This window comes from Oceanisphaera pacifica, from assembly GCF_017498065.1.
Taxonomy (GTDB): domain Bacteria; phylum Pseudomonadota; class Gammaproteobacteria; order Enterobacterales; family Aeromonadaceae; genus Oceanimonas; species Oceanimonas pacifica.
The window spans coordinates 1-57,671 of sequence record NZ_JAGDFX010000004.1 but is presented as its reverse complement, the minus strand read 5'-3'; the positions used below and the strand labels follow the sequence as shown (position 1 = coordinate 57,671).

At 46.9% G+C, this 57,671-nt stretch carries 51 protein-coding genes, 7 tRNA genes and 1 other RNA gene; 33 read left to right on the top strand and 26 right to left on the bottom strand.

What is annotated here, in order from left to right; all coding sequences use genetic code 11:
• Nucleotides 1–10: 10 nt before the first annotated feature.
• From iscA to J3U76_RS04275, 12 genes are all read left to right on the top strand, one after another.
• A complete protein-coding gene (iscA, locus tag J3U76_RS04330) occupies nt 11–334 on the top strand; it encodes an iron-sulfur cluster assembly protein IscA (protein ID WP_208004616.1) in 324 nt (107 codons plus the stop codon).
• 9 nt (nt 335–343) lie between these two features.
• A complete protein-coding gene (gene hscB / locus J3U76_RS04325) occupies nt 344–862 on the top strand; it encodes a co-chaperone HscB (RefSeq protein WP_208004615.1) in 519 nt (172 codons plus the stop codon).
• A gap of 5 nt (nt 863–867) precedes the next feature.
• On the top strand, nt 868–2,712 hold the full coding sequence (gene hscA / locus J3U76_RS04320) for a Fe-S protein assembly chaperone HscA (protein ID WP_208004614.1): 1,845 nt from the start codon (nt 868–870) through the stop codon (nt 2,710–2,712).
• Nucleotides 2,713–2,714: 2 nt separating this feature from the next.
• Nucleotides 2,715–3,053, top strand: a complete 339-nt coding sequence (fdx, locus tag J3U76_RS04315) for an ISC system 2Fe-2S type ferredoxin (protein WP_208004613.1) — start codon at nt 2,715–2,717, stop codon at nt 3,051–3,053.
• Nucleotides 3,054–3,067: 14 nt separating this feature from the next.
• Nucleotides 3,068–3,271 carry a Fe-S cluster assembly protein IscX gene (gene iscX, locus J3U76_RS04310; RefSeq protein WP_208004612.1) on the top strand — a complete coding sequence of 68 codons (204 nt, stop codon included), beginning with the start codon at nt 3,068–3,070 and terminating at the stop codon, nt 3,269–3,271.
• A gap of 766 nt (nt 3,272–4,037) precedes the next feature.
• Nucleotides 4,038–4,114 (top strand) — tRNA-Met (locus J3U76_RS04305).
• A 5-nt stretch (nt 4,115–4,119) separates the two neighbouring features.
• Nucleotides 4,120–4,204 (top strand) — tRNA-Leu (locus J3U76_RS04300).
• A gap of 47 nt (nt 4,205–4,251) precedes the next feature.
• A tRNA-Gln gene (locus tag J3U76_RS04295) sits at nt 4,252–4,326 on the top strand.
• Between the two features lie 104 nt (nt 4,327–4,430).
• A tRNA-Gln gene (locus J3U76_RS04290) sits at nt 4,431–4,505 on the top strand.
• Nucleotides 4,506–4,590: 85 nt separating this feature from the next.
• Nucleotides 4,591–4,667, top strand: a tRNA-Met gene (locus tag J3U76_RS04285).
• 7 nt (nt 4,668–4,674) lie between these two features.
• A tRNA-Leu gene (locus J3U76_RS04280) sits at nt 4,675–4,759 on the top strand.
• A 39-nt stretch (nt 4,760–4,798) separates the two neighbouring features.
• A tRNA-Gln gene (locus tag J3U76_RS04275) sits at nt 4,799–4,873 on the top strand.
• Between the two features lie 1,109 nt (nt 4,874–5,982).
• Here the strand turns inward: J3U76_RS04275 and ndk are convergent.
• The 7 genes from ndk to lolB form a co-directional block, all read right to left on the bottom strand.
• Nucleotides 5,983–6,414, bottom strand: a complete 432-nt coding sequence (ndk, locus tag J3U76_RS04270) for a nucleoside-diphosphate kinase (protein WP_208004611.1) — start codon at nt 6,412–6,414, stop codon at nt 5,983–5,985.
• A gap of 149 nt (nt 6,415–6,563) precedes the next feature.
• Nucleotides 6,564–7,655: a redox-regulated ATPase YchF gene (gene ychF, locus J3U76_RS04265; RefSeq protein ID WP_208004610.1), complete on the bottom strand. Its 1,092-nt coding sequence runs from the start codon at nt 7,653–7,655 to the stop codon at nt 6,564–6,566.
• Between the two features lie 66 nt (nt 7,656–7,721).
• Nucleotides 7,722–8,318 carry an aminoacyl-tRNA hydrolase gene (gene pth / locus J3U76_RS04260; protein ID WP_208004609.1) on the bottom strand — a complete coding sequence of 199 codons (597 nt, stop codon included), beginning with the start codon at nt 8,316–8,318 and terminating at the stop codon, nt 7,722–7,724.
• 528 nt (nt 8,319–8,846) lie between these two features.
• A complete protein-coding gene (locus tag J3U76_RS04255; RefSeq protein ID WP_208004608.1) occupies nt 8,847–9,575 on the bottom strand; it encodes a sulfite exporter TauE/SafE family protein in 729 nt (242 codons plus the stop codon).
• Between the two features lie 131 nt (nt 9,576–9,706).
• Nucleotides 9,707–10,654, bottom strand: coding sequence for a ribose-phosphate diphosphokinase (locus J3U76_RS04250; RefSeq protein WP_208004607.1), 948 nt, complete (start codon nt 10,652–10,654; stop codon nt 9,707–9,709).
• Between the two features lie 256 nt (nt 10,655–10,910).
• The gene (ispE, locus tag J3U76_RS04245; RefSeq protein WP_208004606.1) at nt 10,911–11,765 is read right to left on the bottom strand and encodes a 4-(cytidine 5'-diphospho)-2-C-methyl-D-erythritol kinase; all 855 of its coding nucleotides are present in this window, start codon (nt 11,763–11,765) and stop codon (nt 10,911–10,913) included.
• 422 nt (nt 11,766–12,187) lie between these two features.
• Nucleotides 12,188–12,763 (bottom strand): lipoprotein insertase outer membrane protein LolB, encoded by a 576-nt coding sequence (gene lolB, locus J3U76_RS04240; RefSeq protein WP_208004605.1) that lies wholly within the window; start codon nt 12,761–12,763, stop codon nt 12,188–12,190.
• Between the two features lie 122 nt (nt 12,764–12,885).
• Between lolB and hemA the strand changes: the two genes are divergently transcribed.
• The 5 genes from hemA to kdsA are packed head-to-tail and all read left to right on the top strand — an operon-like array spanning nt 12,886 to nt 17,760.
• On the top strand, nt 12,886–14,145 hold the full coding sequence (gene hemA, locus J3U76_RS04235) for a glutamyl-tRNA reductase (RefSeq protein ID WP_208004604.1): 1,260 nt from the start codon (nt 12,886–12,888) through the stop codon (nt 14,143–14,145).
• 23 nt (nt 14,146–14,168) lie between these two features.
• Complete coding sequence (gene prfA, locus J3U76_RS04230; RefSeq protein ID WP_208004603.1) at nt 14,169–15,254, top strand: peptide chain release factor 1; 1,086 nt, start codon at nt 14,169–14,171, stop codon at nt 15,252–15,254.
• Nucleotides 15,254–16,096 (top strand): peptide chain release factor N(5)-glutamine methyltransferase, encoded by an 843-nt coding sequence (gene prmC, locus J3U76_RS04225; RefSeq protein ID WP_208004602.1) that lies wholly within the window; start codon nt 15,254–15,256, stop codon nt 16,094–16,096. Before prfA ends, prmC begins: the two co-directional genes overlap by 1 nt.
• Nucleotides 16,090–16,902, top strand: coding sequence for a SirB1 family protein (locus J3U76_RS04220; RefSeq protein ID WP_208004601.1), 813 nt, complete (start codon nt 16,090–16,092; stop codon nt 16,900–16,902). The genes prmC and J3U76_RS04220 overlap by 7 nt, the downstream gene beginning before the upstream one ends.
• A 9-nt stretch (nt 16,903–16,911) precedes the next feature.
• A complete protein-coding gene (gene kdsA, locus J3U76_RS04215; protein WP_208004600.1) occupies nt 16,912–17,760 on the top strand; it encodes a 3-deoxy-8-phosphooctulonate synthase in 849 nt (282 codons plus the stop codon).
• 734 nt (nt 17,761–18,494) lie between these two features.
• Here kdsA and rimK read toward each other — a convergent pair.
• Nucleotides 18,495–19,397: a 30S ribosomal protein S6--L-glutamate ligase gene (rimK, locus tag J3U76_RS04210; RefSeq protein ID WP_208004599.1), complete on the bottom strand. Its 903-nt coding sequence runs from the start codon at nt 19,395–19,397 to the stop codon at nt 18,495–18,497.
• Between the two features lie 305 nt (nt 19,398–19,702).
• Between rimK and acnA the strand changes: the two genes are divergently transcribed.
• Complete coding sequence (gene acnA, locus J3U76_RS04205) at nt 19,703–22,429, top strand: aconitate hydratase AcnA (protein ID WP_279382273.1); 2,727 nt, start codon at nt 19,703–19,705, stop codon at nt 22,427–22,429.
• A gap of 613 nt (nt 22,430–23,042) precedes the next feature.
• Here acnA and J3U76_RS04200 read toward each other — a convergent pair.
• On the bottom strand, nt 23,043–23,831 hold the full coding sequence (locus tag J3U76_RS04200; RefSeq protein ID WP_208004597.1) for a TOBE domain-containing protein: 789 nt from the start codon (nt 23,829–23,831) through the stop codon (nt 23,043–23,045).
• Between the two features lie 155 nt (nt 23,832–23,986).
• On the opposite strand from J3U76_RS04200, the gene modA reads away from it, so the two are divergent.
• The 3 genes from modA (at nt 23,987) to modC (ending at nt 26,708) form a co-directional block, all read left to right on the top strand.
• Nucleotides 23,987–24,748, top strand: a complete 762-nt coding sequence (gene modA / locus J3U76_RS04195) for a molybdate ABC transporter substrate-binding protein (protein ID WP_208004596.1) — start codon at nt 23,987–23,989, stop codon at nt 24,746–24,748.
• Nucleotides 24,749–24,969: 221 nt separating this feature from the next.
• Nucleotides 24,970–25,647, top strand: a complete 678-nt coding sequence (gene modB / locus J3U76_RS04190; RefSeq protein ID WP_208004753.1) for a molybdate ABC transporter permease subunit — start codon at nt 24,970–24,972, stop codon at nt 25,645–25,647.
• Nucleotides 25,644–26,708: a molybdenum ABC transporter ATP-binding protein gene (gene modC, locus J3U76_RS04185; protein ID WP_208004595.1), complete on the top strand. Its 1,065-nt coding sequence runs from the start codon at nt 25,644–25,646 to the stop codon at nt 26,706–26,708. The genes modB and modC overlap by 4 nt, the downstream gene beginning before the upstream one ends.
• A gap of 661 nt (nt 26,709–27,369) precedes the next feature.
• Here modC and rpiA read toward each other — a convergent pair.
• The 5 genes from rpiA to J3U76_RS04160 all read right to left on the bottom strand — a co-directional run bounded on the left by rpiA (nt 27,370) and on the right by J3U76_RS04160 (nt 30,573).
• The gene (gene rpiA / locus J3U76_RS04180; protein WP_208004594.1) at nt 27,370–28,023 is read right to left on the bottom strand and encodes a ribose-5-phosphate isomerase RpiA; all 654 of its coding nucleotides are present in this window, start codon (nt 28,021–28,023) and stop codon (nt 27,370–27,372) included.
• Between the two features lie 420 nt (nt 28,024–28,443).
• The gene (locus J3U76_RS04175; RefSeq protein ID WP_208004593.1) at nt 28,444–29,022 is read right to left on the bottom strand and encodes a 5-formyltetrahydrofolate cyclo-ligase; all 579 of its coding nucleotides are present in this window, start codon (nt 29,020–29,022) and stop codon (nt 28,444–28,446) included.
• A gap of 651 nt (nt 29,023–29,673) precedes the next feature.
• Nucleotides 29,674–29,901 (bottom strand): VF530 family protein, encoded by a 228-nt coding sequence (locus tag J3U76_RS04170; protein WP_208004592.1) that lies wholly within the window; start codon nt 29,899–29,901, stop codon nt 29,674–29,676.
• A gap of 85 nt (nt 29,902–29,986) precedes the next feature.
• Nucleotides 29,987–30,170: non-coding RNA, 6S RNA (gene ssrS, locus J3U76_RS04165), on the bottom strand.
• Between the two features lie 82 nt (nt 30,171–30,252).
• Nucleotides 30,253–30,573, bottom strand: coding sequence for a cell division protein ZapA (locus tag J3U76_RS04160; RefSeq protein ID WP_208004591.1), 321 nt, complete (start codon nt 30,571–30,573; stop codon nt 30,253–30,255).
• Nucleotides 30,574–30,723: 150 nt separating this feature from the next.
• Between J3U76_RS04160 and J3U76_RS04155 the strand changes: the two genes are divergently transcribed.
• From J3U76_RS04155 to J3U76_RS04135, 5 genes are all read left to right on the top strand, one after another.
• Nucleotides 30,724–31,290 (top strand): UPF0149 family protein, encoded by a 567-nt coding sequence (locus tag J3U76_RS04155; protein WP_208004590.1) that lies wholly within the window; start codon nt 30,724–30,726, stop codon nt 31,288–31,290.
• Nucleotides 31,291–31,307: 17 nt separating this feature from the next.
• Nucleotides 31,308–32,600, top strand: coding sequence for a 2-octaprenyl-6-methoxyphenyl hydroxylase (gene ubiH / locus J3U76_RS04150; protein WP_208004589.1), 1,293 nt, complete (start codon nt 31,308–31,310; stop codon nt 32,598–32,600).
• A 5-nt stretch (nt 32,601–32,605) separates the two neighbouring features.
• Nucleotides 32,606–33,835, top strand: coding sequence for an FAD-dependent oxidoreductase (locus tag J3U76_RS04145; RefSeq protein WP_208004588.1), 1,230 nt, complete (start codon nt 32,606–32,608; stop codon nt 33,833–33,835).
• Nucleotides 33,832–34,218 carry a glycine cleavage system protein GcvH gene (gcvH, locus tag J3U76_RS04140; RefSeq protein ID WP_208004587.1) on the top strand — a complete coding sequence of 129 codons (387 nt, stop codon included), beginning with the start codon at nt 33,832–33,834 and terminating at the stop codon, nt 34,216–34,218. The genes J3U76_RS04145 and gcvH overlap by 4 nt, the downstream gene beginning before the upstream one ends.
• Before the next feature lie 1,195 nt (nt 34,219–35,413).
• A complete protein-coding gene (locus J3U76_RS04135; protein ID WP_208004586.1) occupies nt 35,414–36,046 on the top strand; it encodes a TIGR04219 family outer membrane beta-barrel protein in 633 nt (210 codons plus the stop codon).
• Nucleotides 36,047–36,425: 379 nt separating this feature from the next.
• On the opposite strand, the gene J3U76_RS04130 is transcribed toward J3U76_RS04135, so the two are convergent.
• The 8 genes from J3U76_RS04130 to J3U76_RS04095 form a co-directional block, all read right to left on the bottom strand.
• Nucleotides 36,426–36,668, bottom strand: coding sequence for a hypothetical protein (locus J3U76_RS04130; protein ID WP_208004585.1), 243 nt, complete (start codon nt 36,666–36,668; stop codon nt 36,426–36,428).
• A gap of 3 nt (nt 36,669–36,671) precedes the next feature.
• The gene (locus J3U76_RS04125; protein ID WP_208004584.1) at nt 36,672–37,067 is read right to left on the bottom strand and encodes a phage holin family protein; all 396 of its coding nucleotides are present in this window, start codon (nt 37,065–37,067) and stop codon (nt 36,672–36,674) included.
• Between the two features lie 84 nt (nt 37,068–37,151).
• Nucleotides 37,152–37,469, bottom strand: coding sequence for an ElaB/YgaM/YqjD family protein (locus tag J3U76_RS04120; RefSeq protein ID WP_208004583.1), 318 nt, complete (start codon nt 37,467–37,469; stop codon nt 37,152–37,154).
• A 1,417-nt stretch (nt 37,470–38,886) separates the two neighbouring features.
• Nucleotides 38,887–41,724, bottom strand: a complete 2,838-nt coding sequence (locus J3U76_RS04115) for an HD-GYP domain-containing protein (protein WP_208004582.1) — start codon at nt 41,722–41,724, stop codon at nt 38,887–38,889.
• Between the two features lie 774 nt (nt 41,725–42,498).
• Nucleotides 42,499–43,344, bottom strand: a complete 846-nt coding sequence (locus J3U76_RS04110) for a DnaA ATPase domain-containing protein (RefSeq protein ID WP_208004581.1) — start codon at nt 43,342–43,344, stop codon at nt 42,499–42,501.
• Nucleotides 43,328–44,089, bottom strand: a complete 762-nt coding sequence (locus tag J3U76_RS04105) for a DnaT-like ssDNA-binding domain-containing protein (RefSeq protein WP_208004580.1) — start codon at nt 44,087–44,089, stop codon at nt 43,328–43,330. Before J3U76_RS04105 ends, J3U76_RS04110 begins: the two co-directional genes overlap by 17 nt.
• A gap of 114 nt (nt 44,090–44,203) precedes the next feature.
• On the bottom strand, nt 44,204–45,181 hold the full coding sequence (galU, locus tag J3U76_RS04100; protein ID WP_208004579.1) for a UTP--glucose-1-phosphate uridylyltransferase GalU: 978 nt from the start codon (nt 45,179–45,181) through the stop codon (nt 44,204–44,206).
• Between the two features lie 121 nt (nt 45,182–45,302).
• Nucleotides 45,303–45,593: a ComEA family DNA-binding protein gene (locus tag J3U76_RS04095; RefSeq protein ID WP_208004578.1), complete on the bottom strand. Its 291-nt coding sequence runs from the start codon at nt 45,591–45,593 to the stop codon at nt 45,303–45,305.
• Nucleotides 45,594–46,930: 1,337 nt separating this feature from the next.
• Here J3U76_RS04095 and J3U76_RS04090 point away from each other — a divergent pair.
• From J3U76_RS04090 to J3U76_RS04070, 5 genes are all read left to right on the top strand, one after another.
• A complete protein-coding gene (locus tag J3U76_RS04090) occupies nt 46,931–47,464 on the top strand; it encodes a septation protein A (protein ID WP_208004577.1) in 534 nt (177 codons plus the stop codon).
• A 65-nt stretch (nt 47,465–47,529) separates the two neighbouring features.
• Nucleotides 47,530–47,829: a YciI family protein gene (locus J3U76_RS04085; RefSeq protein ID WP_208004576.1), complete on the top strand. Its 300-nt coding sequence runs from the start codon at nt 47,530–47,532 to the stop codon at nt 47,827–47,829.
• A gap of 529 nt (nt 47,830–48,358) precedes the next feature.
• The gene (gene tesB, locus J3U76_RS04080; RefSeq protein WP_208004575.1) at nt 48,359–49,231 is read left to right on the top strand and encodes an acyl-CoA thioesterase II; all 873 of its coding nucleotides are present in this window, start codon (nt 48,359–48,361) and stop codon (nt 49,229–49,231) included.
• A gap of 366 nt (nt 49,232–49,597) precedes the next feature.
• The gene (ung, locus tag J3U76_RS04075) at nt 49,598–50,260 is read left to right on the top strand and encodes a uracil-DNA glycosylase (RefSeq protein ID WP_208004752.1); all 663 of its coding nucleotides are present in this window, start codon (nt 49,598–49,600) and stop codon (nt 50,258–50,260) included.
• A 99-nt stretch (nt 50,261–50,359) separates the two neighbouring features.
• On the top strand, nt 50,360–50,713 hold the full coding sequence (locus tag J3U76_RS04070) for a four helix bundle protein (protein WP_208004574.1): 354 nt from the start codon (nt 50,360–50,362) through the stop codon (nt 50,711–50,713).
• Between the two features lie 197 nt (nt 50,714–50,910).
• On the opposite strand, the gene J3U76_RS04065 is transcribed toward J3U76_RS04070, so the two are convergent.
• The 4 genes from J3U76_RS04065 to J3U76_RS04050 all read right to left on the bottom strand — a co-directional run bounded on the left by J3U76_RS04065 (nt 50,911) and on the right by J3U76_RS04050 (nt 54,850).
• Nucleotides 50,911–53,064, bottom strand: a complete 2,154-nt coding sequence (locus tag J3U76_RS04065) for a YjbH domain-containing protein (protein WP_208004573.1) — start codon at nt 53,062–53,064, stop codon at nt 50,911–50,913.
• Nucleotides 53,064–53,822 (bottom strand): capsule biosynthesis GfcC family protein, encoded by a 759-nt coding sequence (locus J3U76_RS04060; RefSeq protein WP_208004572.1) that lies wholly within the window; start codon nt 53,820–53,822, stop codon nt 53,064–53,066. Before J3U76_RS04060 ends, J3U76_RS04065 begins: the two co-directional genes overlap by 1 nt.
• Complete coding sequence (locus tag J3U76_RS04055; protein ID WP_208004571.1) at nt 53,819–54,490, bottom strand: YjbF family lipoprotein; 672 nt, start codon at nt 54,488–54,490, stop codon at nt 53,819–53,821. The genes J3U76_RS04060 and J3U76_RS04055 overlap by 4 nt, the downstream gene beginning before the upstream one ends.
• A 72-nt stretch (nt 54,491–54,562) precedes the next feature.
• Nucleotides 54,563–54,850, bottom strand: a complete 288-nt coding sequence (locus J3U76_RS04050) for a hypothetical protein (RefSeq protein ID WP_208004570.1) — start codon at nt 54,848–54,850, stop codon at nt 54,563–54,565.
• Nucleotides 54,851–55,388: 538 nt separating this feature from the next.
• On the opposite strand from J3U76_RS04050, the gene J3U76_RS04045 reads away from it, so the two are divergent.
• Together J3U76_RS04045 and J3U76_RS04040 are read left to right on the top strand one after the other, a co-directional pair.
• A complete protein-coding gene (locus J3U76_RS04045) occupies nt 55,389–56,507 on the top strand; it encodes a polysaccharide export protein (protein WP_208004569.1) in 1,119 nt (372 codons plus the stop codon).
• Between the two features lie 347 nt (nt 56,508–56,854).
• Nucleotides 56,855–57,286 carry an arsenate reductase/protein-tyrosine-phosphatase family protein gene (locus J3U76_RS04040; protein WP_208004568.1) on the top strand — a complete coding sequence of 144 codons (432 nt, stop codon included), beginning with the start codon at nt 56,855–56,857 and terminating at the stop codon, nt 57,284–57,286.
• Nucleotides 57,287–57,671: the final 385 nt, after the last annotated feature.

Genomic DNA, 57,671 nt, shown 5'->3' with positions numbered 1-57,671 from the left:
CGGAGACACTATGGCGATCACCATTACCGATGCAGCTGCACACAGGGTGCAGACGTTTTTAAACAGCAGAGGCAAAGGCCTAGGTCTGCGCTTGGGCGTGAAAACGTCCGGTTGCTCAGGCATGGCTTATGTACTTGAGTTTGTTGACGAACTGTCAGAAGGCGACCAAGTGTTTGAGCATGGCGAGGTAAAGGTGGTCGTCGATAGCAAAAGCTTAGTATATCTCGACGGTACCGAACTCGATTTTGCCAAAGAAGGCTTGAACGAAGGCTTCAAATTCAACAACCCCAATACCAGTGGGGAATGTGGTTGCGGCGAAAGCTTTAACGTTTAAGGACGCAGCATGAACTACTTCGAGCTGTTTGGTTTAACGCCAGCGTTTGCATTAGATAGCCAAGCGCTGGCACAAACATACCGAACACTGCAAATGCAGTTTCACCCCGATAAGTTTGCCGCTCATCCTGAGCGCGAGCGCCTTCAGGCGGTACAAAGTGCCGCCCAAATCAATGATGCATTCACCACGCTTAAACACCCTCTTAGTCGCGCCGAATACCTGTTATCTTTACAAGGCGTTGAGCTACATGCTGAACAGCAAACTCTGAAAGATCCTGAATTTTTGATGCAGCAAATGGAGTGGCGTGAAGAATTAGCCGATATTAGCGATGCAGAGGATGTATTTGCCGCTATTATGGTCTTTGATCAACAGCTGCAACAGGCAACAGCAGATTATTATGCCGAGCTTGAACAGCAGTTAAGCGCACAGCTGCTGCAAGAGGCCGCCGATACGGTACGTAAACTTAAATTCATGACTAAGCTGCAGACCGAACTCGAACGTTTGGAAGATGCGCAGCAGGAATTCTAACCCTAATGGCATTATTACAAATATCAGAGCCGGGCTTAAGCGCGGCTCCTCATGAGCAAAAATGGGCAGTCGGTATTGATTTAGGCACCACCAACTCTTTGGTGGCACTGGTACGCAGTGGTGTGCCCGAAACCTTAGTGGATGAGCAAGACCGCGATTTACTACCCTCAGTGGTGCACTACACCGCAGAGGGCTTGCGCGTGGGTCACGACGCTAAACACGAAGCCGACCAAGATCCCCAGCATACTATTTCTTCGGTAAAGCGACTCATGGGTAAGGCCTTGGCCGATATCCCGCATCACCGGCTGCCTTATGCCTTTCGAGATACCGACAATGGCATTATAGAGCTAGACACGCCCCAAGGGCCGGTAAACCCGGTGCAAGTATCGGCCGAAATCTTAAAAGAATTAAATGAGCGTGCCGAGCGCAGTGTGGGTAATCCCATTCAAGGGGCAGTGATTACCGTTCCGGCTTACTTTGATGATGCCCAGCGCCAAGGCACCAAAGACGCCGCCCAATTAGCCGGTTTAGAAGTACTGCGCTTATTAAACGAACCCACAGCCGCCGCCATAGCCTACGGACTCGATTCGGGGCAAGAGGGGGTGATTGCGGTGTTTGATTTAGGGGGCGGAACCTTTGATATCTCTATTTTGCGCTTGCATCGTGGTGTATTTGAAGTATTAGCCACCGGCGGTGATTCGGCTTTAGGCGGCGATGACTTTGACCATGCAGTAGCAGATTGGATCCAGCAACAAGCCCAAGTCACCGAGCTCACTCCAACTCAGCAACGTAATTTATTGGATGTAGCCTGCAGCGCTAAGCAAGCCTTAACCGACAATGATAGCGTTGATGTGGCATGGCAAGGGTGGCAGGGCAGCTTAAGCCGCACCGACTTTGATGCGCTTATTACGCCTTGGATCAATAAAACGCTTATGGCCTGTCGTCGCGCATTAAAAGATGCTGGTGTGAGTGCCGATGATGTACAAGAAGTGGTGATGGTCGGCGGTTCAACCCGTGTGCCGCTAGTGCGCCAACGGGTGGGGGATTACTTTTCTACCGAGCCCCTAACCAGCCTAGACCCCGACAAAGTGGTGGCCATTGGTGCCGCCATTCAGGCGGATGTGCTAATTGGTAATAAGCCCGACAGCGATATGCTATTGCTCGATGTTACGCCCTTGTCGTTGGGTTTAGAAACCATGGGTGGCTTAGTTGAAAAAGTGATCCCACGCAACACCACCATTCCGGTGGCGCGTGCGCAAGAGTTTACCACCTTTAAAGATGGCCAAACTGCCATGGCTATTCATGTGTTGCAAGGTGAGCGAGAGCTGGTGGACGATTGCCGTTCATTGGCCCGTTTTAACCTCACCGACATTCCGCCCATGGCGGCGGGAGCGGCACATATTCGCGTGACCTTTCAGGTAGATGCCGATGGTTTATTGTCGGTCAGTGCCATGGAAAAATCCTCGGGCGTACAAGCCGAAATTGAAGTTAAACCCTCTTACGGCTTAAATGAAAACGACATTGCCACCATGCTAAAAGCGTCGTTTGAGCATGCTAAAGAAGACATAGATGCCCGCATGCTGGCCGAGCAAAAAGTAGAAGCGGCACGGGTTATCGAAAATATAGTAGCGGCACTCAATCAAGACGGCGATGCCTTGCTGAATGATAAAGAGCGGGCCGACATTATGGCTGTGGTTGAATCGCTACAACAAAGTGTGACCGGTAGCGATGTGGTCGCCATTAAACTTGCCATTGAGCAAACAGACAAACAAACGGCTGAGTTTGCAGAGCGACGCATGGATGCCTCCATTCGTCGAGCCTTGGCCGGACAACGTGTAGATAAGGTGTAACAATGCCAAAAATTATATTTTTGCCTCACCCCGAGCTGTGCCCAGAAGGTGCAGAAATTGAAGCCAAACAGGGTGAAACCGTATTGGATGTCGCCTTGCGCAATGGCATCGACATTGAACATGCCTGTGAGAAGTCCTGTGCGTGCACTACCTGTCATGTAATAGTGCGCGAAGGCTTCGACTCCATGGAAGAAAGCTGCGAGCTAGAAGACGATATGCTAGATAAAGCCTGGGGCTTAGAGCCAGACTCACGCCTTGGCTGCCAAGCACAAGTGGTTGACGAAGACTTGGTTATCGAGATCCCTAAATATACTCTTAATATGGTATCGGAAAGCCAGTAGGCAGGAGAGGGCAAATGAGCCTTAGATGGACAGACAGTCAGGATATCGCACTGGATTTGCTAGACGCTTATCCTGATACCGATCCTAAAACGGTACGCTTTACTGACTTACACCGCTGGATTTGCGAACTAGAAAACTTCGATGACGATCCTAATGCCTCCAACGAGCAGGTACTAGAAGCCGTGATCATGATCTGGATGGACGAATTCGACGACTAAAGCACAAGTGCGTATCGATGTTGAATATTACATAACCCCCAACCCCTAGGTTTGGGGGTTATTTTTTAGAGACCGCGTTTTTCGCCGTCATTGCGAGGAGTACCGCGACGCGGTAATCCATAACAGGCAGCAATAAGCTTGAAGCTTGAAGCCGGAAGTAAAACCAAAAATAAAAATGCTGCAGTGTTTTGTCTAGCTTATAGCTTCCAGCTCTCAGCCTCCGGCTTTCTATACGCTTTACGCTGAGCGCGGTACGCAAAAAACAAACCGGTGTTTTCTTTAACGTAAAGCGTACAGCGTTAGGCGTAGCGCTTTATTTCGCCGTCATTGCGAGGAGCGAAGCGACGCGGCAATCCATAACAGACAGTAATAAGCTTGAAGCTAGAAGCCGGAAGTAAAACCAAAAATAAAAATGCTGCAGTGTTTTGTCTAGCTTATAGCTTCCAGCTCTCAGCCTCCGGCTTTCTATACGCTTTACGCCGAGCGCGGTACGAAAACAAAACCAATGTTTTCTTTAACGTAAAGCGTACAGCGTTAGGTGTATAGCTTTATTTTGTGGACGGCTTACAGCTCCGAAGGGGTGCTTTTAGCTCATTTCTCCACCTAAGCGACTACTTTATCAGCAGGCGACTTAAAAGAGTGTGTTTTTATTAAAAAAGGGGTTGACCATTTTCGGCCTGATGCGCATAATGCGCACCGTTCAGTAACGCAACGCAAGCAAAGCGAAACGTTGGTTAAAGCAGTATTTAACAGTTATTGACACAGTGGCTATGTAGCTCAGCTGGTTAGAGCACATCACTCATAATGATGGGGTCGCAGGTTCGAATCCCGCCATAGCCACCATTTCTGCGGGAGTGGCGAAATTGGTAGACGCACTAGATTTAGGTTCTAGCGCCGCAAGGTGTGCGAGTTCAAGTCTCGCCTCCCGCACCACATTTAAAGGTATGCAGCTATTGCTTGCCTTAGTAGTAAAGTACAATTGGGGTATCGCCAAGCGGTAAGGCAACGGGTTTTGATCTCGTCATTCCCAGGTTCGAATCCTGGTACCCCAGCCAAAAAAAAGCTTACAGCAATAAGCTGTAAGAATTACAAGTAACATAAAATTCTATGACACTTGTAATGTGTTGATAATATGATATAAGTATCAACCATAGAAAATTGGGGTATCGCCAAGCGGTAAGGCAACGGGTTTTGATCTCGTCATTCCCAGGTTCGAATCCTGGTACCCCAGCCATATTAAAGAATTGGCTGTAAAGCGAGTTCTAAGAAGTAAGAAATTTGCAATGTAAGCTGATGTAATTAAATTGGTTTGCATATGTGGCTATGTAGCTCAGCTGGTTAGAGCACATCACTCATAATGATGGGGTCGCAGGTTCGAATCCCGCCATAGCCACCACTTTTTAGCGGGAGTGGCGAAATTGGTAGACGCACTAGATTTAGGTTCTAGCGCCGCAAGGTGTGCGAGTTCAAGTCTCGCCTCCCGCACCATATTTAAGATAATAAATGTTATCTTAGTCGAGTAAAAATTGGGGTATCGCCAAGCGGTAAGGCAACGGGTTTTGATCTCGTCATTCCCAGGTTCGAATCCTGGTACCCCAGCCATATTAAAAAAGCCAACCGAAAGGTTGGCTTTTTGCTTTGTGGATTTCATTAAAGCAGTGACTGGTGATTAGGGATTGGTGGTTAATCAGTGACTAATCCCTATTTACCAATCCCCAGCCCCTTGTAGAATGGATTGCCGCGTCGCTGCACTCCTCGCAATGACTAAAACAGCACCGAGCGCCAAGCTTAACCCCGGTCATTGCGAGCGCAGCGTGGCAATCCATTCTAAACCAAAGCGATACGTCTAACGCTGACCGCCTTACGTTAAAGAAACACCGGTTTTGTTTTTGTACCGCGCTCGGCGTAAAGCGTATGGCTGTCTGTGCGATGGATTGCCGCGTCGCTGCACTCCTCGCAATGACGGCGAAGAGCAGCGCCAAGCGCCCGGCGCCAAGCTTAACCCCGGTCATTGCGAGGTACGAAGCAATCCATTTCAAACCAGGGCGCTACGTCTAACGCTGACCGCTTTACGTTAAAAGAAAACACCGGTTTTGTTTTTTCGTACCGCGGTCAGCGTAAAGCGTATAGAAAGCTTAAAGCTGGAAGCCGAAAGCTAAGCCAAAACACAGCGGTACTTTTATTTTCGGTTTTACTTCCGGCTTCTAGCTTCAAGCTTATTGCTGTCTGTTAAATGGATTGCCGCGTCGCTGCGTTCCTCGCAATGACGGCTAAATAAAGCGCTACGTCTAACGCTGACCGCCTTATGTTAAAAAATCCAACCGCGTGTAGGGTCGAATTCATTCGACCAAAAGAGCGCGGTACGTTTTACGCTGACCGCCTTACGTCAAAGAAAACAGCCCAGACTGATTGGCTGGGGCTTTCTCTTTTAGCTTGGTGCTCGGCGCTGGCCTTCTTTGTGCGAATAAATTCGCCCCTACGAAAAGTCAGAGCGCCCCTTTGGTCATTGCGAGCGCAGTAATCCATTCCAAACCAAGACTATACGTCTAACGCTGACCGCCTTACGTTAAAGAAACACCGGTTTTGCTTTTTCGTACAGCGGTCAGCGTAAGGCGTACAGCTGCTTATAAAAGGGAGCGGAACGCGAGACACAAAAAAAAGGAGCCTAAGCTCCTTTTTTTATTAACAACGTATTGGTGTTAACGCATCGCTTAGCGAGTACGTGGGCAAAGCTCTTCGTTGCTAAAGAAGTACTCGATTTCACGTGCTGCAGAAGCAGCAGCGTCTGAACCGTGTACAGCGTTTTCGTCGATGCTGTCTGCGTAGTCTGCACGCAAAGTACCGGCTAGCGCTTCAGCTGGGTTAGTTGCACCCATGATTTCGCGGTGGCGCAGAATAGCGTTTTCGCCTTCTAATACCTGAACCATAACAGGGCCAGAGATCATGAAATCAACCAAAGCTTTAAAGAAAGGACGCTCGCTGTGCTCAGCGTAGAAACCTTCTGCTTTAGCTTGATCCAGTTGTACCATTTTAGCGGCAACAACTTTTAAACCAGCAGTTTCAAAGCGCTGGTAGATAGAGCCGATTAGGTTTTTTGCTACTGCATCAGGCTTGATGATAGAAAAAGTGCGTTCGATAGCCATCTTGATTCCTTAATATGTAAATCAATAAGTTCAGGGTGAAAACGGCGCGATTATACGTAAAAATCGCCAAAGTTAACACCACTACCCGAATATTTTATCTGATTATGCGAGCTTAGGGCACAGTTAACATTAACCAGGCCCTAATAGTGCTAAACGTTAAATAAGAAGTTTAAAACGTCACCGTCTTTCACAACATACTCTTTACCTTCAGCACGCTGCTTACCGGCTTCTTTTGCGCCTTGCTCACCTTTAAAAGCAATAAAGTCTTCATAGGCGATGGTTTGGGCACGAATAAAGCCTTTTTCAAAGTCGGTATGAATTTTACCTGCCGCTTGTGGCGCTGTTGCCCCTACCGGAATAGTCCAAGCGCGCACTTCTTTTACCCCAGCGGTAAAATAGGTTTGCAGGTTTAATAGCTCGTAACCGGCACGGATCACGCGATTAAGACCGGGTTCTTCTATGCCCAAGTCGGCCATAAACTCGGCGGCTTCTTCGGCGTCTAGCTCGGCTATTTCTGACTCCATAGCGGCACACACAGGCACGACTATGGCGTTTTCAGCAGCGGCAATCTCACGCACTTGATCAAGATAAGGGTTATCTTCAAAGCCATCATCATTAACATTGGCAATGTACATGGTGGGCTTAATGGTTAAGAAGTTCAGGTAATCAATGGCCGCTTTTTCTTCTTTACTTAGCTCTACGCTACGTAACACTTGGGCGTTTTCTAGGGCTGGCAATAACTTCTCTAGCACTGTCACTTCAAACTTGGCGTCTTTATCGCCGCCTTTGGCCTTTTTAGCGTTGCGCTGAATGGCGCGTTCACAGGTATCTAAATCTGCCAGAGATAACTCGGTATTAATCACTTCAATATCATCTTTAGGAGATATTTTATTGGCAACATGAATAATATTATCGTTATCAAAGCAGCGCACCACATGGCCAATGGCATCGGTTTCGCGAATATTGGCTAAAAATTTATTACCTAATCCTTCGCCTTTAGAGGCCCCAGCCACTAAGCCGGCAATATCCACAAACTCCATTGAGGTGGTTAAAACGCGCTGCGGGTTAACGATCTCTGCTAACGCATCTAGGCGCTTATCAGGAACCGGCACCACGCCTGTGTTGGGCTCTATGGTACAAAAAGGAAAGTTAGCGGCATCAATGCCCGCTTTAGTGAGTGCGTTAAACAGAGTGGATTTGCCTACGTTAGGCAGGCCCACGATACCGCATTTAAAACCCATGATAAGTGTCCTGAAAGTGATAACTAAAAATGCGCGCTAAGAGTGATAACTCAAGCGCGCGAAAAATTATTGTTTAGCGTCGGCGTTAAAAGAGTGCAGACGATTCATGGCCTTGTTAATGCCATCATTATATAAAATATCGGTGCAGCGCGTCGCTTCATCTACTGCGTCTTCAAGCAGTGCGTGTTCGCTGGCCGGCGCTTTGGTTAATACAAAACCCGCCACCTGAGACTTATGGCCAGGATGACCAATACCAATGCGCAGTCGATAAAAGTTTTTATTATTGCCCAAACAACTAATAGAGTCGCGCAAGCCATTATGACCACCATGACCGCCGCCTTGCTTAAAGCGAACTATGCCCGGGCTTAAATCGAGCTCGTCATGCGCGATTAAGATTTCTTCTGGCGCAATTTGATAAAAATTGGCCATAGCCGATACGGCTTTTCCTGAGCGGTTCATAAAAGTGCTGGGTATTAACAAGCGCACATCGTGGCCTTTAATACGCACCCGTCCCGTCCAGCCAAAAAATTTGGCTTCTTCTTTTAGCGACACGCCGTGCATGCGAGCAAGCTCGGCCACATACCAAGCACCGGCATTGTGGCGCGTCGGCGCATATTCTGGTCCCGGATTACCGAGCCCAACAATCAATTTGATAGCATCCATAGACATAAACCGACTTGGCCAATAAAAAATTACGCTACATTCTAATTAACGGCAGCAATAATGGCCACCTTAGTCATAATCAAAGCCGTATAATAGTATTAAACAGCTCTACGCTTTACGTCATACGCCTGACGTAACCACCAAACCTAACGTAAGGCCTACCGCTTTAGACGTAGCGTTCTCTTTTGCAATGGATTGCTTCGTGCCTCGCAATGACAACACAGGGGTCATTGCGAGGAGCGTAGCGACGCGGCAATCCAGTTAACAGATAGTAATAAGCTTGAAGCTAGAAGCCGGAAGTAAAAACAAAAATGCCTCTGTGTTTTTGCTTAGCTTACCGCTTCCTGCTCTCAGCTTCCGGCTTTCTCTACGCTTTACGTAGAACGCGACGAAAAAATAGTGTTTATTTAACGTAAGGCGCACCGCGTTAGACGTAGCATTCTTTTTTGGAATGGATTGCTTCGTGCCTCGCAATGACCCAAATCTTGGAAAGCCTTAAGCTTGGCGCTAAGCTTTTCCGACTTTTATTTACAAATAAAACTTCGCAAAATAATAGCCACTGAGTACGACACCAAAAGTAACAATCAGCCAAGCAAGAAGCTTAGGGTTAATTTTAGTGATCACCTTAGCGCCCACTTTTCCACCAACCAAATACCCCAAGGCGAGTACCATTCCCCCTTGCCAATACACCAACCCCGACAGTGAATACACCACTATGGTGGCCCCGCTGGCCAGCATCGACAGATACAGCTTAATCGCATGCTGCTGCAGGTTAGATCCCATGCGTAACTGGCCAGTGATGGCCATCAGCAACACCCCTAAGCCACCGCCAAAAAAACCGCCATAAAAGCTGCCGCTTAACAGCAAAGGCCAGCCACGACGGCGCAATACTAAGGGGCCTTCAAAGCCGGCTTTACTTAATAATTGGCGGGCATAAAGCAGGCTTACGGTAAGCAGTAACCAAGGCACTAAATAGTTAAAGTGGCTGGCATCAAATTGCACCAAGGCCAAGGCACCTAAGCCCCCGCCTAATAGGCCAATACAGGTTAAGGCTAACCAAGGGCCGGTTTGCAACTGCTGTCTAATGCTCCAATAGGCACTAACGTAACCGGGCCAAGAGGCAACACTCGCCGTGGCCACCGCCGAGGTACTGGGAATACCCAATGCCAATAGGGCAGGCAGGGTAAAGAACAAGCCGCCCCCCGCAAGGGCATTAACCACCCCAGCCAATAACGACCAGCCCAATAATTCAAACATCACTCACCTTTATTAAACACGCTTATCGCTAAACGCCGTACGCGATACGTAAAAACAAAGCCCCGATACCAGTGCAGGTATCGGGGCTTTTTAGTCAAGTTTTTCATTCAACATTAAGCGTAGCGGGTAGCTTAACCTTCAAACATAGCTGAAATAGACTCTTCGTTACTAATACGGCGAATTGCTTCGGCCAGCATAGGTGACAAGGTCAATTGCTTCACTTTGCTCAAGGTTTTCATTTCTTCGCTTAATGGTACAGAGTCGGTGATGATCACTTCATCAATCACAGAATCTTTAATGTTTTCATAAGCACTACCCGAGAACACAGCGTGTGTCGCATAAGCATAAACACGCTTAGCACCACGCTCTTTTAGTGCTTCAGCGGCTTTACACAAGGTGCCACCGGTATCAATCATGTCATCAACAATCACGCAGTCGCGGCCTTCAACGTCGCCAATTAGGTTCATTACCTGAGACACGTTTGCGCGTGGGCGACGTTTGTCGATAATGGCAATTTCGGTCTCATCCAACAGTTTAGCCACGGCACGAGCACGCACCACGCCACCAATATCGGGCGACACTACCACAGCATCTTGCAAGCCTTTAGACAGCATATCTTCTAGTAGTACAGGGGTACCAAAGGCATTATCTACTGGCACATCAAAGAAGCCTTGAATTTGCTCAGCGTGCAAGTCTACGGTTAATACGCGGTCTACACCTACGCTAGACAAAAAGTCTGCCACTACCTTAGCGGTAATAGGAACACGAGAAGAGCGAACGCGGCGGTCTTGGCGAGCATAACCAAAGTAGGGAATAACGGCTGTGATACGACCGGCAGAAGCTCGGCGTAGCGCATCCACCATCACAATCAGTTCCATTAGGTTATCGTTAGTCGGTGCACAGGTCGACTGGATGATAAACACATCACCGCCCCGTACATTTTCGTTAATTTGTACGCTAATTTCACCATCACTAAAGCGACCTACATCGGCAGCACTTAGTTTAATAAAAAGACGGTCGGCGATACGTTGGGCAAGTTCCGGCGTTGCATTACCAGCAAACAGCTTCATGTCGGGCACGGTTGAAAACCTCGGGATTGTTTCATGGGTGGCGAGACTGGACGGGGCCGTGAACCCGTGATCACGAAAACACATTCGCTATCCAGCCCGTTTTAAATTCATTTATTACAGTGTACTGCAACTATCATCCTGCTTGTACACTAAGTAGTCAATTAACTCTTATGCTAAGCAACAAAAGAGTGAGCTTATTGTGCTTATGACGACTCATAATAACTGCTTAAATTGTCGTATAAAACGGCGTACCTAAAGCGCTAACTTAAGGTAATGGCTGGGTGTCTAGCTCAGCTAGTGCACTAAACAAAGGTGACTGGTTGCAGCCTTTAGCAACAAAACCCAGCACCCCCACTGGGGCCTTCGCAAGCACTTCTTCAGCCGCTTGTTGGCTGTTAAAACTGGCGAAAATACAGGCGCCTGTGCCCGTCATTCTTGACGGCGCATATTCTAGCAACCAGCGAATGAGCTTGGCAACCTCGGGGTAACGCTTTTTGACCAAGGCCTCACAATCGTTATGCCAAGGGGTATTAAGCCATTGTTGTAAGCTTAACGCTTTGCTGTTACGTACTAGTTCGGGGTCGTTAAAAATAGTGGTAGTGGCGACTTCAACGGCAGGGCACAAGATTAAATACCAGGGCTCATCCGGAAAAGCCGGCGTTAATTGCTCGCCTACTCCTTCGGCAAAAGCCGCATAACCCCTTACAAAGACAGGCACGTCTGCCCCCAAGCTTACCCCCAGCTCGGTTAGCGTATCTGTGCTTAATTTAAGCTGCCACAAACGATTGAGCGCCACTAAGGTGGTGGCCGCATCACTAGAACCACCGCCCAAACCGCCACCCATAGGTAAACGTTTCGTTAAATGAATTTTCGCCCCTTGCGTGCAGCCAGTGTGCTTTTGTAACAAACGCGCGGCTTTAATAATTAAATTTTGCTCAGGTAAAACCCCATCCAGTGTGGGAGTCAGTGTAAGCTCATGAGCTGGGGCAGCCGAAAAAGTTAGCGCATCACCATAATCCACAAACTGAAATAAGCTTTGCAGATTGTGGTAGCCATCATCACGCCGACCAATAATAGATAAAAACAAATTAAGCTTAGCCGGAGCCGGTAATGTGAACATAGTTAAGTCTCTAAAAGAAAGTAAGGGCAGCGCCGAGCTTACCCTCGGTCATTGCGAGGTACGAAGCAATCCATCATTCAGGCCCGTACCCTAGCCAACCTGGGTTGCTGGGATGGGTGATTAGGGACTAGTGATTAGAACACATCACTTGTCTTTCAGTGACTATTCCCTATTCACCACTCCCTAGTCCCCTGTTACATAGATTGCCGCGTCGCGGTACTCCTCGCAATGACAACATTTGGGTCATTGCGTGCCAGTAACAGTAAAGCGGACTGGCTAAGATAACCCCTCACCCTTTACAAATCATATCCGTGTATTCCGTGGCAAAAAGTCTTGGTCTTTTGACCTTAATTCAACATTCAAAATTCAAAATTCAACATTGCCCTTCCAGCTTCCAGCTTCCAGCTTTCAGCTTTCAGCTTTTACCCCCGTTCCCACTGGCTAATGGCTAGGCGTAGTTTGGTGTCATTATGGGTGAGATCTAATCGGCTTGGTAACCATAAACCGTCAATTTGGGTATAGCCTAAATAACGTAACTGCCAACCATGAGCGTGAATAGTTTGGGGGCGGCCGTGTTCGTCGTAGGTCACTTTATCGCCGTCACCGGGTAGGCCTTTTATCCAATACGACAATTGCTCCACCGGTAAATTCCAGCCGGTAAGGCGCCATACTAACTCGCGGGCATTATCGGCTTGATGAAGCTGGCCTTTGCTATCTGTTAACTGCACATCTTGGCCACGACGAGTAAGATCAAATACCCGTTTACCCACCACATTGGTCAGGTTCATCCGGTAGTCATCACTGTTTTGTCGCCAAAATAAACTTAAGCTGCCGCGCTCGTCGGGCGTAATAATGCCAAGCTTGGCAGACAGTTGCCAAGTGTGTAATTGTTGAAGTGTCGTTTTTTGAGCTTGCCAGCTGCCCGCAGGGGCACGTTCTGCTTTATAAGCACAACCCGAGAGCCACAACAAGGCAATCATCATTAGTATAATGCGCACGTCTCAATCCCCCTTAAAATGTGTTGTCAGTATAAGGCTAAGTTTGGTGCCTTTTAAAGCCTTACTCTTTCTCGTACAATGTAAGGCTATTTGAAAGATGCAACGAGCCGCGCAAAACCCTCATGAGCCTGCTGGTACTAGGAATTAATCATAAGACAGCTTCCGTCGCCCTCCGCGAGAAGGTAGCATTTGGACCTGAAATTGCCCCTCGGGCATTGCAGGAGCTAGTGCGTATCTCAGGCGTAGAAGAAGCGGTGATTTTGTCTACCTGTAATCGCACCGAGCTGTATTGTCATCTCGACCCTAATAGCGATAGTCGTTTGGTAAAAACCTGGCTGCAAGACTTTCACCAACTTGATGAACAAGAGCTTAATGCCTGTTTATATCAATATCATGGTGAAGAAACCGTGCGCCACATTATGCGTGTTGCCTGTGGGCTAGACTCATTAGTGCTGGGCGAGCCGCAAATTTTAGGGCAAATGAAACTGGCTTATAACCAATCGCAAAAAGTAGGCAGCCTAAATGGCGTGCTCGATAGGTTATTGCAAAAAACCTTTTCTGTGGCCAAGCGAGTACGCACCGAAACCGAAATTGGGAGTAGTGCGGTATCGGTGGCCTTTGCCGCCGTGAGTTTAGCCAAACGTATTTTTTCTGATTTAGGCCGCACACGGGTATTACTGGTGGGGGCGGGCGAAACCATAGAGTTAGTGGCACGCCATTTAAAAGAGCAGTCGGTAACCGATATGACGGTGGCTAACCGCACCCTTGAGCGGGCACAAAACTTAGCGCAAGAGTTTAATGGCGATGTGATAACCCTAGAGCAAATTCCCGATTATTTGCCCAAGGCCGATATTGTGATCAGCTCCACCGCCAGCCCTTTGCCGATTATTGGTAAAGGCTTGGTGGAGCGGGCGTTAAAAGCACGCCGCCAGCAACCTATTTTGTTGGTCGATATTGCCGTTCCTCGTGATATAGAAGCTGAAGTGGATGAGCTAAATGATGCTTATCTTTATACAGTGGATGATTTACAAGGCATTATTGAGCAAAATATGGCAACCCGCCAGCAAGCGGCAACTCAAGCAGAAGTGATCATAGAAGAAGAGCGCGATCATTTTATGGCGTGGTTTCGTTCACTCGAATCGGTGAAGCTGATAGTCGATTATCGCAGCCAAGCCGAGCTGTTGCAGCAACAAGAATTAGCGCTTGCGCTACAGGCGTTGGCACAGGGCAAAGACAGCGCACAGGTTATGCAACGTTTAGCCCGTCGCCTTACCAATAAACTGATCCATACTCCTACTCAAGCGTTGAACCAAGCAGGCCAAAACGGTGATCAAGATATGCTTACCGTATTAGCCAATAATCTTAAACTGGGTCAACACTGATTGAGCCACACCGGCGAGACACCATGAATAAATCCATATTAAAAAAACTGGAAGGGCTACAGGAGCGTCACGAAGAAATAGAAGCGCTGCTAAGTGAAGCCTCTGTGATCAATGATCAAGACCAATATCGCACCCTCACCAAAGAATATGCCCAATTAGAAGACGTCGTCGCCTGTTATGCGCGCTACCGACAAGCAGAAGCCGACTTAGCCGCGGCGCAAGAAATGCTAGGCGAAGACGATGCCGAGATGCAGGCCATGGCAGAAGAAGAAATTGCCACCGCCCAAGCCGACATTGAAGCCCTGGGTAGCGAGCTGCAAGTGCTGTTACTGCCTAAAGACCCTAACGACGACAATAACTGCTTCTTAGAAATAAGAGCCGGGGCCGGCGGTGATGAAGCGGCCATTTTTGCCGGTGACTTATTTCGCATGTACAGCCGCTATGCCGAGCAACAACGTTGGCAGATAGAAATTATTAGTGTGCACGAAGGCGAACACGGCGGTTATAAAGAATTAATTGCCCACATTACCGGCACCGGTGTGTACGGCAAACTCAAATTTGAGTCTGGTGGCCACCGAGTACAGCGGGTGCCCGAAACCGAATCACAAGGGCGAGTGCATACCTCGGCGTGTTCTGTGGCGGTCATGCCTGAAATTCCAGAAGCCGAAGCCATTGTCATTAACCCAGCCGATTTAAGAGTGGATACCTTTAGAGCCTCGGGGGCCGGTGGTCAGCACGTGAACAAAACCGACTCCGCTATTCGTATTACCCACTTGCCAACCGGTGTGGTGGTGGAATGTCAAGATGGCCGCTCACAACATAAAAACCGTGCCCAAGCCATGACGGTATTAAACTCGCGTCTAGCGCAAATAGAAGAAGAAAAGCGCCATGCCGAAGAGCAAGATACTCGCCGTAACTTATTAAGTTCAGGTGACCGTTCAGACCGTATTCGTACCTATAACTATCCTCAGGGGCGAGTGTCGGATCACCGCATTAACTTAACGCTATATCGGTTGCATGAGGTATTAGAAGGCGAGCTTGAAATGCTGTCTGAACCTATTTTGCAAGAACATCAGGCCGATTTGCTGGCGTCTTTGGCAGAGCACTAATGACACTTGCACAATGGCGCCACTGGATGCGAGAGCAGCTGGTTAACTCAGAGTCAGCCCACTTAGACACAGATGTGTTGTTGTGCCATGTACTGGCCAAGCCATTAAGCTTTTTAATTGCTTGGCCAGACTATGAGCTCAATGAGGCTGAGCAAGCCCAAATAACAGCCCTGACCGCTCGTCGCCAAGTGGGCGAGCCGGTAGCACACTTAACCGGCGAGCGAGAGTTTTGGTCGCTGCCTATCGCCGTCTCTCCCGATACCCTGATCCCAAGGCCCGATACCGAGCTTATGATAGAGGCGGCATTGGCTCGTTTGCCGCAAGCACCGGCCACTGTGGTCGATTTAGGCACAGGCACGGGTGCCATTGCCTTGGCGCTAAAAAGTGAGCGCCCACAAGACACCCTTATTGGCGTGGAGTTTAATGCCAAAGCTGCCAACTTAGCCCGACTTAACAGCGAACGTTTAGGTTTGGCAGTAGAAGTGCGCCAAGGCAGTTGGTTTGAGCCCTTAGCGGGGCTGCGGGTAACTATGATTGTGTCTAACCCGCCTTATATCGATGCTCAAGATGTGCATTTAGACTTAGGGGATGTGCGCTTTGAGCCCGACTCTGCGCTGATTGCCGAGCAGGGCGGCATGGCCGACTTACAACATATTATTACTCACGCCCCCCATTACTTGGTGGCCAATGGCTACGTGTTATTAGAGCATGGCTGGCAGCAGGGCGCCTTGGTGCGAGATTATTTTGCAGCCAAAGGCTATCAACATATCCACACCCTGCGAGATTACGGCGACCAAGAACGTATTACGCTGGCTCAGTGGCCAGGAGAGACACAATGCTAAAAACTAACATTAGTGATACTTGGTTAAATGACGAGCCTGCCAGTGCCATGACGCTGGCGCTAGATGTAGTGGAAAGCCTGTATGGCTTAGCCGAGCGCGATCAAGCTGAAGTGGCCTTGTTTGCTCTCGAACAAGAGTTGGCCCGTCATTTTGCCGAACAAGAGCAAATAACCGGCCATGACTTATTGGCCGCTGTTTTTGGTCCATTAGGTTTTGCCGGTGACTGGGAACGCTTTTTCTCGGTTGATAACTGCGTTATCAGCGAGGTGTTGAGCCGTCGTCGCGGTATTCCGGTCACACTGGCCATTGTACTTTTATATTTGTGTGAACGTTTTAATATTCATGCCGAGGGCATTGGTTTTCCGGGCCATTTCTTAGTGCGAATTGGCGAGGGTGAGCACAGCGAGATAATCGACCCTTTTACGGGTAAAGCCTTAACCCGCGACAAAATGAAGCTGATGCTGCGCGGTGCCAGAGGTAACCTTGCCACCCTTAAGCCCGTGCATTTAGCACAGGTCTCGCCCAGCGAGATCCTCACTCGACTATTAAACGTCTCCAAAGGGGCTTTTATTCATCACCAGCAGTTAGAACAAGCGCTGATGTGTTGCGAGCTGTTATTAAAATTAAAGCCGGACTGTCCTTTTGAGCGCCGAGACAGGGGCTTCTTATATCAACAACTCGACTGTCACCAATTGGCCAGCGAAGACTTTGAGTATTTTATTGAGCAATGCCCAGACGATCCGGTGTCTGATGTGCTAAAAGTGCAAATGCTGGCGCTAGACTCAATTCCCCAAACCCTTCATTAAGGAAGCATAATGAAAACTGTGCATATTAATCACATTCCAGTGGCCAACGATCAGCCTTTTGTGTTGTTTGGGGGCATCAACGTTTTAGAGTCTCGCGATCTTGCCCTGCAGGCCTGCGAGCACTACGTTAAGGTGACCGAAAAGCTGGGCATCCCTTATGTGTTTAAAGCCAGCTGGGATAAAGCCAACCGCTCTTCTATTCATTCTTACCGTGGCCCAGGCTTAGATGAGGGCATGAAGCTGCTACAAGAAGTAAAAGACACCTTTAAGGTGCCCATTATTACCGACTTGCACGAACCACACCAAGCAGCAACAGTGGCAGAAGTTGCCGATGTGATCCAACTGCCTGCTTTTTTAGCGCGCCAGACGGATTTAGTGGCCGCCATGGCCAAAACCGATAGGGTGATTAACATTAAAAAACCGCAGTTTTTAAGCCCCGATCAAATGAAAAACATTGTCGATAAATTTATCGAGTGCGGTAACGACAAACTCATGCTGTGCGAACGCGGCGCCAACTTTGGTTACGACAACCTAGTGGTAGATATGTTGGGGCTAGGGGTGATGAAAAAAATTACCCAAGGCGCGCCCATTATTTTTGACGTGACTCATGCCCTGCAGTGTCGTGATCCTTCAGGTGCAGCCTCGGGCGGACGTCGTGAGCAAATAGTAGACTTAGCCCGTGCCGGCTTAGCCACCGGTCTTGGCGGTTTATTTTTAGAAGCCCACCCCGACCCAGCCAATGCCAAATGCGACGGCCCCAGCGCCTTACCGCTAGCCAAACTCGAACCCTTTTTAGCGCAACTGAAAGCATTAGACGAGCTAGTAAAAAGCTTCGCCCCACTCGACACCGCTAACTAACCCATTTAACAAACAGTAATAAGCTTGAAGCTAGAAGCCGGAAGTAAAACCGAAAATAAAAGTACCGCAGTGTTTTGGCTTAGCTTTCGGCTTCCAGCTTTAAGCTTTCTATACGCTTTACGCCGAGCGCGGTACAAAAACAAAACCGGTGTTTTCTTTTAACGTAAAGCGGTCAGCGTTAGACGTAGCGCCTTGGTTTGAAATGGATTGCTTCGTACCTCGCAATGACCGGGGTTAAGCTTGGTGCCGAGCGCTGCTCTTCGCCGTCATTGCGAGGAGCGCAGCGACGCGGCAATCCATTTAACAGACAGCAATAAGCTTGAAGCTAGAAGCCGGAAGTAAAACCGAAAATAAAAGTACCGCAGTGTTTTGGCTTAGCTTTCGGCTTCAGGCTTCCAGCTATCTTTACCTCACAGGTTTATCTCAGCCACTCCGCTTTACCTTACTGGTAGAAGCCGCTTTAACAGCTTTAAAGCCTTTGCTCTTACCATTAGAGGTTCTTCGCTGTTATGTTGATCTTTTCGTGGGTTTAGCGGATTTCGTTGCAAATATCTTTAGTCTTTTGTTTGTCAGACATTTTTGCCACGGAATAACACTAAACCCACGGAACAATAGGGATAAAGTTTGTAAAGGGTGAGGTGTAAAGGGGGTGAGATAAAGAAAACTGATTAAAGCGAGCGTAGGGAGCAGAGTTTATAAGTGTCGTTCTCCTGCTAGTTCAAAAGGAGCAATCATTAACCGCGCTCTCGTGTTTTAAATCTTTTGTGATAGTTATTTTCTATATGTTGGATCATTAAATCGGCCACGTCTTTACCGGTTGCCACTTCAATGCCCTGTAAGCCTGGGGAGGAGTTGACCTCCATCACTAAGGGCCCACGCTTAGAGCGCAGCAAATCAACCCCAGCCACACTCAAACCCATGGCCTTGGCTGAAGCCACTGCGGTTTTACGCTCTTCAGGGGTAATTTTAATTAATTGTGCAGCCCCTCCACGGTGTAAATTAGAGCGAAATTCCCCTTCTTTTGCTTGGCGTTTCATGGCGGCAATCACCTTATCGCCTAACACAAAGCAGCGAATATCAGCCCCGCCGGCTTCTTCAATAAATTCTTGCACCATAATATTGGTTTTTAACCCCATAAAAGCTTCTAGCACGCTTTCGGCAGCCTTACGGGTTTCGGCCAATACCACGCCTATGCCTTGCGTGCCTTCTAATAGTTTAATGACCAAGGGGGCGCCACCCACCATGTCAATTAAATCGGGCACATCATCGGGCTTACAGGCAAATCCCGTAACGGGCATACCTACTCCTTGGCCAGATAATAATTGCAGCGAGCGCAACTTGTCGCGAGAGCGGCTAATCGCTGCTGAGTGATTAAGTGAATAACAATGCATCATTTCAAACTGGCGTAATACGGCGCAGCCATAAAAGGTCACGCTGGCGCCAATGCGCGGAATAATGGCGTCAAAGTGTTCAAGCTCACTACCCTGATAATGAATGCTGGGCTTATTGTCATTAATGTTCATATAACATTTTAAGGCATCAATAATATGTACTTCATGGCCACGCGCTTGTGCCGCCTCACGTAGGCGGCGGGTAGAGTATAAGTTGGCATTACGAGACAGAATCGCTATTTTCATCGGTAAAGGATCTCTTTTAGCTAGGGGAAAAGTGAAGTACAGCGAGGGTAGTCGTGATATTAAACGCACTATGTACGCCAACCTCGCCATTTACGTCAATAAAAAAACACTGCGTCAGCATAAAAAAATTGGATTAGTCTTAATCTAGTCACCCTTGTTGATTTTTGCGTTAATATTGTGAGTAATGTTTGTTAATTATCATGGTATTAGGGATTGGGCTTTCTTTGTTGCTTCGAGTATGACTAAATAGGTAATAGCAGTGCTGGTGATCTTAACCAGCCGTTTCCATCGTTAAGGGGGAAATGATGTCTACAACAAATACATCTTATACTGAGACGCTGACGCTGGGTCAGAAGTCTTATCTTTATTACAGCTTACAAAAGCTGCCTCAAGGTAATGAGCTTGCTCGCTTACCTAAATCATTAAAAGTGCTTAGCGAAAACCTACTGCGCAACCTCAATGGCGACACTGTCACGCAAGCTGACTTAGATGCCATGGCCGCTTGGCTAAAGCAGGGGGAGTCGAGTCGCGAAATTGCTTTTAGCCCGATGCGCGTACTGATGCAAGACTTTACCGGCGTACCTGCTGTGGTCGATTTAGCCGCCATGCGCGACGCCGTACAACGTTTGGGCGGCAAGGCCGAGCAAGTCAACCCGCTTTCTGCGGTAGACTTGGTGATAGACCACTCTGTTATGGTGGACGCCTTTGCCAATGAAGACGCCTTTGCTACTAACGTTGATATGGAAATGGCGCGCAATGGTGAGCGCTACGCCTTTTTGCGTTGGGGCCAGCAAACCTTTAATAACTTTAGAGTGGTGCCACCGGGTACCGGTATTTGTCACCAAGTTAACCTTGAGTATTTAGGGCAAACGGTGTGGCAGCAAGATAAAGATAACCAAACCATTATTTCCCCCGACACCTTGGTGGGTACCGACTCTCACACCACCATGATTAACGCCTTGGGCATTTTGGGCTGGGGTGTGGGGGGCATAGAAGCTGAAGCGGCCATGTTAGGGCAGCCTATTTCAATGCTGATCCCCAAAGTAGTGGGCTTTAAACTGACCGGCCAATTGCGTGAAGGGATCACCGCCACCGACCTAGTACTTACAGTGGTACAAATGCTGCGCGAAAAGGGTGTGGTAGGGCAGTTTGTTGAGTTTTATGGTGATGGTTTAGCAACCTTACCCCTTGCCGACCGTGCCACCATTGCCAATATGGCACCCGAATATGGCGCCACTTGTGGTTTCTTCCCGGTTGATGAAGAAACGCTACATTATATGACGCTTACTGGGCGCAGTGCCGAGCAAGTAGAGTTAGTCGAAGCGTACAGCAAAGCCCAAGGGCTATGGCGACATGCCGGCGACGAGCCACAATTTACTGACACCCTTAGCTTAGATATGAGCGAAGTGGTGGCCTGCTTGGCTGGGCCTAAACGGCCACAAGACAGAGTTGAGCTCTCTAATGTGCCTCAAGCCTTTAGTTTGAATCACTCGCAAAAAATTCAGCCCAAAACAGAATGCAAGCAAGAGCAAAACCTTGAAAACGAAGGTGGCCAAACAGCTGTGGCGGCTAAGCAATCGCTACATGGCACCGAGTTTTCATTAGATGGTCAAACTCATCATCTGCAAGACGGCGCTGTGGTGATTGCCGCTATTACCTCTTGTACCAACACCTCTAACCCCAGCGTATTAATGGCGGCAGGCTTGCTGGCCAAAGCGGCGGCAGAAAAAGGCTTAACCCGTGCGCCTTGGGTTAAAAGCTCCTTGGCTCCGGGCTCTAAGGTGGTCACAGACTACTTGATTAAAGCCGGCTTAATGCCCTATTTAGAGCAGCTAGGTTTTCATCTAGTCGGGTATGGCTGCACCACCTGTATTGGTAACTCAGGCCCGCTGCCTGAGCCCATAGAAGAGGCCATTAAACAGCAAGATATGACGGTGGCCGCGGTATTATCGGGTAACCGAAACTTTGAGGGGCGTATTCATCCATTAGTTAAATCTAACTGGTTATCCTCGCCTCCGTTAGTGGTTGCTTATGCCCTAGCCGGCAGCATGAACATCGACCTGACTAACGATGCCCTTGGCCAAGATAAAGATGGCAAGCCTGTATATCTCAAAGATATTTGGCCATCACAAAAAGACATTGCCGAGGCCGTGGCATTAGTTAATAGCGAGATGTTCCAAAAGGAATATGCTGCAGTTTTTGATGGTGACGAGCACTGGCAAGGCATTGATGTTGAAAATACCAGCACCTTTAACTGGCAGTCTGATTCTAGCTATATTCAGCATCCGCCATTTTTCCAAACCATGGAAAAACAGCCCGCGCCAGTTGAAGACATTAACCAAGCTCGCTTATTAGCCATATTGGGCGACTCAGTAACCACGGATCATATTTCACCGGCGGGTAGCATTAATGCTAATAGCCCCGCAGGGCGTTACTTGCAGTCGTTAGGGGTAGAGCGTAAAGACTTTAACTCCTATGGCTCGCGCCGCGGTAACCACCAAGTGATGATGCGCGGCACCTTCGCCAATATTCGCATTCGTAACTTAATGCTCGACAACGTAGAAGGGGGCGAAACCCGTCACTTCCCCAGTGGCGAACAGCTCTCTATTTACGATGCGGCCATGCGTTATCAGCAAGAAGAAGTGCCATTAGTGGTGGTGGCGGGTAAAGAATACGGCACCGGATCGAGTCGAGATTGGGCAGCCAAAGGGACTTTATTGCTAGGAGTAAGAGCTGTAATTGCTGAATCTTATGAGCGAATTCACCGTTCTAACCTGATTGGCATGGGCGTGGTACCGTTAGAGTTTATTAACGACAATGCCAGCAGTTTAGGGCTAAACGGTGACGAGCTTATCAGCGTAAAAGGGCTGAACGAACTCACTCCTGGCAAAGAGCTGCTAGTGGTGATTGAGTCAAGTGACGGCACTCAACAAGAGGCCAAAGTACGCTGTCGCATCGACACCAGTAACGAGCTCACTTACTACCAACACGGCGGTATTTTAAACTACGTCATCCGCCAAATGCTGGATTAATAGAGCAGCGCCGAGTGCCCGGCGCTCGGCGCCCAGCTAAAGAAACCCCCGAGCCCAACAGCTCGGGGGTTTTTGTTTGTCTGTTAATTCAAAAAACAACAGATGAAAATAAGACTTTTTGCAACGGAATCCGCTGAATCCACGGAAAATAGAGATAAGATCTGAAAAATAGCTGGAAGCGATAAGCTAGAAGCTGGAAGTAAAACCGAAAATATTAGCTTTCGGCTTCAGACTTCCAGCTATCGGTGATCTTGCTCTTACTATTAAGATTTTTGGCTCTTATGTTAGCTTAATTTTTCCGTGTTCTTCCGTGGCAAAAGGGCTTAGTGTTGAGTGTTTAAGATCAAAAGATTAAGACTCCTTGCCACGGAATCCACTGAATCCACGGAAAAATAGGGATCAGATCTGAAAAAGACTGTTCATGGTAAGAGCAGACACAAAACTTATAAGACAGTGTGTTTAGCATTTACTATGATAATTTTCGCTCTTATGGTGATCTTTTCGTGCTTATCTTAAATAGAGAGTAGCGGATTTCGTTGCAAAAGGGCTTATCTTAATCTTTTGACCTTAACTCAACATCCAAAATTGCTATTCAAAGCTGCCCTTCAAACCCTTAAGACAATGTCGCTAATATCACTTGTGACGGGGCAAAGTGTGCGTAGGCACGCTCGCCCAGTTGCCAGTTTTGTAATGCGCCGGTTTCTTTAGCCAACAAAGCACATAAGCTGTCACCGCAATCCAGAGTTAATATCACCTCATCAAATTCATCCCCCGGGATCACCTCACCCACCACACCAGACAACACATTATCGCCAGGGTTAACAGGCTCGCTATGGCGGCTCAAGCTCACCCAAGGGGCTTTAATCAGCGCCAATACTTCTTTATCTAGGCTTAGCCCCAAACGTTGACAACTGCGCTGAGTGATATCTGCATAAAGCTTAACGCCGCCTTGCAGTGTTAAACACACCTTACGGCTAATATCATTAGGGTCTAGTGACACCACACGGGCAAAAAACTGATTGCGGGCGCTGGTTTGTAATGAAAAGCGTGCCACCACAGACAACAGGCTATCGAGCGAGGTGGACTCATCTTGCAGGGCGTCCACCGCCATGCGCTCAATTTGATTAAGTAAGCCATAAATTTTTAATAAGCGCTCACCATAAGGCGTGAGCAAAGCCCCGCCGCCGCCTTTGCCGCCGGTTTCGCTGACCACCACTGGGCTATCTGCAAGCGCATTTATCTCTTTAATGGCATCCCATGCCGATTTATAGCTAATGCCCGCTGCTTTAGCGCCGCGGCTAATCGAGCCTTGCTCACGAATTTGTTCGAGTAAGCGAATGCGGCGAGGGTTAACAAACAGCGTATCTTGGCTGTGCAAACTAAGCAGTAATTGCAGATCCATAAAAAAGTCCTTGAGGTTGGCGCCACTCATTGTCCCCAAGCGGGCAGGGCACTTCAAATAATAATTTACGTAAGCCTAGCGTTGTATTTTTATCTATATAGCGATAGAGTGCTAGCGTTATGCATTTAATTATATAGCCAAAGGATATCACCACCATGAATAAAACATTTAAAGTATCGGTATTGGTCGCGGCCTTGGGGTGCACAGCGCCGACGTTTGCAGACGACATTCAGGTAGCGGTAGCGGCCAACTTTATTGATGTGATGAAGCAATTGGGTGAGTCGTTTGGTGAGCAAACTGGCCATAATGTGCTGGTATCATCTGGTGCAACGGGCAAATTATATGCGCAAATTAAAAACGGCGCCCCTTACGACATCTTTTTAGCCGCCGACGATGCCCGCCCTATTTTGTTAGATGAAGAAGAGGTCGCCATTGCCGACACCCGTTTTACCTATGCCCTTGGCACACTGGTGTTATGGAGCCCACAAGATAAGACGGTAGATGGCGATCTTAATGTGCTAAAAGACCAAGCCTTTAATCACATCTCTATTGCTAACCCTAAAACCGCTCCTTATGGTCGCGCTGCTCAGCAAACCTTAACTGAGCTGGAATTTTGGGATGCCTTGCAACCAAAAATGGTGCGTGGCGAAAATATTGGTCAAGCTTATCAGTATGTATACAGCGAAAACGCCGAGCTGGGTTTTGTTGCCAAGTCTCAAGTATTTAAAAATGGCGAGTATAAAAGCGGCTCACACTGGGAAGTACCAAGCGACATGTACGACCCCATTGTGCAGCAAGCGGTATTGTTAAAAGACAATCAAGCCTCACGAGATTTATTAGACTATATCCGTTCACCAGAAGCAGTTAAAGTTATCGAATCTTACGGTTATAGTGTGACGACTCAAGAGCAGCTTTAATCCGTCAGCCGTCAGCCGTCAGCTATCAGCTATCAGCTATCAGCTTTCAGCGGTCAGGTAAAAATTGAGCTGCCTCGCAATGACCCAAGATCTGGGTTTTCTGTAGTTCCACGCTTTAGCTGTGGATTCTGCGAAGCAGAAAGGCTTTTTCTTTAACTGACAGCTTACGGCTGATAGCTGACAGCTATCAGCCGTAAGCCCCAAAAGGAACCAATATGTCCTTGTCTGCGGATGATATTACCGCGCTTTTAGTTACACTGCGCCTAGCGGGTATTACCGTGGTGGTGTTATTGATCATCGGTATGCCGCTGGCTTGGTGGCTAAGCCAAACTCAAAACCGCTTTAAAACCGTGGTTGAGGCCATGGTGGCGCTGCCATTAGTGCTACCCCCTGTGGTGCTGGGTTTTTATATGCTGCTGGCGCTAGGGCCAAACGGTATTTTTGGCAAAATATCTCACGCCTTGGGCGGCGGCACACTGGCCTTTAGTTTTACCGGCTTAGTAATTGGCTCTGCCTTTTATTCTCTGCCCTTTGTGGTGCAGCCGCTGCAAGGGGCCTTTGCCAACTTAGGCAGCAGGCCGCTTGAAGTGGCGGCTACCTTACGGGCTTCTCCCCTCGACCGCTTTTTTACTGTGGTGCTGCCATTGGCGCGCAATGGTTTTTTAACCGCTGTGGTGCTGGGCTTTGCTCATACTTTGGGTGAGTTTGGCGTGGTACTAATGATTGGCGGTAATATTCCAGGCGTAACCCAAGTAGTGTCTATTGCCATTTACGATCACGTAGAAACCCTACAATACGGTCAGGCACATTTACTGTCAGGAATATTGCTGGTGCTATCATTTAGTATTTTATTGGCCGTATATGCCTTAAATCGACGTTTTTCGGTGGTGCGAGTATGACCATTCAAGCCGCTTTTCAGGTACAGCGAAAAAACTTTCAGTTAGATGTCGACTTTACCCTACCTGCCACCGGCGTTACCGCTCTGTTTGGCCCCTCGGGGTGTGGTAAAACCACCTTACTGCGAGCCATTGCCGGTTTAGAGCAGTGTAAGGGGCGTTTTTGGTTAGGCCAACAATGCTGGCAAGACGAGACCTTGTTTGTGCCCACTTATAAACGGCGCTTAGGCTATGTGTTTCAAGAAGCCAGTTTATTCCCGCATTTGTCGGTGCAAAAAAATCTCGAATATGGCTGGCGCCGCCTGCCACAAGCGCAGCGACGAGAGGACAAAGACCAGCTTATTGATTGGTTAGGTCTAACGCCGTTATTGCAACAAGGGGGCGAGCAACTCTCGGGTGGCCAACGCCAGCGAGTGGCAATAGGGCGAGCGTTATTAACCAGCCCCGAATTATTATTGCTAGATGAACCCTTGTCGGCGCTCGACAATGGTGCCAAACAAGAGATTATGCCGCTGCTAGAGCATTTATCGGAGCAGGCCAAGGTGCCCATTTTTTATGTGACCCACGCTCCCATAGAGGTAGAGCGCTTAGCGAATAGGGTGCTGTTAATGGATAAAGGGCGCATTATTCATAACGACAGCTTGCAGCAAGCACTGGCCAGACCCAATACCCCTTTATATCGTTATGAGCAAGTCGCCGGCATTATAGAAGGGCGCATTACTGAGTCATTAGCCGATGGTCGCCTCCCGTTTGACAGCGAAGCAGGGCGCTTATGGTTAGCAGGCAATAATCCAGCAGGCGCAGGCCCAGCCCGAGTGCGCATTTTAGCCAGCGATGTAAGCATAGCGCTGGCGCCGGTTGCCAATATTTCGATAGTCAATCAATTACCTGCCAAGGTATTAAGCATCACGCCAGCAGCAACAGGCAGCGTATTATTACGTTTAACGCTTGCCGGTGGCCAACAAATACCGGCGCAACTGTCCGCCTACTCAGTCAGCCAATTAAACCTAACCGAAGGCAGCCACTGCTACGCCCTGATCAAAGCCGCCGCTTTATTAAGCTAACCCGTAAGGGCAATGTTGGATGTTGAATTAACTGACAAACACTCAATACTAAGCCCTTTGCCACGGAATCCACGAAACCCACGGAAAAATTAAGCTTACATAAGAACGAGAATTATTAATGGTAAGAGCAAAGGCCGTAAGGGCAATGTTGAATGCTAAATTTTGAATGTTGGATTAACTGACAAACACTCAATACTCAGCCCTTTTGCAACGAAACCCGCTAAACCCACGAAAAGATCAACATAAGAGCGAAAAATCTTAATAGTAAGAGCAAAGGCCGTAAGGGCAATGTTGGATGTTAAATTTTGAATGTTGAATTAACTGACAAACACTCAACACTCAGCCCTTTTGCCACGAAACCCGCTAAACCCACGAAAAGATCACCATAAGAGCGAAATTTTTATAGTAAGAGCAAGATCACCGATAGCTAAGCCAAAACACTGCGGTACTTTTACTCCAGGCTTCCAGCTTATCGCTTCCAGCTTATCGCTTCCAGCTTATCGCTTCCAGCTTATCGCTTCCAGCTTATCGCTTCCAGCTATTTTTCAGATCTTATCCCTATTTTTCCGTGTTCTTCCGTGTATTCCGTGGCAAAAAGTCTTTAATCTTGATCTTTTGACCTTCACTCAACATTCACAATTCAACATTGCCTTTAATAGCGCTACTTCTTAACCACACCCTCGGGGGTGCCGACTAACAGTACATCGGCGCCGCGCTCGGCAAATAATCCATTGGTTACCACGCCCACAATGGCATTAATGCGAGCTTCAAGGGCAACAGGCTCGGTAATCGATAAACCGTGCACATCTAAAATATGGTTGCCGTTATCAGTCACCACGCCTTCGCGATACACCGGCTGGCCCCCAAGCTTGGTCAGCTCTCGTGCCACATATTCGCGGGCCATGGGGATCACTTCTACCGGTAGTGGAAACTGACCCATCACATCCACTGTTTTAGTGCCATCGACAATACACACAAAACGCTCTGCTACTGCGGCCACTATTTTTTCGCGAGTTAAGGCCGCCCCTCCGCCTTTTATCATGGCCATGCTAGGGTCAATTTCATCGGCACCGTCTACATAAACCGCAAACTCACTGATTTCATTTAAATCAAATAACTTAATGCCGAGTTCTTGCAGGCGGATGCTAGAGGCTTCAGAGCTAGAAACGGCGCCTTTAATCTGGTCTTTAACGCTAGCAAGCGCATCAATAAAGTGATTCACTGTTGAGCCTGTCCCCACACCCACAATACTGCCGGCGGTTACATACTCTAACGCCGCCCAACCGGCCGCTTTTTTCATTTCATCTTGTGTCATTATTGCTCTCTGCTTTAAGGTGGTATGTGGCGACACTCGCCATTGCTAATGCAGGCATTATAGCAACTTGTCTTTATCAAACCACCAAGCTAAAGCAAACACTCAATACTAAGCTTTTTTGCAACGAAATCCGCTAAACCCACGAAAAGATCACCATAAGAGCGAAAAATCTTAATAGTAAGAGCAAGATCACCGATAGCTGGAAGTCTGAAGCCGAAAGCTAATATTTTCGGTTTTACTTCCAGCTTTTAGCTTATCGCTTCCAGCTATCTTTTAGCTCTTACAATCAAAAGCTCTTTTCAGATCTTATCCCTATTTTTCCGTGGATTCAGTGGATTCCGTGGCAAAGAGTCTTGATCTTTTGAACTTCACTCAACATTCAACACTCAAAATTCAACATTGCTTTTAATAGCATTGCTTTTAAAACCGCCAGTGTTGATCTGGGGTAATCAGTTCGGGTAGGGGGATACCCCAGTGATCGATAGCAATGGCTGCTAGCTGCTGGCAGTTATGCGCCAAGCCGACAGGTCTAGGGCCTGTGCCTTGTTGCCAAGCACTAAGAGTGCGGTCATAAAAGCCGCCACCCATGCCCATGCGATTACCCCTAGCATCAAACGCCACTAAGGGCGTATAAATTACATCAAGTTCGTTTTTAGGGATAAGTAGGCGAATATCAAGCTTAGGCTCGCGAATACCAAAGCGGTTGTGCGTCATGGTCGTGTTTGGGGTATAGCGCAAAAAAAGCAAGTGCCCAGTACTAAAAGGGTGTAACACCGGCAAGTAAACTTGTGTATTTCTAGCCCAATACCAATCAATTAGCGGTTGTGGGTCTAGCTCGCCATCATTGGCTAAATACAAAGCCACTTTGTTGGCATCAGCGAGGTAAGCGTCTTGAGCAACATGTTGCACCACGCGCAATGCCGCCGAGGCTTGCTGAGCATGGCTCAATTGACGACGAGCCTCTCTCACCTGCCGGCGAATAGTCTGCCTAACCATCATTAACCAAACCTCCACTTTAAGGGCAATGTTGAATGTTAAATTTTGAATGTTGAATTAATTGACAAACACTCAACACTAAACCTTTTTGCCACGGAATCCACGAAACCCACGAAAAGATCAACATAAGAGCGAAAAATCTTAATGGTAAGAGCAAAACCCATAAGGGCAATGTTGAATGCTAGATTTTGTATGTTGAATTAACTGACAAACACTCAAGACTAGGCCCTTTTGCAACGAAATCCGCTAACCCCACGAAAAGATCACCATAAGAGCGAAAATTATCATAGTAAATGCTAAACACACTGTTTTATAAGCTTTGTGTCTGCTCTTACCATGAACAGTCTTTTTCAGATCTGATCCCTATTTTTCCGTGTTTTCAGTGGATTCCGTTGCAAAGAGTCTTAATCTTTTGACTTTAAACACTCAACACTAAGCCCTTTTGCAACGAAACCCGCTAAACCCACGAAAAGATCACCATAAGAGCGAAAATTATCATAGTAAATGCTAAACACACTGTCTTATAAGCTTTGTGTCTGCTCTTACAATCAAAAGCTCTTTCAGATCTTATCTCTATTTTTTAGCGGTTTTCGCGGGTTTCGTTGCAAGGTGTCTTAGTCTCTTGACCTTCATTCAACATTCAACATTCAACATTCAAAATTCAACATTGCTCTTAAGCTCTAAATACACGGCTTCTACTTCGGCGCGGGCCCAGGGGGTGCGGCGTAAAAAGGTTAAGCTCGACTTAATACTTGGGTTGCTCTTAAAACAATTAATATTCACTCGTCGCGCCAGCTCTTCCCAGCCAAGACTGTCCACCAATTCGGTGAGAAGGGCTTTAAGAGTAATACCATGCAAAGGATTATTAGGTTGCTCGTTCATATCATGACCTATTCAATTAACACACACTAATTGTAAATTGTAACAGGATTTATACAGACAAATGGAGTCTGTGAGGAGTAAAGAAGGGATCCCCAAGGTGCCGTTGTGGGTATGAGTCCTCGAACCGTACGGTTCAAGGCGGAAACCCGGTATCTACCGCAGGCTTCTCGGTCAGGCCGAGCATGCTCAATAGTAAACAACACGGCTTTCCTGTTGGTTTAATTATCGGCTCAGGGACGTCACCCTACTGACGAACACCCCAGGGAAAGCTAAACTGGTTTATACTTATCTATTTGCTATTTTACTGTAGCGATGGGCTAATTGTACTTAATCGTTAAGTGACATCAACACCTAATTATCGCTATTTTGCTCATCACCTAGCTTGGTAGCAAGCGCATCTTCAATGGTTTCTTGCAGCAACTTAATGCGCGTATCCATCGCCTCAGCATATTGATGATTCTTATCTTTTTCAAGCTCAAGGTCATGGCACGCATTAAGTGCCAACATAATGGCTATTTGCTCATTCGAGCCCGACTTACCACTTTGCTTAAAGTTGCGAATACGCTCATTAAGCGTATCTGCCGCTCGCTGCAATGCTGTTTCTTGCCCCACAGGGCAAGCAATCTTGTAAGGTCGACCGAGAATAACAATGTCTATTGAGGCTGTGGTCATGGTGATCCTCAGATGCTGATTGCAGTGGCGATATAAATTCTGGCGACTATATAGCGCAACACCATAAGTTTCAAGGGGCGACTGGCCTGAGAGGAGGCACAATGCTAGGATCTGCCCTATATTCACCCCAATTAACCAATAGAGTAGCAGATGAACGACAAGGCCCGTCCAAATTATGATGCATTTACCGATTTACTCGAGCATCACAACATGGTGGTTACTACAGCCGAAGTCCACGGGGTTATCTGTGGGCTTATTTGTGGTGGCATGGCGCAAAATGACGCCCGCTGGCAGCAACACTTTAATGCCTTATTAAACGACGACTTTGAGTTACCAAGCGAAGTGAAGAAAGCCGTTAACCTGCTGTTTTCTCGGGTATATGAAGAGCTGCTAAGCCAAACGCAATTTGAATTATTAATGCCCCACGACGATGATCCCCTCGATGACCGCCTAGAAGCCATGATGGAATGGTCTGCGGCTTTTCTTGCCGGGTTTGGTGTGGTGCAGCAAGATCTCTATAAAGCCTCTGAAGAGCTACAAGAAATTATTCAAGATATTAGCAGCATCACCCAAGTATCAGCCGATTTTGATCAAGAAGATGAAGAAAGTGAAACCGCCTTTGTGGTGTTATATGAGCACCTAAAGTTGGGCGCAACCTTAGCGTTTGAAGAATTTGGCAAAGGCCAAACTCAACCACCAAGACCCACTTTGCATTAATAGCGACGGCTAGTCTTATGACCCATTATGATGTGGTAATTAACGGAGGTGGCATGGCAGGCGCCGTGCTGGCGCTTGGCTTAAGCCAGCTGAAGCATTCCAATGGCTTGGCGCTGCGCATTGCGCTAATAGAAAAGTCACGCCCCGAGCACAACCTGCACCCAGGTTTTGATGCGCGCAGCATTGCCATTGCCGGGCACAGCCAGTATTTATTGCAACAACTCGGGCTCTGGCCATTGTTTGCTGAGCTTGCCACCCCCATTACCGACATTCAGGTGTCTGATCGGGGTCATTTTGGTCAAGTTAATTTACAGGCCACAGACTACAACTTGCCCGCACTGGGCTATGTGATTGAGCTTAACCCCATAGGGCAAGTGTTATACCAGCAATTGTTGCAAACTCCTGCCATTGACCTATTTTGCCCGACACACATACAAAGCTGGCAGCAAGCACAAGACGCAGTCACTATCACCTTAAGTGACAGTAGCGAAAAGCAGGGTGCTGCCGGCCATCGGCAGTTCACCACAGGGTTATTAGTTGGGGCAGACGGAAATCACTCCGCTATTAGCCGCCAACTTAATTTGCCGCGTCGCCAATTTGATTATCAGCAAAGCGCTATTATTGCCAACGTACAAACCGCACAACATCATCAACACCGCGCGTTTGAACGCTTTACAGCACAAGGCCCAGTGGCACTTTTACCCATGAGTCAGGGGCGTAGCTCTTTAGTGTGGTGTGTGAGCAATGCTCGGGCTGAGCAATTAATGGCGCTGAACGAAGACGACTTTTTAAGCGAGCTGCAACAGGCATTTGGCTACCGACTTGGGCGTTTTATTCGCACCGGCACCCGACATTGTTACCCGTTAGTGCTAGATGAAGTGCCCAAGCCCTGGCACCACAGAGTGGTGTTAGTGGGCAATGCCGCGCACTTATTGCACCCCATCGCCGGGCAAGGCTTTAACTTAGGGTTGCGTGATGTGGCCGCCTTAATTGAACAAACGCGACAAACATTGTCATTTGCTCGCACTAATGCGCCGGCGCCTGGCAGTTCAAATAAGCCAAGCCTAAATGACTCGGCTTGTAGCGAGCAGGCGTTAGCCAATATAGGCGGATATCAGATGCTAAGTCGTTATGGCCAAGCACGCCAAGGCGATCAAGCAAATCTGGTGGGCATAACCTCAGCATTGGCATTATTATTTTCAAATAATGATCCCCTGCTGGCAGCGGGCCGTAATATGGGGCTGAATATTATGGCAGCCTGTGGTGCTCTAAAACACACCTTGGCCTGGCAGGCCATGGGCAAGAGGTAAGTCTAATGCAAGCAACAGATGTGATCATCGTAGGCGGCGGCATGGTAGGGCTCACCTTAGCCCTAGCATTAGAGCACAGTGGCTTAAGTGTCGCTGTTATTGAAGGACAAGCGCCCGACCCTACTTTACCTGTTATTCCTGAAAACAGAGTTAGCGCCATCAATTTGGCGTCTCAAACCTTACTTGAGCACCTTCATGCCTGGCCTAGTCAAACCGATCGTTTAGGGCCCTATACAAAAATGGCCGTGTGGGAAGCCGACAGCAACGCCCACATCGACTTCTCAGCCGCGCTAATGCATCAGTCGCACTTAGGGCACATTATTGAAAACCGCGTGTTGCAGCTGAGCTTACTTGAGCAAGCCAAAACGCGAGCGCACATTAGCCTACATTTGCCGGCACGGGCTAACACCGTCTCGGTAAGCGAGCAGGGCGCCTTTGTATTACTAGATAATGGCACTCCCATTACCGGGCGCTTAATTGTTGGCGCAGACGGCGCTCGCTCTTGGCTACGCCAACAATTACAGCCAGGCATGGTGGAGTGGGATTATGATCACAGCGCATTAGTTGCCACTGTTACCACCCAAGAGCCACACCAGCAAACCGCGCGGCAAATCTTTAGAGACAACGACATTTTAGCCTTCTTGCCTTTGGCCAACGCTCATCAGTGTTCAATTGTTTGGTCTTGTAAGCCAGACGACGCCGCTGCTCGGCTGGCACTGTCAGACGCTGACTTTAACAAAGCGCTTAGCCTCGCCTTTGATATGCAGCTAGGGCAATGTGAAGTGATAAGCCCTCGCATGGCAATCCCGCTTAAAGCGCGCTTTAGCCAACAGTTTTGTGGGCCGCGCTGGGCGCTTATTGGCGACGCGGCACATACCATACACCCCTTAGCAGGGCAGGGAGTTAACTTAGGTCTGCAAGACGCCGCCGCCTTAGCCGAAACCCTCACTAAATTGCACCAACAAGGTCGTGATATTGGCGCCTTAGCCGAGCTAAAATCTTTTGAACGCTGGCGCAAAGCCGAAGCTGCCACTATGCTCGCCACCATGGAAGGCTTAAAGCGTCTATTTGGCCAAGCTAACCCTATTATTAAAAGCGTACGCGGCATTGGGCTTAACCTCACCAACCGCCTTACGCCCCTTAAGCGCACACTTGCCGCTCACGCCTTAGGCACCACAGGCTTACAAGCCGAGCTATCAAAAGTGTCGTCAACATCACAAGGAAACCGTCAATGAGCCATCTGCCAAGCGAACTAAAATATGCTGCTACCCACGAATGGGTTCGTGTTGAAAATACCGATGAAGTAGTGGTGGGCATTACCGAGCATGCCCAAGATCTATTAGGTGATGTCGTTTTTGTTGAGTTACCTAGCTTAGGCCACCGTGTATTAGCAGAAAAAGAATGTGCCCAAGTGGAGTCAGTAAAAGCCGCGTCTGATATTTACGCGCCCGTTAGCGGCGAAGTCATCGCCATTAATAACGCGCTAGAAGACAGCCCCGAGCTCATTAACTCCGACCCCTACGGCGACGGCTGGCTCTTTCGCATCAAGCTATCAAACGCGTTCGGCCTCGACTCACTACTCACCGCCACCGAGTACCAAAACAACCTAGAAGACTGAAGAGCAATGCTTTATTAAGAGCAATGTTGAATTTTGAGTGTTGAATGTTGAATGAAGTTCAAGAGCTCACGACAAGAGACTTTGCCACGGAATCCACGAAACCCACGGAAAAATAGAGATAAGATCTGAAAGGGATTTTTATTGGTAAGGGCTAAAAGATAGCGCCCAAGATACCAGAGGCAATGTTGAATTATGAATGTTGAATGAAGGTCAAAAGAGCAAGATAAAACACTTGGCAACGAAACCCACTAAATCCGCTAAAAAATAGGGATAACATCTAAAAGATTCTCTGATTATAAGAGCAGACACAAGGCCTACAAGCATGTGTTTGCTCTTACTATAAAAATGTCGCTCTTATCTTGATCTTTTCGTGGATTCCGTGGCAAAGGGGGTCTTAGTCTTGAGTGTTTGCCTGTTAATTCAACATTCAAAGTTTAACATTGCCCTTAAGCCCTTCAACATTGCCCTGCTGCCCACTTTACTTTTACTGGTAGAAGCCGCTTCAGCCGGCTGAATTTGCGCAGCAAAATATTGGTATAAAGACGCGCTATCGGCCGCGGCCTACCACTGCAAAGTCCTCAGCCTGTCATTGCGAGGTACGAAGCAATCCATTTAACAGACAGCGCTATGCCTAACACTGTACGCCTTACGTTAAAGAATACACGGGTTGTCGGTGTCGTAACGCGCTCAGCGTAAAGCGTATGGCTGTCTGTTCAATGGATTGCCGCGTCGCTGCGCTCCTCGCAATGACCCAAGAGCAGCGCCTGGCGCGAAGCGGCACTAAGCGTTTGATACCGCGCCTCACATTATTACGCACATAAAAGTGTATTTAGTGAAGAGGTAAGGGGGACGACACTCAGCCGGTCAATTACTTTACTTTTGGCTTCTAGCTTATTGCTGCAAGCTATCTTTTATCCCTTACAATAAGAAAGTCCTTTTCAGATCTTATCCCTATTTTTTAGCGGATTTAGCGCCTCTTGTTACAAAGAAGTGTTGCAAAAGGTATTAGTATTGAGTGTTTGCCTGTTAATTCAACATTGCTCTTATGTGTTTCGCTGCTTTATCACAAGCCCAAATTGGGTAGGGTTGGGGGTAAAGAGTTGGCATCGTTGTGGCTTTTGTGCTGAAATCCTTCTCGTTTAATTTATCAATATCGGCTTTATGGCCGTTTTTCTCTTTATAAAGGTATTACACGTTGAAAAAGTCAGCTGTTATTTTATGTACCGCCGCCGTGGCGACACTCTCTAGCCCTGTTTATGCAGACGTATTAGGTGCCAAAATGGGCCTTGATTACTTCTACTCCGATCTTGAAGTTAACAATATAACTTTAAATGATAACCAAGATAACTACCGTGCTTATGCCGCCTTCGAACACTTCATTCCGCTTATTCCTAATGCGTTGCTTGAATACTCAACCCACGGTAGCGATGCCGCAGGTTTTGAGCAGCTGTCAGCAACCGCTTATTATGAACTGTTAGATAACGGCTTAGTGGCGTTCGATTTTGGTGCTGGTGCAACACATTACTCTGATATTACCGCCATTGAGGGAACCAGCAGCGAAACCACTCCCCATGCTTATATCGCCTCAGAAATAATGCTCCCTATTTCTAACTTCTCACTTTTTGCTGATGCCAAGTTTATGGGCCTGAAAGATGTAAAAGGCGAAGAGGTCACCTTAGGTTTAGGATGGTCAACAGACATGATCCTCGATTTAGGAGTACGGGTAGGCTATTCAATCTCTGATCTTACCTTTGACGACGTAGCCGGCAACAAAGACGCCGATCTAAAATCTAAAGGTTGGATCTTAGGCGTAAAAGCGCATTTTTAAAGAGATGGTAAAGAGGACGGGATGAGATAAACCCGTGAGGGGTGAGGTGGACTGCAGGACAATGTTGAATTAACAGACAAACAAAAGACTAAAGATACCTGCAACGAAATCCGCTAAACTCACGAAAAGATCACCATAAGAGCGAAAAATCTTAATAGTAAGAGCAAGATCACCAATAGCTGGAAGTCTGAAGCCGAAAGCTAATATTTTCGGTTTTACTTCCAGCTTTTAGCTTATCGCTTCCAGCTATCTTTTAGCTCTTACAATCAAAAGCCCTTTTCAGATCTTATCTCTATTTTTCCGCGGATTCAGTGGATTCCGTTGCAAAAGGGCTTAGTGTTGAGTGTTTGTTTTCCATCTCGTCCCCTTCACCTTTAAACTAGAGTTTGAAATAAAGTAAAGCCAGCAGGCCGGTGCCTATTAGCAGCTTATTTCTTAATTTGCGTGGGGTGTTGGCAAGTCGCCATACTATTCCGGCTTTAGGGAGCTGCTGGGCGATGCTGAAGAAATCAGACCCAGATTGTTGCTGTTTGCGACGTATTTGGTTTGTTAATAGTTTAAGTCGTAGCGCTTCAGCTTGTAGTTGTAATAGCTGTTGTTGTTCTTGTAATGACTTATGCATCCGCTACTCCTTTGCCGACCAATCGGCCATGGTTTTTTTACCTTGCACATAGGCTACATCTTCTTGTAACTCATGTAGGGTATTGGCCAAAAACTGACGTTGCCCGGCTAAGTTACGGCTTATAGACCAAAATGCCCATATCATTAATAAACATAATACCGCCGATAACGCAAAAAACACCCAAATTTTAGCAGCTGGTGATAATACCGAATTTAAGCCGAATAGCAGGCTAATATAGGACATTAAAAACAGCATAACAGCCATAAATGCCAGTATCCCCAAACGCACCATACGCTCTTTTTGGGCGACAAACTCTAGGCGAGCCATTTTAGCGCGTACAAATACTAGCTCGGTAACGGTATGCAGCAACTCTTTCAACGAATTGATTTGGCTACTCATTAGTTAACCGTCCTTTGCATAAAGTGCTGCCGAGTGTGGAGGTAACCAAACTCGGCAGCAGATAATAATATAATGCAATATTTGTTAGCGGCCGCAGCGGCTAATAAATGCACCCACAACTAGCCCTACAACGGCGGCAATACCGATGGCCTGATAAGGCTTTTGATGGACAAGATCGTTAGTGTTAGCAGCAGCTTGGCGGGTACGCTCTACCACTGAGCCTTCTAGCTCGGCATATTGCTGCTGCGCTTTGTTTAGCTGTGTTTTTAGCTTTTCTTTTAAGGCTTTGCTTTCTTTCGTACCATCGTCAACGGCAGCTTTATAAAGCGCCTCGGCATCTTTTAGTACTTGCTTTACATCATCCAATAGTACCGCTCGTTCTGCTTCATATTTCTGGCTCATAGCGCCTCCTGATAAGTAAGTAGTAAACGGGGTTACTTTTAAAAGTAAGTTTAGCGTATTTACTTTATCGACTAACTCAGTATTTATCCAGTTAAAAAATAATGGATGGAAGGGCTTAAAGCAATGTTGAAGAGCTTAAAGTAATGTTGAATGTTAAATTTTGAATGTTGAATTAACAGACAAACATTCAACACTAAGACCCCCTTTGCCACGGAATCCACGAAACCCACGGAAAAATTAAGCTAACATAAGCTCGAAAAATCTTAATGGTAAGAGCAAAGCCCATAAGGGTAATGTTGGATGCTAAATTTTGAATGTTGGATTAACTGACAAACACTCAAGACTAGGCCCTTTTGCAACGAAATCCGCTAAACCCACGAAAAGATCACCATAAGAGCGAAAAATCTTAATAGTAAGAGCAAGATCACCGATAGCTGGAAGTCTGAAGCCGAAAGCTAATATTTTCGGTTTTACTTCCAGCTTCTAGCTTATCGCTTCCAGCTATCTTTTAGCTCTTACCATGAACAGTCTTTTTCAGATCTTATCCCTATTTTTCCGTGGGTTTCGTGGATTCCGTGGCAAAAGATCTTTAGACGTGCCGCTGCGCGCCACCAGCCAGCTGAAGCGGCCTCTACCTGGGCGGTGCAATGACCGATGTTGTCATTGCGAGGTACGAAGCAATCCATCCCAAACAAAGCTATACGTCTAACGCTGACCGCCTTACGTTAATAACAAAACGGTTTTGGCTGTTTGTACAGCGCTCAGCGTCAAGCGTAGAGAAAGCCGGAAGCTGAGAGCTGGAAGCGGTAAGCTAAGCAAAAACACAGAGGCATTTTGTTTTTGTTTTTACTTCCGGCTTCTAGCTTCAAGCTTATTACTATCTGTTAACTGGATTGCCGCGTCGCTGCGCTCCTCGCAATGACCCAAGGGCAATGTTGGATTAACTGACAAACACTCAAGACTAGGCCCTTTTGCCACGGAATCCGCTAAACCCACGAAAAGATCAACATAACAGCGAAAAGTCTTAATGGTAAGAGCAAGATCACCGATAGCTGGAAGTCTGAAGCCGAAAGCTAATATTTTCGGTTTTACTTCCAGCTTCTAGCTTATCGCTTCCAGCTATTTTTTAGCCCTTACAATCAAAAGATCTTTTCAGAACTTATCCCTATTTTTTAGCGGGTTTAGCGCCTCTTGTTACAAAGAAGCGTTGCCAAGTGTTTTATCTTGCTCTTTTGACCTTAACTCAACATTCAACATTCACAATTCAACATTGTCTCTGTCTTCTGGGCGCTATTTTTTAGCTCTTACAATCAAAAGCTCTTTTCAGAACTTATCCCTATTTTTTAGCGGATTTCGCGGGTTTCGTTGCAAGGTGTCTTAGTCTTTTGAACTTCATTCAACACTCAAAATTCAAAATTCAACATTGCCCTTCAGCATTCCCTTCGCTTACTGCTAAAACTTGGGGCTTATCCACCGCATCTAACTGCTCGGCGTCTAAATACAAACGGCCATATTCAAGGTAAACCTCTTGCTCCACAAAAAAGCGAAACAGTGCCGCATCTAAATGTTGGCGGGCTGCCATGCCGGCCATAATTAATAATGTCTTTTGTAAACCGTTGGCTTGCTTATAAGGGCGATCGACTGCGGTTAACGCCTCAAATACATCTGCCAACGTTAACATGCGTGTCTGCAATGGTAGCTCAGCGGCTTTAATGTTCCTTGGGTAGCCGGAGCCATCCATATTTTCATGATGGCTGGCGGCTAACAAAGTGACCTGACTTAAATGATCAGGGTAGTGCAGTTCACTTAACATGGTGAGGGTATGCACCGCATGAGCATTAATGGTATAGCGCTCTTCATCGGTTAAGGTGCCATGTTTAACCAGCAAATTATACCGCTCCCCTAAATGCTGCTTTAGCGGCGGCTGAGTTAAGGTAATTCCCCAGCGGTTATCAGGGGTAATCCGCTCTTCTGGCAGGTAAGGAATATGATGCCCTGGTAAGTCGGCCAGCAAGGGTTCCCATGCAGGTAACTGAGTGTCAGGGCACAAGCGCTGCTCTTCCTCCCAAGACAAGCCAATACGATTATTGAGCGTTCTTAGCCATGTTTGGTTAGCAACTTGGTTCAGTCTGGCTTGCTGGGCGGGGTTAATTGCCACTTCACCCTTATTTAACTGCGCAATAAACTCAAAGTCATGGTCCAGTTGCTGTTGCGCTTGTTGGCGCTGAGCCGCCAATACTGCCTCTGGCTCGCCGTTGGCAATGCCTTGCCAATAACGCACATCGGCATCGCGTTTTAATACCTCAAAACGCATTCTAATTTCATGCAAGCGGTTATATAAAGTTTCTAACTTAGTGGCTTTATTCAGCACATACTCTGGGGTGACTAACTTGCCGCAATCATGTAACCAAGCGGCTAAGTACAGCTCTTCCCACTCTTGATCTGTCATTTTAAAGTCTGCATAAATGCCACTGTCACTATTATGCACCGCTTTAGCCAGCATCAAGGTAAGCTCGGGCACACGCTGACAGTGTTTGCTAGTGTGAGGAGACTTAGCATCAATGCCCGCCGCTAATACGCGCACCATAGACTGAGTCATTAACCGCTGCTGTTCAAATAAGCGCATACCTTCAAGCGCAATATTAGCAAGATCACAATAATGGCCAATAAAACGGCGCTTGCCCATGGGTAGGGCAGGGGCGCTATGGCTCATACCTAGCAGAATAACGCCGTTCAATTTGCCAAACCTGTCATGCAATAACCAAGGCGTTTCAAAGCGCAAAGCTTGCTCAGAAAAAGTCGCTAACATAAAGTTAGATAAGGCTTCGTCAGACAACCCTTCAGGCAGCACAATACGGTGTTGGCGCTTTTTATCTAACAACACTAAGGTGCAGTTATCCCCCTCTTGCTCAACGTGATAAAGCAAACAGCGCTGCCCACCGCCTAGCTGAGTAATACTGATGCCTACTCTTTGTAAGAAGCCATTAAAGTCATCACTTTGCGATAACAAGCTCAGCTCTTTAGCAAAGTCGGCCAAGGTATTATTCACCAGCGCCATAGTGCACGCCTGATCATCCAACTCTTTATAAAAATAACGGCGTGGCTTAAAGCAAGAAAAATCAAAATGATTAATCGCTTTCATATCTTGCGCCATTTGCGCCAATGGCCTCGTCATAGTACGAGAAACCAGCATTACCACCGGTAAGCACAGCAGAATAATCAGTAAGGTTAACCAAATTTGTTCACGGCCAAACTTAAGTGCGTCAGCCATAAGTACTGAATAGGGCACTAACGTTGCTAAACGTAAATCCAGTGAATGATCTAACCCAATATCTAGCGTTAACGCTTGCTGATGGCCTAACCAAGTTTCTCCGTTAATATTCTTACGCCAATGTTGAAGGCTAGGCTTTTCGAGTAAAGGCGCGAGTCCGAAAATCTCGTTAACCTCTGGTAATGAAGAGCCCTCAGGTTGACGACGGCTACTGGCTAACAGATTAAAATGAGGAGCTTGCAGTAAAAAGGTATCGGCATTAGGCAGCTCTTCTTTTAACAGTGCACTGATATCGGTTAACAATAAATCCGCTGCCCACACCCTTTGTTGGCGGCTATCTCCCACCGACAGGGTTAAGCCAATATTTTGCTTACCATGAAAAAGATAAGGCGAGGTAATGTATATGCCCTTATGGTTAAGCGTGGGGGCAAACCAAGGGCGTTTACGTACATCAAACGAGGATTCATTGTCGGCAAGCGTTATTATTGTCTCGCCTAATAACTGATACTGCTTATTAAAATAAAAGCGCTTTGTGTCATGATCAGGAGACATAATGTCTATAACTAACTCTGTGGCCTGCGGAGCTAACAGTTCATCTCGTTTACTTTGCCGTTGAGTGAGATGAAAAATCAGGCTTCGGCCATCGGGCTCGCCGACTAAAAGGGTAGTAACATTCGGCGTTGCGCTTAATAACGGGTGAATAAGAGGTAGCCAGTGGGTTAAGTCTTGCTCTGTATTTGCTAAGGTCACCCCATTACTCTGCATAAGCGTGAGGCTGGTATTGATATTTTGTAGGCTGTGCTCTAGCCGCTGACTGAGTGTGTTTTCAAGTGTGTCTAGCCGTTGCTGACTATTAGCCAAAAGAAACTGACTATTATGGCGCTGCTGTGTATAAATCAGCACACTGCCCAACACTATAATCAAGATAGAGAATAAGCAGCTAATATAAAACCGCAAACTAAAGCGCGCATACATCCAGTGCATAAAAACATCCTTGAAGGGCTTTAAGGGCTTTAAGGGCTTTAAGGGCTTGAAAGGCAATGTTGAATGTTAAATTTTGAATGTTGAATTAACAGACAAGCACTCAACACTAAGCCTTTTTGCAACGAAATCCGCGAAACCCACTAAAAGATCAACATAAGAGCGAAAAATCTTAATAGTAAGAGCAAGATCACCGATAGCTGGAAGTCTGAAGCCAAAACACTGCGGTACTTTTATTTTCGGTTTTACTTCCAGCTTCAAGCTTATTGCTATCTGTTACCTAGATTGCCGCGTCGCTACGCTCCTCGCAATGACAACATCTGGGTCATTGCGAGGTACGAAGCAATCCATCCCAAACCAAGGCTATACGTCTAACGCTGACCGCCTTACGTTAAACAATCCAACCCTGTGTAGGGTCGAATTCATTCGACCGATTTTAAGGTGTGCCATGGTTTTTGTGCGAATAAATTCGCCCCTACCAATGACAAGAGCAGAACACACCGATTTTGGTTGTTCGTACCGCGCTCAGCGTAAAGCGTATCGCTGTCTGTGCAATAGATTGCCGCGTCGCTGCACTCCTCGCAATGACTCAAGGGCAGTGTTGAATTAATAGACAAACACTTAAGACTAAGCTCTTAAGTGACCTTGTTAGTAAGTTCTAACCTAGCAAGAAAGCTCTTTTCAGATCTTATCTCTATTTTTCCGTGTTCTTCCGTGTATTCCGTGGCAAAAGGGGTTTATCTTTTGACCTTCATTCAACATTGCTGTTAATAGCCTTTAGCTCCGGTATTCCCCTATGTCGGGTCGGCGGCTGGGGCCGTGTAGGGCAATATCAACCGGATGAAACGCCTTAATGGCCTCAAAACAAAAATCCCCCACGGCGCGGTGTAAAGACTGAGGGTCGTGGTTAGTAATAATAATCACACTTTTCGCTAAGTTACGGCGTCGGCGCAATAAATGCCCCAAAAAGCTCGACTGGCTTTCGGCCAAGCGCGCGCGGTTCGCCGATACTTCATCTAGGATCAATAAATCCACTTCCTCTAACGCCTTACGATACTGATTACGCGTTTCTTGCTCTTCCAGTACCCCAAAAAACAGTCGATCGACTACAGACGCCCATTGTTGAAAAATCACCGACTTTTGATGTTGCTGAATTAACTCATGAGCAATAGAACCCGCCAAGGTCGACTTGCCAGTACCAAAGTCCCCATAAATGAGAATAGCCGCGCCGCCTTTTTCTTTCCAATGCTCAAAGGCATTAATAAAGTGATGTGCCGTTTCAATATGATGGCCCAAAGCGGGGTCGTTAATGTCCATATTATCGAACACCCATTCAGGGTTGAGATCGGCCTGAGCTAACAAGCGCTCGGTGCGTTGCTGCTTAGCTTGCATCTGAGCTTGTTGCACATCTTTATTCGCTTGCTGTTCATATTGGCGCTTAAGCTCAAAATAATCATATTCCGGCAATGTGCCCCCTGCGCGCAGCTGCTGTATTCTGTTTAGCACCTGAGTGACCTCTCCACCGGCAGCGGTTGGCGTGGTATCTTTTTGTGGCTTAGGGCGGCGACGACGACGAGCGATATCATTAAGATCGGCGGCAATTTCTTCAGCTGTCTTTTTCATTGGCATCACTGTCCTCTGTTGGTGGGGTTGGTTTATTCGCCCGAGTGTCTGTATTAGCAGCGTCTGTATAAGACGAGTCGGCATTAAGGGATGTGTTAAGGCGCTGCGCCTCTGCCATCATTTGCTGTGCCCGTTTACTGGGGCCAGTGTCACTTTGCTGAGGCGATACCGCTTGTTGTTGGTAACCGGCTTCAGCTACAGGAGCAGAAGTGCGCTTAATACTACGCTGATTTTTTAGCTTACGTACTAATTTCAACATCCATTGGTGCTGATTTTCAAACACCTCTGGGCGACCTAGCCAATAGGCAATAAACTCACCCAGCTCAGTTTCATCAATATGGCTATCTAGCAAACCGCACAGCCGAGCCAACCCCGCAAACTGCTCATCTGGTCGCCAGTCTGGATGCATTGCAAACTGGCGAGATGGCAGGGCGGCCAGCCCTTGCAAGCGCTTTAACGGTAATGAAAACACCGCACCGTGATAATGCTGTGGGTGCGGATTCTCTACCACGTTTAATAACCCTATATCCAGTAACTCATCAACCAAGTCAGTTAAAGTAGCAGGGGTTACCCGATAACGATATTCTCCTTCACCTTGCACCGCTAACGCTTTACCTAACACTGGGTAGTCTAGCGCTTGGGTATATTCACCGCGCGCCTGATGTTGCAGGTAAAACTGATACAAACTGCGTGCAGGGTGAGACAACTTAGGAGACGTCAGCGCCTGATACTCTGCCGGTGTCATTCTTGTTACCTACTCCCTTGTTATCTGGTTATATGAGTAACGTCACGTTAGTTAGCCGTGGCTAACATTCAATGCGGTGTTTTAAAACTTAATTAAAACTTAATTAAAACTTAATTAAAACTTAAGCTGTTTTAAATATTGGCGAAAGTCTTCACCCAATTGGGTGTGGCGCATACCATATTCAACATTGGCCATCATTAAGCCAAGCTTATTACCGCAGTCGTGACTTTTGCCAGTAATATGATGCGCATCAACCGCTTGCTGCTCCATTAACATGGCAATGGTGTCGGTAAGCTGAATTTCATCGCCTTTACCTAAAGGTGTTTTGCTTAGCAGCGGCCAAATATCAGCAGACAACACATAACGGCCTACCACGGCTAAGTTAGAAGGGGCGTCTTCACGATCGGGCTTTTCAACCATGGCATTAATGGGGGCCGACTCGCCTTGCGCTAATGAGGCACTGCCTAAGTCAACAATACCAAACTGGTCTACTTGCTCTTCTGCCACTGGCTCCACCAAAATTTGGCTATGCCCAGTGTCCGCAAAGGCGGTGATCATGGCGGCAGTATTATCTTGCTGTAAATTACAGGCGGCATCGTCAATTAATACATCGGGCAGTAAAATTGCGAAAGGTTCGTTACCCACTAATGGCTGAGCGCATAAAATGGCATGGCCCAAGCCTTTTGCTTCGCCTTGGCGCACATGCATAATGGTGACATCTGGCGGACAAATGCGTTTTACTTCATCCAACAGCTGGCGCTTTACTCGTTTTTCTAGAGTAGCTTCTAGTTCAAAACTGGTATCAAAGTGGTTTTCAATGGAGTTTTTACTGGCATGGGTCACCAACACAATCTCTTTAATACCCGCCTTTACAGCCTCATTCACCACATACTGAATAAGTGGCTTATCTACCACTGGCAGCATTTCTTTAGGAATCGCCTTAGTAGCAGGCAGCATACGCGTGCCCAAGCCGGCAACTGGGATCACGGCTTTACGAATAAGCGGTGCAGCAATAGCAGCAGGCGCTTCTTTTAATTGAGTATCTTGGGCGTTGGCTTGTTGAGTATTAGAAGATGATTTTGTAGATGGCATACTAAATAAAGTCACAGTAAATTAAGAATGCCCTATCATAACCAATAGCAGCCCTCCCGACCATCTTAAGGAGGACTAGCGCTTAATAATAAACGGCTACTTGCTTAACTACTTGCCTTAATTACTTACTTAGTAAATGTCGATTCTTTTCAACAGTAGCAGGGCCAATACCACTGACGCTGGCTAAATCATCAACCGAGCTAAAAGGACCATTTGCTTCACGGTATTCCACTATGGCCTTAGCTTTAGCCGAGCCAATACCGGTTAACATGCTCAACTGCTCGGTATTAGCAGTGTTAATGTTAATACTGCTAATCACCGCATCTTCAGCCATAGGTGCATCTTGTGCCAAACTCGGGGTAGAAAAAGCAAATAACGCCAATAAAAAGCTTAATAATAGGGGCTTATTCATATCATCACTCCTTGATGAAAGTGTTTAAAAATTGTCCAGTAGGACATCATCAAGCCTTGACCATAAACCCAAATTAAGCCAATAAATCTTTAAAATAATGTTGAATGAATTCAAAGGCCAACAGATCAAGATAAGACAACTGGCAACGAAACCCACTAAATCCGCTAAAAAGTAGGGATAACATCTAAAAGAGGTTTTTATTGGTAAGAGCTAAAAAATAGCTGGAAGCGATAAGCTAGAAGCTGGAAGTAAAACCGAAAATATTAGCTTTCGGCTTCAGACTTCCAGCTATCGGTGATCTTGCTCTTACCATTAAGACTTTTCGCTGTTATGGTGATCTTTTCGTGGGTTTAGCGGATTTCGTTGCAAAAGGGCTTAGTGTTGAGCATTTGTCAGTTAATCCAACATTGCCCTTGGGTCATTGCGAGGAGCGCAGCGACGCGGCAATCCAGTTAACAGATAGTAATAAGCTTGAAGCTAGAAGCCGGAAGTAAAAACAAAAATGCCTCTGTGTTTTTGCTTAGCTTACCGCTTCCAGCTCTCAGCTTCCGGCTTTCTCTACGCTTTACGCTGAGCGCTGTACAAACAGCCAAAACCGTTTTGTTTTTAACGTAAGGCGGTCAGCGTTAGACGTATAGCTTTGTTTGGGATGGATTGCTTCGTTCCTCGCAATGACAACATCGGTCATTGCACCGCCCAGGTAGAGGCCGCTTCAGCTGGCTGGTGGCGCGCAGCGGCACGTCTAAAGATCTTTTGCCACGGAATCCACGAAACCCACGGAAAAATAGGGAGCAGATCTGAAAAGGCTAAAAGATAGCTGGAAGCGATAAGCTAGAAGTTGGAAGTAAAACCGAAAATAAAAGTACCGCAGTGTTTTGGCTTAGCTTCCAGCTATCGGTGATCTTGCTCTTACCATTAAAATTTTTCGCTGTTATGTTGATCTTTTCGTGGGTTTAGCGGATTTCGTTGCAAAAGGGCTTAGTGTTGAGTGTTTGTCAGTTAATTCAACATTGCCCTTGGGTCATTGCGAGGAGCGCAGCGACGCGGCAATCCAGTTAACAGATAGTAATAAGCTTGAAGCTAGAAGCCGGAAGTAAAAACAAAAATGCCTCTGTGTTTTTGCTTAGCTTACCGCTTTCAGCTTTCAGCTTTCAGCTTCCAGCTTCCAGCTTCCAGCTTCCAGCTTCGAGCTTCGAGCTTTCAGCTTTCAGCTTTCAGATTCAGCTTTCAGCTTTCAGCTTCCAGCTTCGAGCTTCGAGCTTTCAGCCATTCAGCATTGCCTTGATAACTGTGGGTTGTGGTAGACTACAGCATATTGTTTTTTAGGGTTGCTAGTAATGAAACAACTAATTGAATTTATTCCTCTGATCATATTTTTTGCGGTGTACAAAACCGTTGATATCTATGCCGCTACCGGCGCGCTAATGGCGGCCACCTGTGTGCAAATGCTGGTGTTTTGGCTAAAACATAAACGGTTAGAGAAAATGCACCTGATTACCTTAGTGCTGGTGATGTTTTTTGGTGGCCTAACCATGTTCTTTCAAGATGACGCCTTTATTAAATGGAAGGTGACCGCAGTAAATGGCTTTTTTGCCCTGGGGCTACTGGTAAGCCGCTATGGATTTGGTAAAAATCTGATTAAGCAGATGCTAGGCAAAGAAATGACCTTACCCGATGCCGTATGGGACAAAGCCAATGTGGCTTGGGCGGCATTTTTTGCGGTGTGTGGCGCACTTAACGTGTATGTAGCGTTTAGCTTGCCACAAGAAGTATGGGTTAACTTTAAAGTGTTTGGCTTACTGGGCCTCACCTTGCTGTTTACCTTTGCCACCGTACTGTATTTATACCGTCACCAAAAAACCGAACAGTAAACTGTCGGTAATCATCATCTAGCCATAGTTTTTATTTAAACGTAACTGATAAGGAAAACACACTGATGTGGTATGCAATTATTGCTCAAGATAAAGCGGATAGTTTGGCATTGCGCAAAGAAGCGCGCCCTGCACATTTGGCACGTTTACAGGCACTAGCAGAAGAAGGTCGTTTGTTAGTCGCAGGCCCAAATCCTGCCATTGATGCAGAAGACCCAGGTGAAGCAGGCTTTACCGGTAGCACCGTCATTGCCGAATTTGGCTCTTTAACAGAGGCGCAAACCTGGGCCAACGAAGATCCGTATGTAGCCGCAGGTGTATACGCGTCAGTGTCAGTGAAGCCATTTAAGAAAGTACTGCCTTAAGAAGAGCTGGAAGCTAGAAGCCGGAAGCTGGAAGTAAAATATTGCACTGGTTGAGTGTCGTCCCCCTCACGCTTCACGGGTTTATCTCAGCCAGTCCACTTTACTTCTACATGGCAATGTTGAATGAAGGTCAAGAGACTAAGACACCTTGCAACGAAACCCGCGAAACCCGCTAAAAAATAGAGATAAGATCTGAAAAAAGACTGTTCTTGGTAAGAGCAGACACAAAGCTTATAAAACAGTGTGTTTAGCATTTACTATGATAATTTTCGCTCTTATGGTGATCTTTTCGTGGGTTTAGCGGATTTCGTTGCAAAAGGGCCCAGTCTTGAGTGTTTGTCAGTTAATCCAACATTCAACATTCAACATTGCCCTTATGGCCTTTGCTCTTACCATTAAAGATTATTCGCTGTTATGTTAGCTTAATTTTTCCGTGTTCTTCCGTGTATTCCGTGGCAAAAGGGCCTAGTCTTGAGTGTTTGTCAGTTAACTCAACATTACCTTAACCTTACGAAAAGGGGAGAATGATATGAGCCAAGCATTAAATGAACTACTTAACTTGCTGGCGCTAGAGCCTATCGGCGACGGCCAATACACAGGCCAAAGCATGGATTTAGGCTTTGGTGCCGTATTTGGTGGCCAAGTGATGGGCCAAGCACTGGCGGCGGCTAAATATACCCTAGCGGCAGACAGGCCCGTACACTCATTTCATTCTTACTTCTTGCGCCCAGGTGATGTAAACAAACCCATTACTTACGACGTAGAAACCATTCGCGATGGCAAAACTACCTCTACTCGTCGTATAAAAGCGCTGCAATACGACAAGCCCATTTTTTACATGACCGCTTCTTTTCAACAGCCGGTACCGGGCTTTGAACATCAAGCTCCTATGCCCGATGTGCCAGGGCCCGAGGGCATTACCCCCGATAGCGAACATATAAAAGCCTTGGCGCAATACTTGCCTAAATCAATAAAAGATAAATGGCTATCTGAGTCGCCCATAGAAATGCGACAAGTGCATTACAACAATCCCTTGCAGCCACAAGTGGCAGAGCCAGTACAATATGTCTGGCTAAAGGCCAATGGCCCTTTGCCAGACGATGTACGTATTCATAAATACCTACTAGCTTACGCGTCTGATTTTAACTTTTTACCGGTTTCACTCATGCCCCACGGGCGTTCGTACTGGGACAGAGAACTGCAAGTAGCCACCATTGATCACGCCATGTGGTTTCACCAAGATTTTCGGCTAGACGACTGGATTTTATATGCCATAGAAAGCCCCCGCGCCATAGGCGGCCGAGGCCTAGTACAAGGCCGCTGCTACACCCAAGACGGCACCTTAGTGGCAAGCACCATGCAAGAAGGGATTATCAGGTCCCGCGGGGGCAGTGCTGAATGACTTTAAAGGCAATGTTGAATTAACAAACAAAAGACTAAAGATACTTGCAACGAAATCCACGAAATCCACGAAACCCACGAAAAGATCACCATAAGAGCGAAATTTTTTATAGTAAGAGCAAAGGCTTTAAAGCTGTAAAATGGACAAGCTAAGATAAACCTGTAAGGAGTAAAGATAGCTGGATGCCTGAAGCCGAAAGCTAATCCAAAACACTGCGGTATTTTTATTTTCGGTTTTACTTCCAGCTTCTAGCTTATCGCTTCCAGCTATCTTTTAGCCTTTTCAGATCTTATCCCTATTTTTCCGTGCTTTCTGCGGATTCCGTTGCAAAATATTTTATCACTCAGTTATTGAAGGCACTTAATGATCAAAACTTGGCAGCAATTAATCGAACAAGAACAGCAGCAGTCTTACCTACAACAAACACTTGAGTTTGTTGAACAACAGCGGGCTGTGGGTAAAACAATTTATCCACCCGAGCAAGAGGTATTTAGCGCCTTTAGCCTTACTCCATTAGACCAAGTAAAAGTGGTGATACTCGGTCAAGACCCTTACCACGGCCCTAACCAAGCGCATGGTTTAAGCTTCTCGGTGCAGCTTGGCGTAAAAATACCGCCCTCGTTACGCAACATATACAAAGAGCTCACCACAGACATACCCGGCTTTATTGCCCCCGAGCACGGCTGCTTAACCGCGTGGGCAGAGCAGGGGGTATTACTGATTAATACCGTATTAACAGTAGAAGCCGGCAAAGCACACTCTCATGCTAAGCTTGGCTGGGAAACCTTCACCGATAAAGTCATTGCCACCATTAATGAGCAATGCCAAGGCGTAGTATTTCTACTGTGGGGCAGTCATGCCCAAAAGAAGGGCGCTAAAATAGACAGCCTGCGCCACCACATACTCACCGCCGTACACCCCAGCCCCTTATCCGCCTACCGAGGCTTCTTCGGCTGTAAGCACTTCTCCCAGACCAACACACTGTTAGCACAACAAGGCAAAACACCCATTAACTGGGCAAAGCTTTAAGAGAAAGCTGAGAGCTAGAAGCTGGAAGCTGGAAAAACACTAAGCTTCAGTTCCCTGCTAAGGTTAATAGGGTTGAGAAGATAACAGGGAGAAGTGGTTATGGACTTCGAAAAGTTGGAGGTGTGGCGGCGTTCAGTGTGGTTATCTGCTGACATATATAAGACACTGCATGCGCTAAAGGACTTTGGTTTTAAAGATCAAATTACCCGTTCTGGGCTATCTGTTCCAAGTAATATAGCCGAAGGCATGAGCAGGCGGACACCCAAAGACAAAATACACTTTTTGCTTGTAGCAAAAGGATCTTGTTCTGAATTTAGAACTCAAACTTACATCGGTATAGAAATCGGCTATATAGACTATGAGCACGGTAACCGCTGGATAAGCGAGACTAAAGAGATAGCCGCCATGCTATCAGGCTTGATTAATAAACTGAAACTTGAAGATAAAGCTTGAAGCCAGAAGCTCGAAGAAAAACACCGAGTCTAATGGCTCGGTGTTTTTTTGTTTCAGCTTTCAGCTTTCAGCTTTCAGCTTCCAGCTTCAAGCTTCCAGCTTTCAGCTTCCAGCTTCCAGCTTCAAGCTTCCAGCTTTCAGCTTTCAGCTTCCAGCTTCAAGCTTCCAGCTTCAAGCTTCCAGCTTCAAGCTTTCACTTAAAGCCCATAATACGGCGCTCTGGCGTCGGTTAAGTTATACAAGCTGTACTTGCGACCTACCATTTGACCGCCATCTCGGGTTAATGGTACCCAGCTAATGCTGGCGCGGCTGGTACTTGGCTTCACCGTCATAATGTCGAACGGAATCGATAAGTAAAAGCCCTTATTAAAACTGCCCTCACCAAATTCGTCACTCGACACATCGGTAAAGGTGGCAAAGGCACCGGCAATCACGCCGCTGTCAAACTTATGCGAAATATCAAAAGTAGCCCCCTTATCGCCCGCCAAGTACTGGCCCGCATGCACTTGCAACAAGGTATCTTCTAGCCACGGCATTTCAACATAACCACTCACATGGCCGGTGTTTACCGAATAGTCCAACATACCAAACTGAGAGTCATAATCGCGCTGTTTTACATGGTTAAGGTTAGCCCCTAATGCCCATTTACTGTTTGCAGGGCGATATAACACCTCGCCACCTACACCGGCATACATCATTTCTAAATAGCCACCATAGGCTTGGGCATACCAATCGTCAGTTACTCTATCCATCCATGTTAACTGAGCATTATCTAAACGAACGGGGTTATCACTAACATACTTACGAATAAGAGTACGCACCTGAGGCAAAGCAGGGGTGTTATCTGTGTAGCCGTTATAGTTTTCATCCCACTTATCGTAGTTATCTAGCAAGTTCACATAAAGGCCCGCAGACACCAACCATTGCTTACTGATATCGGCTTCTGCATTGGCATTAAAGCCAACCTGATACATATAAAACGACTCAGGGCCACCCAAAGACTGCTTTAATACCGGCGAAATACCATAGCGAACACGTTGTTTATGCTCAGCCAGAGGTGTGGCGCTTGCATACTGTTTTGGCTCTATCGCCGTCATGGCATCGGTAACATCTGCACCAATATAGGCATTATCTGCCGCCAAGCGCAGCTTGGTCATATCAAACTCTTGTGCGCTAAGGTCTAGGTTCTTTTTGCGCTCTATTAGCTGCACTTGCTTAATATCAGCAGGCACCTGATTTGCTAATAATACCGCGGCTCGGGCTTGGGCTTCGCTTCTATCTCGGTATTTTGTTTGCTCACCACTCACAACTAAAGTGCTGTTATCTTGATAAATACGAGTGCGTTTATAGCCAGCATTTTCGGCTAAGTCACCCTGCAAACGCCCCCAATCAGCTTGGCCAGCTTCAGGCTGCTGCTTGGCATCATAATTAGGATGAGAGACATCGTTCCAGCTTGGGGTTAACTCATTAAAGTTGGTACGCATAGTCACCCCAAAGCCAAAGGTATTACCGCGCTGATAATTGGCGTGCACATCTAGCCAGTCAAAAGCTCGGTACACTGCGCCTACGTTAACTGGGGCATCTACGGGTAACCCACCCACTGTTTGCCCCAAGGCGGGCTCTTGCTTGCCATTGCCATTGCCATTTTTATAGTCGTTACTGTCGTATTCCAGCTTTAATCGTAACGGCTGCCAAGGTGTTTGGTACTCTACACCACCAAATAAAGCGGCAGGGCCTCTAAACATCTTATTTACATCAAACTTACCACCGCTGCCCAGCGTGCCTTGGGGGCGATCACAAAATCGGTCCGATGCTTCACAAAAAGGGTTACTAATATTATCGCGGCTACCTAAATAACCCCAACCCATACCCACTGTAAAATCCAGCGGCCCAAATCGTTTATTGGCCGCCACAAACTCAGAAGCAAATAAACCAGTGCCACCTAAGTCTCTTGCACCCACACTAAGCTCGGGTAACCATTGGCTTTCTTTTAATAACCGTACCTTGGCATCAATCCCTTTATCTTTAAGGGTTTGATCCCCACTAAAATCGGGATTGTCGCTGTATTTTCGGGTGCGCACATCCACATAGCGCACCGTGCTTTCTAACCAAGGAAATAACTGCAAAGATAATGAATAACGGCGATATTGGTCAGTATCAAAATAGTTAACACTAAACTCGCCTTCTTTATTCATACGGGCAGAAGGCATTTGAATTAAGCCCACGCCACCAAAGTCAGATTGCGACGGCTGAGTAGCAAAAGGGGTTAATGCTTGTTCGGCATAAGCTGTGCTATGCAACACTAAGTTAATAGCGGTAGCCAAGGCGGCATAATGAAAAATAGGTTTCATTAGAGTTCTCGGTTAGCAAATAAGGTCATTATGCGCTGATTAATATCAGCAAACGCGCGGGGTAAAGACTTAAAGCCCACAAATAAGGTTGCGCCCGGTGCCACACCCACAAATTCGGGGGCAAACGGATCTATTGGGCTGGGCATAACATGGCCGTCTGGCTGAATTATCCATACTTGATTGTGTTCGGCCCCAGGCAACATATTTAATCGGCGGCCATAATCATAAGCAAAGGCCGAGTCGACAAAAGGGCGCTTACCGGGCAGGCGTACTAAGCCCTGTGCCCATACAAAGGTGGGCCTTGGGTGAATGGCCAGCTGATAATGCTCGGTTAATAACGGATTATCATTAGCATTAATACGCACCTGATCGTAATTAAAATTAACCGGCAGGCGGGCCACTAACGGCAGATTTTTAATTTGTGCGCTTAGCTCAGTGGCACTGCGCAGCAAGCCGTGCTTGCCATTACGCGCCCAATATTGGCCTAACTGATGCAAATCTTTTAGCAGCCGAGCACGCTCTACTTCTAACGCGGCGGTTTTAGGGTGCTCTGCAGGCAAGCTCAACTGTGCCCAACGTGCATCAACGCCCTTTGCTTGTAACGCTGCCAGCAACTGCTGCCAACGCACTGCTTGCGGTTGCTGCCATTGCCAAGCATCACCCACTATAGGCTGAACGGTAACCGACACAGAGTTAGCCTGTAGCGGCAATATAATAAATACGCTAAGTGCGATAAAAAAACGAGAGATTATATTCATGAAAAAGGCTTAAGAAGAGTCATTTCTATCGCCGGCAAGCCGGGCCCTACAAACTGTTTACTTTTAATTACCTTGCCCGTTATTGGCGATAACCAAAATTGATTTTGTTGTTCCACATCTAGCTTGGTATAAGAGACATGCTCGGTAAACTTAATCAGCGTTACCGGCTTATTTAAAATAGTAACCTGCTCTTTACCCTGATAACTAAAACGCGATAAAGCCTGATAACCACTGTAATACCCAGGCTGCCAATCGTGCTCGGTAGACCAGCGCAACCCTTCAGCATTGCGGTTTTGCCACAGTGTTAATAAGTGGGGCAGGGGATCATTCTCTAAATTAGCGGTGTAGGTAATATTATGGCTAAAGCCCACTGTGCTCACCAAACGCCCGTGCTGAGTGACCACCATGGCTTTGTCTTGGGTTACCCACTTTAACTGCTCACCTTCTGCAAACGCCAAAGCCGATAATACTCTAGGCCCATGCCCCCACTTAAACTGAATAGCCGCATAGGGCAGGGTGTCTACTTGTTGCTGGGTAATGGCCACATCGGAATAGCCTAAAGTGGCCACTTTAACCACCTCACTTACATCTTTTACTTTTTGGCTACACCCAGTTAGCCCAATCATACATACCGACAAGGTAATAGCGTAACAAGCAGCTTTTAGCATCAGTTTGTCCATTAAAGCAAATAAAAAGGGGCCTTAGCCCCTTTATTCTAGAAAACACTAATTTATAACAAATTAGTTAGTACCAGTAGTACCAGTAGTACCAGGTGCGTTGTCTTCGTCATCGCTAGAAGCAGCAACGGCTACGGCCGTTACCGCAGCAACAGTGGCAGCGGTTGCTGCAACAGCTGCACCAACACCCACAGCTGCACCGCCGGCAACAGTGCCAGCAGCACCGGCCGTAGCACCCGCACCTGCGCCGGCACCCGTAGTGCTAGCTGCAGCGCCAGTACCTTCAGTTTGTGCTTGAACTGGCAATGCAAACGCAGCACCCATTAATAAAGCAATCGCTGTCTTCTTCATGTAATACTCCTAATTAGTAAATTACCGTCGGGCTGATATTAACAGACAGTTAATTGATAACCCATTTAGCTGCCAATATAAGGTATTTTACGGCAAAAACCAATGTTATTAGCCAAGCGATAAAGCGAAATAGTCGTCAAGTGAGTCGATACTTGTTGACGTAAAAGTCAGTTTTGCCAATAAGCCGTATAATATAACATTTAGTTTTAACCTTATTCGCTTATTCACCTATCGCAGGGCTTGCCTTATTCACCGTTGCAAAATGCGAGCGGTTAATTTTCACACGGGCCATGGAGTTTACTCAGCAAAAAACTGTGGTAGTATGCAGCGCTATTTTTAGAATGCCGCGTAATAATACTTACTCGCTCTTAAAAGAGCGCGCCCATTTATTGCATTTTGAAAAAAAAAGACACTGGGTTGCGGCCAATACAGCACAAAATTAGGCAGGCTAAATCAGCATCGAGGGGCTGTAACCTTGGGGCGGTAGCGTACCTTTTTCGCATATATCTTGCATAAATAACCTGGCAGACACTCATACATGTATAAAGCAAAGTATCTTTCCGCTCTTCTTTTTGGCACAGCCCTGCTTAGCGGCTGCACCGTGATCCCAGGTAGTCATTTCTCTAATAGCTATGGCACTGTAGTAGACCAATATCACGATCAAAACGATGATTTAAGTGAACTTATTGATATTTACCCCATCACGGCGGCGTCTGTACAAGCACAAACCAACAATACAGAGCAACTACCGGCAAACGACCAAGCACTGCGCCAACAAATTGCCGACTACGACTACAAAGTAGGCCCAGGTGACGTATTAAGCGTTATCGTATGGGATCACCCAGAGCTGACCACCCCAGCGGGTGAATACCGCAGTTCAGAAGAAGCAGGCAACTGGGTGCACGCAGACGGCACCATTTTTTATCCCTACATAGGTAACGTGAAAGTAGCAGGATTAAAAATCAGTGAAATTCGCGATCTTATTAGCCGCCGCTTAGCCCGTTACGTAGAAAGCCCGCAAGTGGATGTAACCATTGCCGCGTTTCGTTCTAAGTGGGTATACGTTACCGGTGAAGTAGAACGCCCAGGCACCCAGCCTATTACCAATATTCCGTTAACGCTGGTAGATGCGGTAAGCAAAGCCGGTGGTATTACCGAGCACGCCGACTGGCAAACTGTAGTGTTAAACCGAGGTGCACAAACTTATCGTTTCTCGCTACGCGATTTATATAAAGACGGCGACGTAAGCCAAAATATTTTGTTGCAACCAAACGATGTTATTAACATTAACCGCAACGACGACAGCAAAGTATTTGTATTAGGCGAAGTAGGCAAACAACAAACGCTACCCATGGGCCGCAATGGCAAAACCCTAGCCGAAGCCCTGGCCGATGCCGAAGGCATGAGCCAAGTAACAGCAGACGCCACCGGTGTGTTTGTAATGCGCAAAGCCCCAGAACAAAGTGGCCGCATAGCAGACGTGTATCAGTTAAATGCCAAAAACATGGCCGCTATGGTGTTAGCAGACAGTTTTAAATTACAAGAGCGCGACATTGTCTACGTTACCGCCGCCCCAGTAGCCCGCTGGAACCGCGTAATAGGTCAGTTACTACCCACCTTAAGTGGCGTATACACCGGCACCCGCCTCGTCGAGTAGATTCTAGTGTTCAACCCCTTTCGCAACGGAATCCACGGAACCCACGGAAAAATTAAGATGAGATAAGGTCGAAAAGTGACTTTTAATGGTAAGACCTAAAAAATAGCTGGAAGCGATAAGCTAGAAGCAGGAAGTAAAACCGAAAATAAAAATACCGCAGTGTTTTGGCTTAGCTTTCGGCTTCAGGCATCCAGCTATCTTTACTCCTTAGTGGTTTATCTTAGTCTGTCCACTTTACAGCTTTAAAGCCTTTGCTCTTACTATGAAAAAATTCGCTCTTATCTCGATCTTTTCGTGGATTTCGTGGGTTTCGTTGCAAAATTATTTAATCTCTAAGGTGATTAAAAATGTTTAATAATATTTTAGTGGTCTGTGTGGGCAATATCTGTCGCAGCCCAACCGCTGAGTTTTTACTAAAACAGGCTTTGCCGCATAAAACCGTACACTCAGCAGGCTTAGGCGCGTTAGTCGATCACGACACAGACGCCACCGCCAAACAAGTAGCAGAACAAAACGGCCTAACGTGCCCAACCCACAAAGCACGCCAGTTAACCAAAGAGCTCTGCCGCCAAGCCGATGTAATATTAGTAATGGAAAGCAAACACAAAGAAGGCATCACCAAACTAGCCCCCGAGGCCCGCGGCAAAACCTTCTTACTAGGGCAATGGAACAACAACCAAGAAATACCCGACCCTTACAAAAAAAGCGAAGAAGCCTTCCAACACGTATACCAACTAATAGCCGAAAACAGCAAACTCTGGTCACAAAAGCTTAAGTAAATATTCGCAACGAAATCCACGAAACCCGCTAAAAAATAGAGAACAGGTCTAAAAAAAGGTTTTTACTGTAAAAACAGGTAACAGTCTACAGGTATGTAAGTTTGCTCTTAACCATTAAAATTTCCGCTCTTAATATTGATCTTTTCGTGGATTTCGCGGGTTTAGTTGCAAAAGGCTAGTATGGATTTGTCTTAAAAAAGAAAGTTCTTGGCAACGAAATCCACGAAACCCGCTAAAAAATAGAGAACAGGTCTAAAACAGGGCAAGAGCATGAAAAAAGTCGTTAATTCAACAAGCTAGCAGTCATTAATTTAATCTAGTATCTTTCTTTTTATTGGCGGATATGATCAGATAACACTCTTTATATATTGAGAGTTCGCCATGA

Excerpts from the sequence above, each read along its gene's own strand:
- fdx (WP_208004613.1), top strand. The coding sequence starts at position 2,715 with ATGCCAAAAATTATATTTTTGCCTCACCCCGAGCTGTGCCCAGAAGGT.
- J3U76_RS04220 (WP_208004601.1), top strand. The coding sequence starts at position 16,090 with ATGCTAAAAACTAACATTAGTGATACTTGGTTAAATGACGAGCCTGCC.
- J3U76_RS04120 (WP_208004583.1), bottom strand. The coding sequence starts at position 37,469 with ATGAGCCAGAAATATGAAGCAGAACGAGCGGTACTATTGGATGATGTA.
- J3U76_RS04095 (WP_208004578.1), bottom strand. The coding sequence starts at position 45,593 with ATGAATAAGCCCCTATTATTAAGCTTTTTATTGGCGTTATTTGCTTTT.
- iscX (WP_208004612.1), top strand. The coding sequence starts at position 3,068 with ATGAGCCTTAGATGGACAGACAGTCAGGATATCGCACTGGATTTGCTA.
- J3U76_RS04105 (WP_208004580.1), bottom strand. The coding sequence starts at position 44,089 with ATGACACCGGCAGAGTATCAGGCGCTGACGTCTCCTAAGTTGTCTCAC.
- J3U76_RS04045 (WP_208004569.1), top strand. The coding sequence starts at position 55,389 with ATGTATAAAGCAAAGTATCTTTCCGCTCTTCTTTTTGGCACAGCCCTG.
- gcvH (WP_208004587.1), top strand. The coding sequence starts at position 33,832 with ATGAGCCATCTGCCAAGCGAACTAAAATATGCTGCTACCCACGAATGG.
- J3U76_RS04055 (WP_208004571.1), bottom strand. The coding sequence starts at position 54,490 with ATGCTAAAAGCTGCTTGTTACGCTATTACCTTGTCGGTATGTATGATT.
- J3U76_RS04255 (WP_208004608.1), bottom strand. The coding sequence starts at position 9,575 with ATGTTTGAATTATTGGGCTGGTCGTTATTGGCTGGGGTGGTTAATGCC.
- galU (WP_208004579.1), bottom strand. The coding sequence starts at position 45,181 with ATGCCATCTACAAAATCATCTTCTAATACTCAACAAGCCAACGCCCAA.
- ispE (WP_208004606.1), bottom strand. The coding sequence starts at position 11,765 with ATGTTCACATTACCGGCTCCGGCTAAGCTTAATTTGTTTTTATCTATT.
- modA (WP_208004596.1), top strand. The coding sequence starts at position 23,987 with ATGAATAAAACATTTAAAGTATCGGTATTGGTCGCGGCCTTGGGGTGC.
- pth (WP_208004609.1), bottom strand. The coding sequence starts at position 8,318 with ATGGATGCTATCAAATTGATTGTTGGGCTCGGTAATCCGGGACCAGAA.
- acnA (WP_279382273.1), top strand. The coding sequence starts at position 19,703 with ATGTCTACAACAAATACATCTTATACTGAGACGCTGACGCTGGGTCAG.
- kdsA (WP_208004600.1), top strand. The coding sequence starts at position 16,912 with ATGAAAACTGTGCATATTAATCACATTCCAGTGGCCAACGATCAGCCT.
- iscA (WP_208004616.1), top strand. The coding sequence starts at position 11 with ATGGCGATCACCATTACCGATGCAGCTGCACACAGGGTGCAGACGTTT.
- prmC (WP_208004602.1), top strand. The coding sequence starts at position 15,254 with ATGACACTTGCACAATGGCGCCACTGGATGCGAGAGCAGCTGGTTAAC.
- J3U76_RS04160 (WP_208004591.1), bottom strand. The coding sequence starts at position 30,573 with ATGACCACAGCCTCAATAGACATTGTTATTCTCGGTCGACCTTACAAG.
- J3U76_RS04130 (WP_208004585.1), bottom strand. The coding sequence starts at position 36,668 with ATGCATAAGTCATTACAAGAACAACAACAGCTATTACAACTACAAGCT.
- hemA (WP_208004604.1), top strand. The coding sequence starts at position 12,886 with ATGAGCCTGCTGGTACTAGGAATTAATCATAAGACAGCTTCCGTCGCC.
- hscB (WP_208004615.1), top strand. The coding sequence starts at position 344 with ATGAACTACTTCGAGCTGTTTGGTTTAACGCCAGCGTTTGCATTAGAT.
- J3U76_RS04145 (WP_208004588.1), top strand. The coding sequence starts at position 32,606 with ATGCAAGCAACAGATGTGATCATCGTAGGCGGCGGCATGGTAGGGCTC.
- rimK (WP_208004599.1), bottom strand. The coding sequence starts at position 19,397 with ATGAAAATAGCGATTCTGTCTCGTAATGCCAACTTATACTCTACCCGC.
- J3U76_RS04115 (WP_208004582.1), bottom strand. The coding sequence starts at position 41,724 with ATGCACTGGATGTATGCGCGCTTTAGTTTGCGGTTTTATATTAGCTGC.
- J3U76_RS04090 (WP_208004577.1), top strand. The coding sequence starts at position 46,931 with ATGAAACAACTAATTGAATTTATTCCTCTGATCATATTTTTTGCGGTG.
- J3U76_RS04050 (WP_208004570.1), bottom strand. The coding sequence starts at position 54,850 with ATGAAGAAGACAGCGATTGCTTTATTAATGGGTGCTGCGTTTGCATTG.
- J3U76_RS04070 (WP_208004574.1), top strand. The coding sequence starts at position 50,360 with ATGGACTTCGAAAAGTTGGAGGTGTGGCGGCGTTCAGTGTGGTTATCT.
- J3U76_RS04125 (WP_208004584.1), bottom strand. The coding sequence starts at position 37,067 with ATGAGTAGCCAAATCAATTCGTTGAAAGAGTTGCTGCATACCGTTACC.
- J3U76_RS04175 (WP_208004593.1), bottom strand. The coding sequence starts at position 29,022 with ATGATGGTTAGGCAGACTATTCGCCGGCAGGTGAGAGAGGCTCGTCGT.
- J3U76_RS04040 (WP_208004568.1), top strand. The coding sequence starts at position 56,855 with ATGTTTAATAATATTTTAGTGGTCTGTGTGGGCAATATCTGTCGCAGC.
- hscA (WP_208004614.1), top strand. The coding sequence starts at position 868 with ATGGCATTATTACAAATATCAGAGCCGGGCTTAAGCGCGGCTCCTCAT.
- J3U76_RS04170 (WP_208004592.1), bottom strand. The coding sequence starts at position 29,901 with ATGAACGAGCAACCTAATAATCCTTTGCATGGTATTACTCTTAAAGCC.
- J3U76_RS04110 (WP_208004581.1), bottom strand. The coding sequence starts at position 43,344 with ATGAAAAAGACAGCTGAAGAAATTGCCGCCGATCTTAATGATATCGCT.
- J3U76_RS04060 (WP_208004572.1), bottom strand. The coding sequence starts at position 53,822 with ATGAATATAATCTCTCGTTTTTTTATCGCACTTAGCGTATTTATTATA.
- J3U76_RS04155 (WP_208004590.1), top strand. The coding sequence starts at position 30,724 with ATGAACGACAAGGCCCGTCCAAATTATGATGCATTTACCGATTTACTC.
- ychF (WP_208004610.1), bottom strand. The coding sequence starts at position 7,655 with ATGGGTTTTAAATGCGGTATCGTGGGCCTGCCTAACGTAGGCAAATCC.
- ubiH (WP_208004589.1), top strand. The coding sequence starts at position 31,308 with ATGACCCATTATGATGTGGTAATTAACGGAGGTGGCATGGCAGGCGCC.
- J3U76_RS04085 (WP_208004576.1), top strand. The coding sequence starts at position 47,530 with ATGTGGTATGCAATTATTGCTCAAGATAAAGCGGATAGTTTGGCATTG.
- ndk (WP_208004611.1), bottom strand. The coding sequence starts at position 6,414 with ATGGCTATCGAACGCACTTTTTCTATCATCAAGCCTGATGCAGTAGCA.
- rpiA (WP_208004594.1), bottom strand. The coding sequence starts at position 28,023 with ATGACACAAGATGAAATGAAAAAAGCGGCCGGTTGGGCGGCGTTAGAG.
- prfA (WP_208004603.1), top strand. The coding sequence starts at position 14,169 with ATGAATAAATCCATATTAAAAAAACTGGAAGGGCTACAGGAGCGTCAC.
- modC (WP_208004595.1), top strand. The coding sequence starts at position 25,644 with ATGACCATTCAAGCCGCTTTTCAGGTACAGCGAAAAAACTTTCAGTTA.
- J3U76_RS04065 (WP_208004573.1), bottom strand. The coding sequence starts at position 53,064 with ATGAAACCTATTTTTCATTATGCCGCCTTGGCTACCGCTATTAACTTA.
- tesB (WP_208004575.1), top strand. The coding sequence starts at position 48,359 with ATGAGCCAAGCATTAAATGAACTACTTAACTTGCTGGCGCTAGAGCCT.
- J3U76_RS04200 (WP_208004597.1), bottom strand. The coding sequence starts at position 23,831 with ATGGATCTGCAATTACTGCTTAGTTTGCACAGCCAAGATACGCTGTTT.